Raw genomic sequence first — 56,023 nt, forward strand, 5'->3', positions numbered from 1 at the left:
ACGTCTTCTACTCGATGTTCGGATTCCAGCGCACCGGCGACGCCCAGTGGGCGGCGGGCGACCAGATGGCCCGCGGGTTCATCATGGGCGCGACCGCCGGCCGCACGACGCTGACCGGTGAGGGCCTGCAGCACGCCGACGGTCACTCGCACCTGCTCGCGTCGACCAACCCTGCCACCGTGTCGTACGACCCGGCCTACGGGTACGAGATCGCCCACATCGTGCGTTCGGGTCTCGAGCGCATGTACGGCGGGAACCACCCCGACCCGAACGTCATGTACTACATCACGCTCTACAACGAGCCGCTGGTGCAGCCGAAGGAGCCCGAGGATGTCGACGTCGACGGCATCATCCGCGGCATCCACCGCGTGAGCGTCGGCGAGGGCGAGGGGCCGCGCGCCCAGCTGCTCGCGTCGGGCGTCGGCGTGCCGTGGGCCTACGAGGCGCAGAAGCTCCTCAAGGACGACTGGGGCGTGATCGCCGACGTCTGGTCGGTCACGAGCTGGACCGAGCTGCGTCGTGACGGTCTCGCCGTCGACGAGCACAACTTCCTGCACCCGACCGACGAGCCCCGCACGGCCTTCGTCACGCAGAAGCTCAACGACTCCGAGGGTCCGGTCGTCGCGGTCAGCGACTTCATGCACGCCGTGCAGGACCAGATCCGCCCGTGGGTGCCGCGTCGCTTCGCGACGCTGGGCGCGGAGGGTTTCGGCTTCTCCGACACCCGCCCGGCCGCTCGACGGTTCTTCAAGATCGACGGGCCGTCGATCGTGGTGCGGACGCTCCAGGCTCTGGCCGAGGACGGCGTGGTGGACCGCGGCCTGTCGGCGCAGGCGATCGAGCGTTACCGCCTGCACGACGTGACGGCGGGCACGAGCGGAAACGCGGGCGGCGAGAGCTGACCCTTCGGTGACCGACGACAGCTCGAAGGCGGAGACACTCGCGTGGCTCCGCCGGATCTCGGGTGATCTGGCCACGGCCACGATCAATCGGCTCGAGGAGACGCTGCCCTGGTACGCCGAGATGCCGCCTGCGCGCCGGTCCTCTGTGGGACTGGTCGCGCAGGCGGGCATCACCTCGTTCATCCAGTGGTACGAGGACCCCACCTCGACCCCACGCATCGCGGCCGACATCTTCGCCGCCGCTCCGCGCGAGCTGTTGCGCAGCGTCAGCCTGACGCAGACGCTGCAGCTCGTGCGGGTGACCGTCGAGGTCACCGAGGAGCGCGTGGCCCATCGCGGCGACGATGTGCGCGAAGCGATCCTGAAGTACTCGCGCGACGTCGCCTTCGCCGCTGCGGACGTGTACGCGCGCGCGGCCGAGGCGCGCGGGCTCTGGGACGCCCGTCTCGAGGCCCTCGTCGTCGACTCGATCCTCACGGGCGAGACCGACGAGGAGCTGCCGAGCCGGATCGCCGCGCTCGGCTGGCACGGTCACGGCGCCGTCGCGGTCCTCGTCGGCACGGCTCCCCCGCAGTTCGACGTCGATCAGCTGCGTCGCGCCGCCCGGAAGATGGGCGTCGACGTCCTCGTCGGGGTTCAGGGCCTGCGCCTGGTGCTCGTGATCGGGCGCGCCGACCTGCCGGGCCGGGTCGAGCCGGTGCCCGAGCTGACCTTCCTCGAGATCGCGGCGCGGCTCGAACCCGGGTTCGGCCCTGGCCACCTGGTACTCGGCCCCACCGTGCCCGCCCTAGTCGACGCGAGCCAGAGCGCCCGCGCGGCGCTCGCAGGGTTCGCGGTCGCCGGCGCCTGGCGTCACGCACCGCGCCCCGTCGAGGCCGACGACCTGCTCCCCGAACGCGCGCTGGCCGGCGATCCGGTCGCCAAGGCGACCCTGGTCGAGCGGATCTACCGCCCGCTCCTCGCCCACTCGGCGGATCTCGTCGCCACCCTGTGGAGCTATCTCGACAACGGTCGTTCCCTCGAGGCGACCGCCCGCGAGCTCTTCGTGCATCCGAACACCGTCCGGTACCGACTGAAGCGCGTCTCCGACGTCATCGGATGGGATGCCACGGGGCCGCGCGAGGCGCTCATTCTGCAGACCGCGCTCATTCTCGGCTCGATCGGCAACGACCTCACGAGGCGCCGCGCGCCGCAGTCGCGCCGGAGCTGACGACGACGCGCTGCCGCTGACCGCTACTCACGACCCGTCGACTGTACGGTCGACACAAAGGTTCGCCGCATTGTTGTGACATCGTCGCCAGCGGTCGGCCGACTGAACTTGGAAGGATGTAACAGTGATCATCGCCGTGTTCCCCGGGCAGGGGTCGCAGTCCCCCGGCTTCCTCGCCCCGTGGCTCGAGCTGGACGGCGCGCGCGAGCGCCTCGAGCGCTTCTCCGAGCTCGCCGAGGTCGACCTCGTCGCAGCCGGCACCGAGTGGGATGCCGACCGCATCCGCGACACCGCCGTGGCGCAGCCGCTCATCGTCGCCGCGAGCCTGCTGTCGTACGACGCACTCGTGCGCGACGGCGCTCGCCCGGCGGGCGTCGCCGGTCACTCGGTCGGCGAGATCGCGGCACTCGCCGCTGGCGGCGTGCTCGGAGACGACGACGCGATGCGTCTGGTCGGACTCCGCGGCCGCGCCATGGCGGATGCCGCGACTCGGGCGCAGACCGGCATGAGCGCCGTCCTCGGCGGCGACCAGGATGCCGTGGTGGCGCGTCTCGACGAGCTCGATCTGACTCCCGCCAACTACAACGGCGGCGGTCAGATCGTCGCCGCCGGCGCGCTGGACGGCCTCGCAGCCCTGGCCGCTGAGCCCGTGTCCGCGACCCGGGTCATCCCCCTGCAGGTCGCCGGCGCGTTCCACACGCGGTACATGGCCCCGGCCGTCGACACGCTCGCCGCAGCGGCATCCGCCACCTCGGTGAACGACCCCGACCTCACGCTGTGGTCGAACCGCGACGGCGCCGTCGTGACCGCAGGCCGCGACGCGCTCGACCGCCTGGTCGCCCAGGTCGCGTCCCCTGTGCGCTGGGACCTGTGTATGGCGTCGTTCGCCGAGCACGGCGTGAGCGGCATCATCGAGTTCGCTCCCGCCGGCACCCTCGTGGGTCTCGCGAAGCGCGCTCTGCGCGGTGTGCCCTCGGTCGCCGTGAAGACCCCCGACGACCTCGTCGCCGCATCCGCTCTCATCTCCGGAGGTGCCGCATGACCGCCGCCATTCGCCAGGCCACCGGCCCCGCTCACACGCGTATCTACGCCTACGGGGCGGCTCGCGGCCAGAACGCGGTGCCGAACGACGATCTCGTCGGTCCGATCGATTCGAGCGACGAGTGGATCCGCCAGCGCACCGGCATCGTCACGCGCGTCCGCGCCGATAAGGACACCACCGTGATCGACCTCGCCGCGGATGCGGTCGCCGAGGCGATCCAGCGCAGCGGGGTGCCCGCCGACCAGGTCGACGCCGTCATCGTCTCGACGATCTCGAACCCGAAGCAGACGCCGTCGGTCTCGGCGATCGTCGCCGACCGCGTCGGGGCGAACCCCGCGGCGGCCTACGACGTCAACGCGGCGTGCGCCGGCTTCTCGTACGGGGTGACCCAGGCCGACGCGCTCGTGCGCGCGGGGGCAGCACGCTACGTCGCCGTCGTCGGCGCCGAGAAGCTCAGCGACATCGTCGATCCCACCGACCGCACGATCTCGTTCCTCCTCGGCGACGGCGCCGGTGCCGCCATCATCGGCCCGAGCGACACCCCGGGCATCGGCCCGACGGTGTGGGGCTCGGACGGCTCGAAAGCCGACGCTGTGGGGATGAACCACACGCTCGTGGAGTTCCGCGACGGGACCGCGCCGTGGCCCACCCTCCGCCAGGAGGGCCCGACGGTCTTCCGTTGGGCGGTCTGGGAGATGGTCAAGGTCGCACGGCGCGCGATCGAGGAGGCCGGCATCCAGGCGGGCGACCTCGCCGCGTTCATCCCGCACCAGGCCAACATGCGCATCATCGACGAGTTCGCCAAGCAGCTCGGCCTGCCCGAGACCGTCGCGATCGGCCGCGACATCGAGACCACCGGCAACACGTCGGCGGCGTCGATCCCTCTCGCGACCCACCGCCTGCTCGAGGAGAACCCCGAGCTCAGCGGCGGTCTGGCCCTCCAGATCGGCTTCGGAGCGGGACTCGTCTTCGGCGCGCAGGTGGTCGTCCTTCCCTGATCGGGAGGGCCCCCGCACCTAGACTGAACAGCGGCCCGCGTCCGGGTCGGTCCAGAGATAACAAGGAGAAACCCCATGGCATTCAGCAACGACGAGGTCCTCGCAGGACTCGCCGAGCTCATCACCGACGAGACCGGCATCTCGGCCGACGAGGTCGCCCTCGAGAAGTCGTTCACCGACGACCTCGACATCGACTCGATCTCGATGATGACGATCGTCGTCAACGCCGAGGAGAAGTTCGGCGTCACCATCCCCGACGAAGAGGTCAAGAACCTCAAGACCGTCGGCGACGCCGTCACCTACATCACGTCCAACCAGGCGTAACCCCCACCGGCGGGGGCACACGCCCCCGCCGGGGTTCCACCGAGGAGATCCATGAGCACCCCGCGTATCGTCGTCACCGGAATCGGAGCGTCGTCGCCCCTGGGCGGCACCGCACCCGAGAGCTGGGATGGCCTGCTGGCCGGCCGTTCCGGCTCGCGCACACTCGAGCACGAGTGGGTCGAGAAGTACCAGATCCCGGTCCACTTCGCCGCCGAGGCGATCGTGCGCCCCGATACGGTGCTGGAGCGCCCCGTTTCCAAGCGCCTCGATCCCGCATCGCAGTTCGCGATGGTCGCCGCGATGGAGGCATGGGCGGATGCCGGTAGCCCCGACGTCGACCCCGAGCGTCTCGGTGTCGACTTCGCGACCGGCATCGGCGGCGTGTGGACCCTGCTCGACGCGTGGGACACGCTCCGCGAGAAGGGACCGCGGCGCGTCCTGCCGATGACGGTTCCGATGCTGATGCCGAACGCGGCCGCCGGCAACCTTTCGCTGCACTTCCGTGCCCGCGCCTTCGCGCGGACCGTGGCCAGCGCCTGCGCCTCGAGCACCGAGTCGATCGTCAACGCGATCGAGCACCTGCAGGACGGTCTGGCCGACATCGTCATCGCGGGCGGCACCGAGTCGGCGATCCACCCCATCACGATGGCGTCGTTCGCGTCGATGCAGGCCCTGTCGCGTCGCAACGACGACCCGGCGACGGCCTCGCGACCGACGAGCGTCGACCGTGACGGCTTCGTCATGGGTGAGGGCGCCGGTGTGCTGATCCTCGAGACCGAGGAGCACGCTAAGGCTCGCGGCGCGAAGATCTACGCGTACGCCGTGGGCGGCGGCGTCACAGCCGACTCGTACCACATCACGGCCAACGACCCCGAGGGTGCCGGCGCATCGCGCGCGGTGCGCGCGGCTCTCGAGCAGGCCGATGCCTCCCCCGACGACGTCGCGCACATCAACGCGCATGCGACCTCGACCCCGGTCGGCGATCCCAACGAGTACCAGGCCCTGCGCAGCGTGTTCGGCGACCGCATCGACGAGATCCCGGTCTCAGCGACGAAGGCGTCCACCGGCCACCTGCTCGGCGGCACCGGAGCGCTCGAGGCGATCTTCACGATCCTCGCCCTGCGCGAGCGCATCGCGCCGCCGACGATCAACATCACCGAGCAGGATCCCGCCGTGCCGTTCCGAGTCTCGGGCGAGACCCAGAGCCTCGGCGACGGTGATCTGCTGGCGATCAGCAACTCGTTCGGCTTCGGCGGTCACAACGCCGTCGTCGCGTTCCGATCGGCCTGAGCGGCCGTAGACGACGAAACAGACCCCCACGGACGGCGTTCCGCGGGGGTCTGTTCTTCTTTCGGGTCAGCCGTCCCGTACGTGCTCCCGTTCCCCGGGACCGTTCCACCGGGGCTCGGTACGAACGCACGGGCCGGCTGGGTCTGTGTGCGACTCGGGATCAGCCCACCTTGTGCAGCCACACCACGGCGGCATCGTCGCCGGCGTGACGGAAGGGCTCGAGCTCCTCGTCCCAGGCTGCGCCCAACGCGACGTCGAGCTCGCGCTGCAGCTCGCGCACATCGCCCGCCGCGATCTCCATCGCGTAGCGGATGCGGTCCTCGCCGATCACGACGTTGCCCGATGCATCGGTCTGGGCGTAGTGGATGCCGAGACTCGGGGTATGCATCCACCGACCCCCGTCGCTGCGCGGCGTCGGGTCCTCCGACACCTCGAATCGCAGGTGCTCCCAGCCGCGTATGGCCGTCGCGAGGGCCGCGCCGGTTCCGGCGGGTCCCTCCCAATAGAACTCCGCGCGACGGCTGCCGTCGAGCACCGGCTGGTCTTCCCAGTCGAAGCTGACCGCGCGTCCGAGCGCACGTCCTGCCGCCCACTCGAGGTGCGGGCACAACGCGCGTGGCGCGGAGTGGATGAAGATCACTCCACGCGCCTGTGGTGTCGCCATGACTTCTCCGTTTCATCAGGTACGTCTTCCCCTACGACCTGAGTCCGGATGCCGGCGAGTGTTCGGTTATGGCGTCGATTATGGCGCACGAACCTGAAGAATCACAACCGTGTCACGATTTCGCGCATCATCCGATGTCAAGCGCCTTCCTCGCGTCGTGTCCGGCCGTCAGGGTGGATGTCACACATCGAGGAAAGGATGCCGCATGTCCGACAGCACTCCCCACCACCGCGACGCCGATGACGCTCACGCCGACAGCGCCGCGCCGACGGATGCCGCCAGCGATGAGGTGAAGGCCGACGCCGCTCGCGCGGGCTCCGACCTCGGCGACACCGATCTCACGGCGGGCGATGACAACACCGACTTCCCGCAGGATCCCGCGATCACGCACCCCTGACGTCACACGCCTCTGTGCATGCGAATGGCCGCCCGCGGGCGGCCATTCGTGCGTAGGGCGGGTGGGACTTGAACCCACGATCGTCGGGTTATGAGCCCGCTGCCTTGACCAGCTTGGCCACCGCCCCTCGTCGTATCGAGCCTAGCGCGCGCCGCCTCGGCCGACGCGATCGCTCAGTCGTCGAGGCGCTTGCCCTTGCTCCCGCGCGGGATCGGCAGCTGCTGACTGTCGAGCACGACCTGGGGATGGTTGCGCGCCAGCGAGGTCACGCCGTAGACCGCGATAGCTCCGGCCACGACGAATCCGACGAAAGCGGGCCAAGGCGCGGTCGCGGCCTCACGCAGGATGGCGATGCCGATGATGACGGCGACGATCGGGTCGATGACCGTGAGCCCGGCGATGACGAGATCGGGAGGCCCGACGGAGTAAGCGGTTTGGACGAAGTACGCACCGACCGCGGTCGCGGTGATCAGGCCGACGAGGCACAGGAGCGTCAACCACTCGAAGTCGCCGTTCTGGATGCGCGAGATCACGACCTTCGCGAGCGTCGCGACGAAGCCGTAGATGATTCCCGAGGCCGCGATGTAGAAAAGCGGCTTCGCGCCCTTGCGCACCAGCATCCACACGGCCCCCGAGATCAGGAGCACCCCCGCGAGCAGAGCCAGGATGGTGATGAGCTGGGCCTGATCGATCGGCTCCTCGGTCGCGACGAGCGCGGCCACCGTGACGAAGGCGAGGATGCCTCCGACGCACAGGATGATGGAGCGGACCGAGCGCTTGGTCGGCTTGACGCCGGTGATGCGCGCATTCAGGAGGGTCGTGATGACGAGAGATATCGCACCGAGCGGCTGAACGAGGATGAGCGGCGCGAAAGTCAGCGCTGCGAGCTGACACACGATGGCGAGCCCGAGCATGATCGTTCCCGCCACCCACGACGGACGCTTGAGCAGACTCAGCAGCTGCGAGCCGTTGAGACCCGAGCTACCAGACGAGTTCGTGAGACGCTCGACCTTCTGCACACCCCGGTGCTGGTAGAGCGCTCCGAAGGACATGAACACGGCACCGAGCAGCGCGAGCGGGATTCCGATGAGGATTCTGGGTTCGCGGAAGACTCCGATCAGCTGATCGGTGACGTCATCGAGGGACGCGACAAACGGAATCACCATTCGACCATAACCGCGAAGCGCGCTCGATTAGGCTCGCAACGTGCCCGTTCTTCCGATTCGCATCATGGGCGACCCCGTGCTGCACGCCCCCGCCGAACCCGTCGCCGAGATCACGGACGAGATCCGCCAGCTCGTCGCCGACATGTACGACACCATGGACGCCGCCCCCGGAGTGGGGCTGGCGGCTCCCCAGGTCGGCGTCGGCCTGCGCATCTACGTCTACACGTATCAGGACGATGACGGCCAGCCGTGGCGTGGTGAGATCATCAACCCCGAGCTCTGGATGCGTCCGCTCGAGCCCGGTGCGCCCGACCCCGACGACGAGTCGGAAGGGTGCCTCTCCTTCCCCGGCGAACGCTTCCCGCTGCGCCGTTCCGACGAGGTGCTCGTCACGGGCACCGACCTCTCCGGCTCCCCCGTCGAGATCCGCGTCGACGGCTGGCGAGCGCGCATCATGCAGCACGAGTTCGACCATCTCGACGGCATCCTCTACATCGATCGCCTCGACGACTCCGACTGGAAGACGACGCAGAAGATCGCGAAGAAGCGCGGCTGGGGCCGTCCGGGCAACGCCTGGACGCCGGGCGTGGACGAACTGGACGCCTGATCTCGTGAGGCAGGCCGCCGACCCCCGGGGGTACGACATCGACGCTCTGCGCCGGCGGCTCGTCCCCGAGCGCGACGGCGAACGCTCGACGAGCATCCCCGAGCTCGCCGACGCCGACCCCGACCTGTGCGCGATAGCCCTGGCTCTGCCGGACGGCTCGGTCCGCTCGTCGGTCGACGGGGACGTCCCGTTCAGCATCCAGTCGGCCGTCAAGCCGTTCCTGTTCGCGCTCGCGCTGGCTGACACCGACGGCGCAGCCCTGGACCGGGTCGGCATCGAGCCGACGGGCGAGGCGTTCGACGCGATCAAGCTCGAAAGCGGCACGGGACGCCCGCCCAATCCGATGGTGAACGCCGGCGCCATCCTGACCTGCGCACTCGTCGATGGAGATGATCCCGACGAGCGCACAGCTCGCATCATCGGCGGGCTCTCAGCGTTCGCCGGTCGCCCACTCGAGGTGGACGACGGCGTCGCGCACAGCGAGCATCTGCTCGGAGACCGCAATCACGCCCTCGCCCACCTGATGCGCGATGAGGGCACACTGACGATCACAGCGGACGAGGCTGTTGCCGTCTACGCGCGCGCATGCGCTGTCCTCGTCGATGCCGAGAGCCTCGCCGTGATGGGCGCGACGCTCGCCCTGGGCGGCGTCAATCCCGCGACCGGCCAACGCGTGGTCTCCTCCCGGATCGCGCGCGACGTCGTCGCCGTGATGGCCACGTGCGGTGTCTACGACGGATCGGGACGGTGGATGCGTGGAGTCGGGGTCCCCGCGAAATCGAGTGTCTCCGGCGCCATCGTCCTGTCAGCACCGGGCACCCTGGGCGCCGCGATCGTGAGCCCGCCTCTCGATGAGCGCGGGACGAGCGTGCGCGGTCGCATCGGCGCCGAGGCCCTGAGCGCAGACCTCGGGCTGCACGTCTTCGGCTGATCCATCGCCCGCGCACGTCTTCGGATGGCACACCGCGCCGCGTGATTTCCGAGGACCGGGCACCGACTGCCGGGGGAGCCGACGCGCGGGCACATGAGTAAAGGCCCGGGGTGGAAGCCCGGGCCTTCGGTGAGAGCCGCGGTAGATAACGCGGGTCTCTCGCTCCCCGGCTTGGACTCGAACCAAGAACCTATCGGTTAACAGCCGATTGCTCTGCCAATTGAGCTACCGAGGATCAGTCGCCCGCTCGCGCTGGGCAACCCGTCTATATTAGCAAAGCTCCGGGGGTGCTCACGACATGAACCGACCCCCGGGCGGGTCGCGCTGCTCAGGAAGCCCGAGACCGGCCGTCCGGCGTCCACACGACGTCCGACGCCGTGGGCCCGTAGCCCACCGGACGTCCCCCGTGGAGAACGAGAGCCGCGGCATCCAGCTCGTCCGCGGTCTCGACGTCGTTCGTCGCGATGACGATCGCCATCCCCGTGTCGTCACGGCGCGACAGCAACGCCTCGCGAGCCGCGATCCGCACCTCGATGTCGAGGTTGGCGTACGGGTCGTCGCCGATGAAGACCTTCGGGTCGAGCACGAGGGCGCGAGCCAGTGCGACGCGCTGGCGCATCCCGGCGCTCAGCTCGTACGGGTACTGCGACGCCGCCCCGAGCGGCAGGTGCAGCTCGTCGAGGAGAGAGGCGACTCGAAGGGAGAGCGCGCGCTGACTGACGCGACGGTCGCGCGACGTGATCGGCTCGGCGATCACCTCGGCCACCGTCAGCCGAGCCGGGAGCGATGCGCCCGCGGCCTGGGGCATGTGCCCGGCGTAGTAGGTCAGCATGCGCCGGGAACGGCCGCCCTTGCGCACCGAGAGGCCCGCGACCTCCGCGGCGCCACCGACGACGCCGACATCCGACGGCGCGGTGCCGGCGAGGATCGACAGGAGCGTCGATTTACCCGACCCGGTCGCGCCCATCACAGCGAGGGCCTCCCCGGCCCGCACCGTGACGCTGACGCCCTCGACGACACGATCGGAATCACCCGTCCGCGCGATCGAGAGATCGTCGCAGCGCACCGCGATTTCCGCGTCGGGTCGTCGGGACATGCGCATCATCCTGCCGTTTTCATCGTTCGACCGCTACTCGCCGCCGACGGCGGCTACTCCGATTCCATGAGCTGCCGCAGCCGCAGGTCGAGGTCGCGGATGGCGACGCCGATCGAACGGAACTCGGGTGAGCCCGGTTCGAGACGCTGCTGCGCGCTCCTGAGCTCGGCCTTCTCGCGCTCGAGTGCCCGCTGACGCAGCTTGCGCAGCGACTCCATCGCCGTCGTCTGCGCGATGCGCTCCGTGCCCGCGGGGAAGTCCGCCGTGAGCAGCTCGATGGCGAGTGTGCGGTACGGCTCGCGAGTGGCGTCCACTGCAGCCGAGGTCCAGCCGGGCCGTGTGAGGTCGGGCTGCATCGACACGGCCTGCCGGACGGCCTCGAGAGCCGGATGCGGCATGGGCAGGCCGAGCGCGATGTCGACTGCCTGCTTGTCGAGCAGGTGCCCGTACTGCAGCACGCCCATCAGAGCGCGCTTCTCGAGCTCGAGCGCAGGCGGCAGGGAGGCGAGGGTGACCCGGACCGACGCGGGCGGAGCTTCGGCGCCCCGGCCGGGCGGGTCCGCGGGGGCGGCGCGTCCCGCGGGCGCCTCCCCGCGGGCACGCTCCCCCGGACCCGCGGGGGCGGCAGCACGACGCGCGGCGCGCTCGACTTCCGGCTGCACTTCGGAGAGGTCGAGCCCGAGTTTTCCGGCCAGCACGCGCGTGTATCCCGGGCGCAGGGCGGTGTCGCGGATGTCGGCGACGATGGGCGCCGCCGCGCGCAGGGCGCCGATGCGTCCCTCGACGGTGGACAGGTCGAACGTCGACAGACGCTGATCCATGACGAACTCGAACATCGGCGCTTTGGCTTCGACGAGAGCGCGAACGGCCGCATCGCCGCGGTTCAGCCGAAGGTCGCAGGGGTCCAGCCCCTCGGGGGCGACCGCGACATACGTCTGCGCCGCGAAGCGCTTCTCGTCGCCGAAAGCCCGCAGCGCGGCCTTCTGACCGGCGGCATCCGGGTCGAATGTGAAGACCACCTCACCCGAGCTGCCCTCGCTGTCGCCCATGACGCGACGCAGCACCGTGATGTGGTCGGTGCCGAACGCGGTGCCGCACGATGCGATGGCTCCGGTCACCCCGGCGAGGTGGCAGGCCATGACGTCGGTGTAGCCCTCGACGACGACGACGCGGTGCTCCCTCGAGATCGACTTCTTGGCCAGGTCGAGGCCGTAGAGGACCTGCGCCTTCTTGTAGATGGGCGTCTCGGGCGTGTTGAGGTACTTCGGTCCCTGGTCGTCGTCGTACAGACGGCGAGCGCCGAAACCGATCGTCTGACCGGCGACGTCGCGGATGGGCCAGACCACCCGACCCCGGAACCGGTCGTAGACGCCGCGCTGACCCTTCGAGACCAGTCCCCCGGTGACCAGCTCCTCGTCGGTGAACCCCTGCGACCGCAGGGCGTCGCGGAGCGCCGACCAGCCCTGGGGCGCGTATCCGACCCCGAAGTGCGCAGCGGCACCGGCGTCGAAGCCTCGTTCGCCGAGGAACTGCCGGGCCGCCTGCGCGTCGGGGGCCGCCAGCTGCGACCGGTAGAACTCGGCAGCCGCGGTGTGGGCGGCGTAGAGCCGGGAACGACCGCTCGTCTCGGGGGCGGCCGCGCCGTCCTCGTAGTGCAGCTGGTACCCGATGCGCGCAGCCAGACGCTCGACGGCCTCGGTGAACGACAAGTGGTCCATCGCCCGCAGGAACGAGTAGACATCGCCCGACTCGCCGCATCCGAAGCAGTGGTAATACCCGACCTGGGGCCGCACGTGGAAGCTCGGGCTGCGCTCGTCGTGGAACGGGCACAGGCCCTTCAGCGAGCCGACGCCGGCGGACTTCAGGGCGACACGTTCGCCGACGATGTCGCCGATGTTCGTGCGCGCCTTGACCTCTTCGATGTCGGTCTGCCGGATCCGTGCCATCAGAGCCCTTCGATGGGCTCGGGCAGCGCGAAGTGGCTGGGCGCCGTCGCGCGCGGATCGGACGACCACAGACCCAGCTCGCGAAGGTCGACCGGACCCACCAGGCGGCCGTGCCACTCGATCGCGAAGCGGTCGGTGAGCGTCGCCACCTGGTCGACGATGACACGTCGGCGGGCCGCGTCCGTCACCGCGGCGGCGAAGTCCTCGGCGTGCAGTGCGTCGAGGTGCTCGGGACGCTCCCAGAGGGCGTCGGCGAGCCGGCGCAGCACGCGACGCTGCTCCTTGTAGAGGCCCTTGCGCCCCTCGATAGAGACGACGAACGCACCGATGACGCCCTTGAGCACGGCCATCTCGACCTCGATGACGCGCGGGACGATGACACGACCGCGGAAGCGCGTCAGGACGGGGATGTCGTAGTGCTCACGCGTGGCAGCGGTGGCCGCACGCGCGAAGCGACCGATGAGATCGGATGTCAGGTTCTTGAGCCGGGCCATCGCCGCCCGCGAACCGTCGTACGAGTCCAGCCACTCGGGAAGTAGCGTCAGGCGATACAGCGCGTCGCCGAGCTCGTCCTTCGTGAAGCCGTAGCCGACCCAGCTCTGGATCGCGGTGAGCAGTGCCTCGCGCTCTCGGGGGTCGGCGAGTCGCGCCGGGTCGAGGTAGCCGTTCAGCACCGCGTCCTCGAAATCGTGCACCGAGTACGCGATGTCGTCGGAAAGGTCCATCACCTCGGCCTCGATGCAGCGCAGGCGACCGGGGGCGCCCTCGCGCATCCACTGGAACACCGCCTCGTCCTCGGGGTATACGCCGAACTTCTGCCGTCCGCCCGGGTCCGGGATGGCGTGCTCGACGGTCCACGGGTACTTGCAGGTCGCGTCGAGACTCGCCCGCGTGAGGTTGAGGCCCGCGCTCTGCCCGAACGCGTCGACCACCTTCGGCTCGAGACGCGAGAGGATGCGCAGCGACTGCGCGTTGCCCTCGAAGCCGCCGATGTCCTCGGCCCAGTCGTTGAGGGCCCGCTCACCGTTGTGGCCGAAGGGCGGGTGGCCGAGGTCGTGGCAGAGGCAGGCGGTGTCGACGACGTCGGGCGAGAGCTCCAGCGCGATCGCGAGCTCGCGTCCGACCTGCGCGACCTCGAGCGAGTGCGTCAATCGATTGCGGGCGAAGTCGGCGGGGCTCGCCGGGCTCAGCACCTGTGTCTTCGCGGCGAGCCGGCGCAGGGCACCCGAATGCAGCACGCGAGCGCGATCGCGCGCGAAGCTGTCGCGGCGGGAGCGGTGCTCCTCCCGGTGGAAGCGGGCGGCATCGTGGTCGTCGTAGCCGGAGGGACGTCCCGCCGAGACGCCGACGCCGCTCGTGACCTCAGCCCCCACTGTTCTCGATCTCCGCTGCGGCGATGGCCGACGACTCCGCCGCGTCGACGTCGCGCGAATCGAGCCAGCGGTCCGGTAGCGCCGGACGCTTCGGTGTTCCCGCTCGCCCGCGCTGGCCTTCCGCAGCCGAGCCGGGGTAGGGCGCCGACCAGTCGAGCGTCTCGAGGATGTCGTCGATCTCGGCGAGACTCGACGCGGTCGCCAGGCGCGCACGCGTGTCGCCGCCCACCGGGTAGCCCTTGAAGTACCACGCGACGTGCTTGCGGATGTCGCGGCATCCGCGGCCCTCGTCCTCGAAGAACTCCACCAGCAGCTCGGCGTGGCGTCGGAACGCCGTCGCGACGAACCCGAGGGTGGCATCGACCTCGGGGCCGGCCGAGCCGGGCTCGCCCAGAGCGCGCGCGAGGTCACCGAAGAGCCAGGGACGCCCGAGGCACCCGCGTCCGACGACGACGCCGTCGCAGCCGGTCTCCGCCATCATCCGGACGGCGTCCTCGGCGGACCAGATGTCGCCGTTGCCGAGGACGGGAACGCTGGTGACCGCCTCTTTCAGCGCGGCGATGGCCGACCAATCGGCGTGGCCGGAGTAGAACTCCGCAGCCGTGCGGGCGTGGAGCGCGACGGTGGACACACCGGCATCCTCGGCGATGCGGCCGGCGTCGAGGTAGGTCAGGTGGTCGGAGTCGATGCCCTTTCGCATCTTGACCGTCAGCGGGACGTCACCGGCCGCGCGGGCGGCGCGCGTGACGATGTCGCGGAAGAGATCGAGCTTCCAGGGCAGTGCCGCTCCCCCGCCCTTGCGGGTCACCTTGGGGACGGGGCACCCGAAGTTCAGGTCGATGTGATCGGCACGGTCCTCTTCGACCAGAAGCCGCACGGCGGCCTCGGTCGTCGCGGGGTCCACGCCGTAGAGCTGGATGGAGCGCGGCTTCTCGGACTCGTGATGCGTGATCAGCCGCATCGTGGTGGCGTTGCGCTCGACGAGTGCGCGGGTCGTGATCATCTCGCTGACGTAGAGACCCGCGCCGTATTCGCGGCAGAGCCGACGGAAGGCGGTGTTCGTGATCCCGGCCATCGGGGCCAGGACGACGGGCGCATCCAGGGCGATCGGGCCGATCCGCAGGCGCGGGGAGGCGGACAGGACGGTACTCACCAGATCATTCTCCCAGAAGGACGGATGCCGGAAGGCGGCCGGGCGTAGCCTGGGGACGTGACCGAAGCGACCACCGACATCCGTTCGATTCCGTTCTCCTCCGCCGACGGCACCCCCACCACGCTCGACGACCTCGGCGACGGCGTTCTGCTCGTCGTCAACGTCGCCTCCAAGTGCGGTCTCACGCCCCAGTACGAGCAGCTCGAGCAGCTGCAGCGCACGTACGGCGAGCGCGGCCTGCAGGTGATCGGATTCCCCTGCAACCAGTTCATGGGTCAGGAGCCCGGCTCGATGGACGAGATCCTCGACTACTGCGCGATGACCTGGGGAGTGAGCTTCCCCATCATGGACAAGATCCGGGTCAACGGCTCGCACGCCGCACCGCTCTACAAGGCGCTGAAGAAGATCCGCAACGAGGAGGGCGCACGCGGCCCGGTGATGTGGAACTTCGAGAAGTTCGTGATCACGCCCGGCGGCGAGGTGCACCGCTTTCGGCCGCAGACCAAGCCCGACGCGCCGGAGATCGTCGCGGTGATCGAGGCGAACCTGCCGCGCTGACTCGCCGGCGCTCGCGGACGGGGCTCAGCTCGGGGTCTCGACGCCGTTGCGCTCCGCCCACACCTGTCGGGCGATCTGGGCGAAAGCCTCGGCGGGCTGCGCCCCCGAGACGCCGTAGCGGCCATCGATGACGAAGAACGGCACCCCGTTGATGCCGTACGCGCGCGCCTGATCCTGGTCGGCGCGGACGGCAGGCAGGTGCTCCCCCGATTCGAGCGCCGCCCGGATGGCGTCGCGGTCGAGACCGACCTCAGCCGCGAGCTCGACCAGCTCGTCGATGCGGCCCACATGGCGACCCTCGGTGAAGTAGGCCGCCATCAGGCGCTCGGCCATCTCGTGCTGACGCCCCTCCGCCTTCGCGGCGTGCAGCAGCTCGTGCGCCTTGACGGTGTTCGTGTGCTGGAGGATGTCGAAGTGGTAGTCCAGGCCCGCATCCTTCGCGACGCCGGTGACGTTCTCGAGCATCTGCTCCACCTGCTCGCGCGGCATCCCCTTGTGGCTCGACAGGAAGTCGAGCTCGTCGCCTTCGAAGTCGACGGGGGTGTCGGGCGAGAGCTCGAACGAATGGAAGGTCACCTCCACGCGCGGAGCGTCTTCGTCATCCGCCGTGGCCGCCAGGCCCGACTCGAGGTTGCGCTTGCCGATGTAGCACCACGGGCAGGCGATGTCGCTCCACACGTCGATCTTGATTGCGTCCGTCACACCGGGTGCAACGTCCCGGCGCGCGCGAGCTATTCCCGCGACCGCGTCACGCGGTCGGAGCATCGACGGCGCCGCCGAAGCGGCGGTCGCGCGAGAGATAGAGCTGGATCGCGCCCCACAGGTCCGATCGCGAGAAGTCGGGCCACAGGGTGTCGAGGAACACCATCTCGGCGTACGCCGCCTCCCACAGGAGGAAGTTCGAGGTCCGCTGCTCCCCGCTCGAGCGGATGAACAGATCGACGTCGGGCATGTCGGGCACGTAGAGGTGCCGGCGCAGGGTCTTCTCCGTGATCGCGGAGGGCTTCATCCGGCCCGCGGCGATCTGCTCGCCCATCGCGCGCATGGCGTCGATGATCTCGTGACGCCCGCCGTAGTTGACGCACATCGTGAGCGTGAGCACGTCGTTATCGCGAGTGAGCTGCTCGGCGTACTGGAGCTCGGAGATGACCGATCCCCACAGGCGCGGCTTTCGCCCTGCCCACCGCACGCGCACGCCCCATTCGTTGAGCTGGTCGCGGCGGCGATGGAGGACGTCGCGGTTGTACCCCATCAGGAAGCGCACCTCGTCGGGCGACCGAGACCAGTTCTCGGTCGAGAAAGCGTACACGCTCAAGTGTTTGACCCCGGCTTGGATGGCGCCGGCGACGACGTCGAGCAGCACCTCCTCGCCGGCGCGGTGGCCCTCGATGCGCGTGAGGCCACGGCGATTGGCCCAGCGTCCGTTGCCGTCCATGACGATCGCGACGTGATTCGGAACGCCGCCCCGCGGGAACGCCGGCGGGTACACCCCGGTCCAGTCGAGGGGGCGATAGGGAACCGCGTCGCGGTGCGTGTACGGCTTGGGACTCATCGGTTCGAGCCTAGGCGGTCGAGCCGTACGGCATCACAGGTGTCAGCGCGCCGCGCCGATGTGGCCGAGCGATCGGATGCCGCGTTCGAGGTGCCACTGGGCATAGGCCGCGATCAGCCCCGACGCGGCGTTGGCTGTGCCGGGGCTGCCCGCATCGACGGTCTCCCACTCTCCGGCGATGAGGGCGCGCAGGCGCGCTCCGGTTTCGGGGGCGATGCGGGCCGACCCCGCGGGCGCGCACGCGTCGCACACCGATCCGCCGAGGGGCGCGACGAAACCGTCGTGGGGGCCTGGACGCCCGCAACGCGCGCAGGCGTCGAGCGACGGCGCCCAGCCCGAGAGCGCCATGGCTCTGAGGAGGTACGAGTCGAGCACGGCGCGGCTGTCGTGGTCGCCGCGCGCGAGGGCGCGAAGCCCCCCGACGAGAAGCAGATACTGCTGCGGCGTGGTCTCGGCCTCGTTCAGACGATCGGCGGCCTCGACCATCGCGGACGCCGAGGTGTAGCGGTCGTAGTCCGTCGCGATGTCGGCACCGTAGGAGCCGAGCGACTCGGCCTGCTGCACGATGTCGAGCGAGCGCCCTTTGTACATCTGGACGTCGGCGACCATGAACGGCTCCAGTCGCGCACCGAACCGGGACGACGTGCGCCGCACGCCTTTCGCGACGCCGCGCAGCTTGCCGTGCCGCCGGCTGAGCATCGTGACGATGCGATCCGCCTCGCCCAGCTTGTGGGTGCGCAGGATCACGACCTCGTCGCGGTAGGTGGGCACTCTTCAATTATCGCGCCGACCGACGACAATGGTTCCGTGGCGCAGTCTCAGTTCGTGATCCCGCTCTGGGCGGATCTGACCGCCGTCGGGCTCGGCGGGGTCCAGGGCGCCCTTTTCGCTTCCGGATTCGTCGGCAAACAGCGGCTCGATCCACTCGGGGTCGTGATCATCGGCATCCTGATCGGGATGGGCGGCGGTCTCATTCGCGATCTGCTCCTGGGCGTGCAGCCTGTCACGCTGCAGAGCAACTGGTATCTCATCACCGCGACCTCGGCCGCGCTGGTCGGCATGCTGCTGTCGAACCTGTTCCAACGGCTCAACGCCGTCATCATCGGTCTCGACGCCGTCGTCATCGGCATGTTCGGGGCGTTCGGGACGAGCAAGGCCCTCGTGCTCGGGCTGCCGATCGTCCCCGCGATCTTCATCGGCTCCTGCGCCGCCGTCGGCGGCAGCATGCTGCGCGACGTCATCCTCGGACTCCCCGTCGCCATCATGCACGTCGGCTCGCTCTATGCGATCGCGGCCGCCGCCGGGTGCGCGGTGCTCGCCGGAGCGTCGGCGCTGGGCGCGCCCATCGTGGCCGCTGCCATCGTGGGCATTGCGGTGACCACCGTCATCCGCCTGCTCGCGGTCGTCTTCGACATCTCTCTGCCCGAGCAGCGCGCCCTGCACCGGCGCAAGGTCGCGGCGGAGACGGCGTCGATCCCGATCGTCAAGCCGTGAGACCGCGGGGGCGGCGAACGCACCCCGCGAAACGACGAAGGCCCCGCCGAAGCGGGGCCTTGATCGAAGAACGGCTTACTTGGAGCCGAAGTTCTTGAAGCGCTGGTTGAACTTCTCGACGCGGCCGGCCGAGTCCATGATGCGCTGCTTGCCCGTGTAGAACGGGTGCGAGGCGGACGAGATCTCGACGTCGATGACCGGGTAGGTCTCGCCGTCCAGCTCGATCGTCTTGTCGCTCGAGACCGTCGAACGGGTCAGGAACGTCTCGCCGGAGCCGAGGTCGCGGAAAACGACGGCGCGGTACTCGGGGTGAATGTCAGTCTTCATGGGATTCCTTACGTGGTGCCCTGGATTTTGCCAGGGCGAGGGAAGTCTGCGATGCGTCTGCACCAAAGAGCGATCCTACCAGGTTCAGGATGAGGCCCGAGCCGCGTAGCGTCCGCGCTCCTCGCTGAGCGCGATGGACAGCCCGAACGTCTCGGTGAGGTTCTCGGCGGTGAGCGTCTCGGCCAGCGGACCGGCGGCGACGACGCCGCCCTCGCGCAACAGGAGCACGTGGGTGAACCCGACCGGGATCTCCTCGACGTGGTGCGTCACCATGATCATCGCGGGCGTGGTGGGCGCCTGGGCGTAACCGCCGAGGAGAGCGAGCAGTTCCTCGCGGGCGCCGAGGTCGAGGCTCGCCGTCGGCTCGTCGAGGAGCAGCAGCTCGGGGTCGGTCATGACGGCGCGGGCGATCTGGACGCGCTTCTGCTCGCCGTCCGAGAGCGTGCCGAACGTCCGCTCGGCGAGTCCGTCGAGCTTCCACTCGGCGAGCACGCGCATCGCGCGTCGCTCGTCGATGTCCTCGTACTCCTCACGCCACCGCCCGGTCACGGCGTACGCCGCCGTGAGGACCACGTCGAGCACGGTCTCTTCGGCCGGGATGCGCCGGGCCATCGCCGACGAGGCGAATCCGATGCGCGGGCGCAGCTCGAACACGTCGGTCCGCCCGAGGCGCTCCCCCAGGATCTCGACGCTTCCCGAGGTGGGGTGGAGGAGGCTCGCCGCGAGCTGCAGCACCGTCGTCTTGCCCGCGCCGTTGGGCCCGAGCACCACCCATCGCTGATCATCGGAAACCGACCAGTCGACCCGGTCGATGATGTTCCGGGCGTTTCGGCGGACGACGACGTCGGAGAACTCCAGGACCTGCGGCATGGGTTCAGCCTAGCGGCCGAGCCCCGCCACTCTCGCGTACAACGCGGCGGTCTCGTCGGCGATCGCCGACCAGCTGAACGAGCTGGCGGCACGCTCGCGGCCCGCGGCGCCGTAGCGTCGCGCCGTGTCGGGATCCGAGACGACCTCGGTGAGCGTGGCCGCCAGATCGGCGACGAACTTCTCGGGATCCAGCGGGGTACCGGTGCCGTCGTCGGACTGCTCGATCGGCACGAGGCGCCCGGTCTCGCCGTCGACGACGACTTCCGGGATGCCGCCGGTCGCGGTCCCGACGACGGCGGCCCCGCACGCCATCGCCTCGAGGTTGACGATGCCGAGCGGCTCGTAGACCGACGGGCAGACGAAGGTCGTGGCTGCCGTCAGGATCGCGCAGAGCTCGTCGCGCGGGAGGAACTCCTCGATCCAGACGACCCCGGAGCGCTCGGCCTGCAGCTCGCGCACGAGGCCCTGCACCTCGGCCATGATCTCCGGCGTGTCGGGCGCTCCCGCGCAGAGGACGACCTGCACGTCGGCGGGAAGCAGGCGCGCGGCCCGCAGAAAGTACGGCAGGCCCTTCTGCCGCGTGATGCGTCCGACGAAGACCACGGAGGGGCGGGTGGGGTCGATGCCGTGGCGTTCGAGGACGGCGGGATCGTCGACCGGCCGCCACGACTCGACGTCGATGCCGTTGTAGATCACCGACACCTTCTCGGGATCGAGATCGGGATAGCTGCGCAGGATGTCGCGGCGCATTCCGTCGCTCACGGCGATGACGGCCGCCGCGTTCTCGTAAGCGGTCTTCTCGATGTAGCTCGACACGGCGTAGCCCCCGCCGAGCTGCTCGGCCTTCCACGGCCGCAGCGGCTCGAGCGAGTGAGCCGTGACGACGTGCGGGATGCCGTGGAGGAGCGAGGCGAGGTGCCCGGCGAAGTTGGCGTACCAGGTGTGGCTGTGCACGACGTCCGCGCCGGCGACGTCTCCGACGATCTCGAGATCGGTCCCGAGCGTCTGGAGCGCGGCGTTGGCGTCGCCCAGCCCGACGGGGGTCGCGTAGGAGGTCGTGTCCGGCTCGTCCCGGTCCGCTCCGAAGGCCCGGACCTGCACCTCCATCGTCTCGCGCAGGGCGCGGACGAGCTCGGTGACGTGCACCCCCGCTCCGCCATAGATCGCGGGAGGATACTCCTTCGAGACGATGTCTACACGCATGGGTCGAACGCTAGTACAGGAGCGTTCGACGGGCCTAGTGTGGTGCCATGCCAGCAGCGCCCAAGGTCTTCGGAATCGTTCTCGCGGGCGGGGAGGGTAAGCGCCTGATGCCGTTGACGGTGGATCGCGCCAAGCCCGCGGTCCCGTTCGGCGGCCAGTACCGCCTGATCGACTTCGCGATCTCGAACCTCATCAACTCGGGCCTGCGCCAGGTCGTCGTCCTGACCCAGTACAAGTCGCACAGCCTCGACCGTCACGTCTCGCAGACCTGGCGGATGTCGGCGCTGCTCGACTCGTACGTCGCCTCGGTTCCCGCCCAGCAGCGCCTGGGCAAGCGGTGGTTCTCGGGCTCGGCCGATGCGATCCTCCAGTCGCTGAACCTCATCAACGATGAGAAGCCCGACATCGTCGTCGTGATCGGAGCCGATCACGTCTACCGCATGGACTTCCGTCAGATGCTCGACGCCCACCTCGCCTCGGGCGCCCGGGCGACGGTGGCCGGCATCCGCCAGCCGATCGGCCTGGCCAACCAGTTCGGCGTCATCGACGTCGACCCCGCCGACGAGACCCGGATCCGCGCCTTCCTCGAGAAGCCCCAGGACCCCACCGGGCTGCCCGACTCGCCGCACGAGGTGCTGGCCTCGATGGGCAACTACATCTTCGACACCGACGCCCTCATCGAGGCGGTCGAGGCCGACGGCGAGCTGCCGACGTCGAACCACGACATGGGCGGCGACATCGTCCCCTACTTCGTCGACCGCGGCGAAGCCGCCGTCTACGACTTCAAGCGCAACGACGTGCCCGGGTCGACCCCGCGCGACCGCAATTACTGGCGCGACGTCGGCACGATCGAGTCGTTCTTCGACGCCCACATGGACCTCATCTCGACGTTGCCGATCTTCAACCTGTACAACACCGACTGGCAGATCCACTCGCAGGCAGTGAACTCGCCGCCCGCGAAGTTCGTGCGCGACAGCGTCGGGCGCATGGGCAACGCGATCGACTCGATCGTCTCTCTCGGCTCCGTGCTGTCGGGCACCCATCTCGAGCGCAGCGTCGTCGGCCCGTGGACGCTCTCCGGAGGCGGTGCGACGATCACCGACTCGGTGCTGTTCGACTACGTCAGCGTCGGCGCCGGGGCGCGTGTGCACCGGGCGATCCTCGACAAGAACGTCGTGCTCGAAGACGGCGCCACGGTCGGTGTCGACCGCGAACGCGACCTCGCCCGCGGCTTCACCGTGACCGACACCGGCATCACCGTCGTCGGCAAGAACGCGCGCGTCGAACGCTGACGCGCGTTCCCGCTAGCGTGGTGGTCATGCCCCACGCGCGTTTCCTCGTCGTCTTCGATGCCGACTCGACCCTCTTGCGCAACGAGGTCATCGAACTCATCGCCGACGAAGCGGGACGCGGGGCGGAGGTCGCCGCCGCGACGGAGGCGGCGATGCGCGGCGAGGTCGATTTCGCGTCGAGTCTGCGTTCACGCGTCGCGCAGCTCGCGGGTGTTCCGCTCACGGCCTTCGAGCGGGTGCGGTCGCGCGTCGAGCCGACACCGGGCGCGCGTGAGCTCATCGCGGCGATCCACGAGCGCGGCGGCGCGGCCGCCGTCGTCTCCGGGGGCTTCCACGAGGTGCTCGACCACATCGCTCCCGGTCTGGGGGTCGACCTGTGGCGCGCCAATCGGCTCGGCTCCGACGGCGCGACGCTCGACGGCACGGTCGCGGGCGACATCGTCGACGCGGAGGCCAAAGCGGCGTCGCTGCGCGAATGGGCACGCGGTCACGACGTCCCCCTCGCCCGGACCATCGCCATCGGCGACGGGGCGAACGACCTGCGGATGATGGCGGCTGCCGGCCTCGGCATCGCCTTCAACGCCAAGCCCGCGGTGCGCCGCCAGGCGGACCTCGTGGTCGGCCCGGTCGACCTGCGAGAGGTCATCGCGCTCCTCCCCTGACGCGAGGCTGTCGCCTGTCTAGGCCGAGCGCTACGGTCGGGTCATGCACGTGATCCTCATCCCGGGCCTCTGGCTCGACGCCTCGTCCTGGGACGACGTCGTCCCCGCCCTCCGCGATGCGGGGCATCACCCGAACGCCCTCACGATGCCCGGCGTCGGCGACACCGCCGGAGCGGTCTCGGCGACCCTCCGCGACTGGGTCGACGCGGTGGTCGCCCGCATCGACGACCTTCCCGGCCAGCTCGCCCTCGTGGGGCACAGCGGCGGCGGGAACGTCGCGTGGGCGGCCGCCGACCGGCGCCCCGATCGCATCGCGCGGGTCGTCCTCGTCGACACCCTCCCGCCCGCGCCCGGCGCTGAGATCTCGGCGTTCCCGGTCGTCGACGGCGTCGTGCCGTTTCCCGGTTGGGAGTTCTTCGACGAGCCGGATGTCGCCGACCTCGACGACGGCACGCGCTCCCGGTGGGCGGCCCGCACGCACCCGGTTCCGGCAGCGGTGCCGACCGATGCGGTCGATCTCGACGACGCACGCCGTCACGGCATCCCAGTGACCGTCCTGTCGGGCTCGGCCGACGAACCCGGAATCCGCGAGATGCTGGCGGCCTGGCCACCCTTCCTCGCCGAGTTCGAGGCGCTCGAGGACGTCACGGTCATCGAGCTCGGCTCAGGCCACTGGCCCCAGTTCTCGCAGCCCGATCGACTCGCGCGCGAGATCGTCGCCGCGCTCTCCTGACGCTCGGCGCCGCGTCAGTGCCCCATTCCGAGACCGCCGTCGACCGGGATGACGGCACCGGAGATATAGGCCGCGTCATCCGAGGCGAGCCAGGCCACGGCCCCGGCGACCTCGGCGGATGAGCCGTAACGACCCGCCGGAATGCTGCGCTTGTACTCCGCCTGCGTCTCTTCGGGAAGAGCCGCAGTCATGTCCGTCTCGATGAATCCCGGGGCGACGACGTTCGCCGTGATGCCGCGGGCGCCGAGCTCGCGGGTGAGTGAACGGGCGAATCCCACGAGTGCCGCCTTCGACGACGAGTAGTTGATCTGTCCTGCTGAGCCGAACAGGCCGACGACGCTCGAGATGAGGATGACGCGACCCCATTTGGCCCGCAGCATGCCCTTCGATGCCCGCTTGACGACGCGGAAGGCGCCGCCGAGGTTGGTCGCGACGACCGAGTCGAAGTCATCCTCGGTCATACGGAGCAGGAGCGTGTCCTTCGTGATGCCGGCATTCGCGACGACGACCTCGACCGGACCGAGCTCGTTCTCGACCTGAGTGAACGCGGCGTCGATCGATGCAGCGTCCGTCACGTCCGCCCGGACGGTCAGCGCACCCTCGGGTCCCTCACCCGAACGGGCCGTCACCGCGACGCGGTGGCCGTCGGCGATGAAGCGCTCCGCGATCGCGCGGCCGATGCCGCGATTGCCTCCGGTGACGAGAACGACTCGGGACGTGGACATACGACTCTCCTGTGTCTGCGGCGGGAACCTCGCAAGCCTAACCGCAGCGCGCCCGACGGCCGCGAACGATAAGCTGGCGGCCCGACGTCGACGAGGAGCAGATGTGAGCGACCAGCCCCAGCCGCAGCAGCCGTACCCCGCGCCCGGGCAGCCCGCCTCCGGCGCACCCACCCCGCCCCCGGCGCCGCCGTACGCCAACCCGCCGCAGCAGGCTTACCAGCCCGCGGGCTACCCCGCGCCCGCCTACGGCTACGGCGGCGGCTACCCCCAGCAGAAGACGAACACGCTCGCGATCGTGTCGATGATCGCCTCGATCGTGGGCTTCATCTGGCTCCTGCCCGTCATCGGGTCGATCGCGGGCGTCATCATGGGCCACATCTCGCTGTCCCAGATCAAGCGGACGAACGAGAAGGGCCGCGGCATGGCGATCGCGGGCCTCATCGTCGGCTACGCCGGGCTCGCCCTGGCGGTCATCGGCATCATCGCCTTCGCCGCCTTCATCGGCTGGGCCATCGAGCAGGACAGCTACAGCACCTACTCGTCGAGCTTCTGAGACCGGCCTCCCCCGGCCCCGCGGGCGTATCCTTGATGCACCGTGAAGCATCAGCCCGCCACCCCGTCGGCGACCTCGCTCCCGCGAGCCCCGCACGACGACTCGAACCGTCGCATGACGAAGTACTTCATCATGATGGCGGTACGCGTGGTGTGCTTCGTCCTCATGGTCGTCATCACCCCCTACGGCTGGCACACGGCGGCCTTCGCGGTCGGAGCGGTGTTCCTGCCGTACATCGCCGTCGTGATCGCGAACGTGGGAGACGATGTGCGGGAGCCCGCTGCCGTCTCGCCCCTCGCAGCGCTGCCCGAGCACCCCGACGAAACCACGCGCGAGCCGCAGGCGCCTGCGAAACCGACCGTCATCGAGATCCGGGAGTCACGGCCGGAGTGAACGACATCGAGTGCTCCCGCGCCGGATGCCGCGCGTCGGCACGGTGGCGGGTCATCTGGCGCAACCCCCGCATCCACGCCGCCGACCGGCGGAAGATCTGGGTGGCGTGCGACGACCACGTCGCATACCTGCGCGAGTTCGTCGCGGCGCGGGACTTCCCCGTCAGCGTGGAGCGTCTCGTCGTGGACACGACCGAGGCGGGCGCATCATGAGAGGTAAGACCGCCCTGCGTTGGACCGGCTATGTCGCCGTCGCCATCGCCTTCGCGATCGCCTGCGCCTACCTGTCGAACTGGCAGTTCACGCGCAACGAGGAGCGGAGCGCGCAGCTCGAGCTCGTCGAGCGCAACTACGACGCCGATCCCGCGGCACTGTCGGAGATCCTCCCGTCCGGGACCGAGTTCGATCCGGCCGACGAGTGGCACCCCGTGGAGCTCATCGGCGAGTACCGGGCCGACGACCAGGTGCTGGTGCGCAACCGCCCCCACGGAGGCACCTCCGCCTTCGAGGTGCTCGTGCCGTTCGAGACGACGGACGGACGGATCTTCATCGTCGATCGCGGCTGGGTACCCCCGGCATCCGACAGCCCCGAACCCGCCGCGATCGCCGCACCGCCCTCGGGCACGGTGACAGTGGTCGCTCGCCTCAAGCCCGCCGAGGCGGCGCCCACCTCGGGGCGGTCGGCCCCCGACGGTCAGGTCCCGACGATCAACGTCGACCTCGTCGCCGACGAAGCCCGCCTGACCGGCGATGTCGTGACATCGGCATACGGGCTCCTCGTCTCGGAGGATCCCGCGCCGGCCGACGGTCTCGGTGCCATGCCGATCCCGTCCGAGGACCCGGGACCGCACCTGTCGTACGCGATCCAGTGGATCCTGTTCGCGATCATGGGCTTCGTCTTCATCTGGTACATGATCCGCACCGAGCGCCGGCACCGACGTGAGGACGAAGAGGATGCTGCGGCCGCCGCGCTCGCAGCGCCCAAGGCAGCCGAATCACCGGCGCCCGCGGCCACGGCATCCGGCTCGTCCGTCGTCCCGGCGAGCCTCCGGCGCCGCCGCGACGTGAAGCGCGACCGCGACATGGAGGACGAGGACGCGATCCTCGACTCGACGCGCAGCTGATCGCGCCCCGGGCCGTCAGGCCAGGGTGATGAGCTCGAGGTAGTCGCGTCCCCAGATGTCCTCGACGCCGTCGGGAAGGATCAGCACACGCTCGGGATTGAGCGCCTCGACGGCTCCCTCATCGTGCGACACCAAGACGACGGCGCCCTCGTAGTGAGCGAGCGCGCCGAGGATCTCGTCGCGTGACGCGGGATCGAGGTTGTTGGTCGGCTCGTCGAGCAGCAGCATGTTGGCCGACGAGACGACGAGGGTCGCCAGCGACAGACGGGTCTTCTCGCCGCCGGAGAGCACCCCGGCGGGCTTGAGCACGTCGTCCCCGGTGAACAGGAACGATCCGAGCACCTTGCGCGCCTCGGTCTCGGTGATGTCGGGCGCGGCAGACATCATGTTCTGGAGCACCGACCGCGCCACATCGAGGTTCTCGTGCTCCTGCGCGTAATAGCCGATGCGAAGGCCGTGCCCGGGCTCGAGCACGCCCGTGTCGGGCTGGTCCACGCCCGCGAGGATGCGCAGCAGCGTCGTCTTGCCGGCACCGTTGAGACCGAGGACGACGACCTTCGACCCGCGGTCGATGGCGAGATCGACGTCGGTGAAGATCTCCAGCGAACCGTACGACTTCGACAGCCCCGACGCCATGAGGGGCGTCTTCCCGCAGGGGGCGGGCTTGGGGAAGCGCAGCTTCGCGACGCGATCTTCCTGGCGAACCTCGTCGAGACCCGAGAGGAGCTTCTCGGCGCGCGCCACCATCTGATGCGCGGCTGCTGCCTTGCTCGCCTTCGCGCCGAAGCGGGCCGCCTGCTGCTGCAGGGCGGTCGCCTTCTTCTCGGCGTTGGCGCGCTCCTTCTTGCGACGCTCCTCATCCGCGACGCGCTGGCGCAGATAGTTCTTCCAGTTCATGTTGTAGACGTCGATGACCTGACGCATGGCGTCGAGGTAGAAGACGCGATTCACGGTCTCGCCGACGAGTTCGACGTCGTGGCTGATGACGATCAGGCCGCCCTTGTACCCCTTGAGGAACTCCCGCAGCCACACGACGCTGTCGGCATCGAGGTGGTTCGTCGGCTCGTCGAGGATCATCGTCTGCGCGTCCGAGAACAGGATGCGGGCCAGCTCGATGCGCCGCCGCTGCCCACCGGAGAGTGTCTTCAGCGGCTGATCGAGGATGCGGTCGGGCAGCGACAGATTATGGGCGATCGATGCGGCCTCGGCCTCGGCCGCGTAACCGCCGAGCGCTTCGAACCGCTCCATGAGATTGCCGTACCGGCGCATGGCCTTGGCCGCCGCGGCTTCGTCATCCGAACCCATCTCGAGCGACGCGCTCTGCATCTCCACCGCGATCGTGCCGAGGCCGCGGGCGTCGAGGATGCGCGTGCGTGCGAGCATCTCCGGGTCACCCGAGCGCGGGTCCTGCGGCAGGTAGCCGAGCTCGCCCGAGCGTTCGACCTTGCCGTCGCTGGGCAGCAGGTCGCCGGCGAGCACCTTGGTCAGAGTGGTCTTGCCGGCGCCGTTGCGACCGACGAGTCCGATCTTGTCTCCGTCGGAGACGCGGAAGGACACGTCCGACATCAGCGTGCGCGCGCCCACGCGGATTTCGAGGTCGTGCACGGCGAGCACAGCGATCGTCCAATCGTCAGGAACAGGGAGGGGCGGCCGAACGGCCAGCCTCTCATCCTACTCGGTGTCGACGCGGCCGTTCCTCGAGCTGCCGAGAACCACGCGGTGCGGCACCTTCAGTCCGGCTGCAGCGGATTGGCGGGATGCGCGCCGCGGACGTAAAGTAAGCCTGCCCTTACTCACCTCTCCTCTGGAGGACACTGTGCCCCGCATCCGCACAGCCGCCGCAGCCCTCATCGCAGCCACGCTGCTCCTCGCCGGCTGCGGTTCCACCGCGGCTCCCGACTCGGCGCCCGCCGCTTCGAGCGACGCGTCGTCCGACGCTTTCCCCGTCACCATCGATCACGCGTTCGGACAGACGACGATCGAGAGCAAGCCCACGAGGGTCGCGACCGTCTCGTGGGGAAACCAGGAGGCCGCGCTCGCTCTGGGCGTCGTGCCCGTCGGCATGCCCGCGGTGACCTGGGGCGACGATGACGGCGACGGCATCCTCCCCTGGGTGAAGGACAAGCTCGACGAGCTCGGCGGCGAGACGCCCGTCCTCTTCGACGAGGCCGAGGGCATCGACTTCGAGGCCGTCGCCGACACCCAGCCCGACGTCATCCTCGCCGCCTACTCGGGGCTGACGCAGGACGACTACGACACCCTGAGCAAGATCGCCCCGGTGGTGGCGTACCCCGACATCGCCTGGGGCACCAGCTGGCAGGAGCTCACCGTCATGAACGGCACGGCCCTCGGGCTCAAGGACGAGGCGGAGACCCTCGTCGACGACCTGACCGCACACCTGAACGATCTGACGGGCGCGTACCCCGACATCGCCGGCAAGACGACGCTGTTCAGCTCGTTCGACGCGACCGACCTGAGCCAGATCGGCTTCTACTCGACGGCCGACCCGCGCCCGCTCTTCCTCGAGGACCTGGGGCTGACCCCGGCGGCGACCGTCGCCGAGCAGTCGAAGGGCACCGACCAGTTCTGGATCACCAACAGCACCGAAGAGATCGAGCGATTCGCCGACCTGCAGGTGCTCGTGACCTACGGCGATGACACCACGCTCGCGGCGATGCAGGCCGACCCGCTGCTCTCGCGGATCCCCGCCGTCGCGTCGGGAGCCGTCGTCGTGCTGCCCGCGGCGAACGACCCGCTCGCTGCCGCCGCCAACCCCAGCCCCCTTTCGATGACCGATCCGCTGACCTCGGAGTACGTCGACATGATCGGTGCGGCTGCCGCGAAGGCGAGCTCGTGATCGCAGCCGACCTGCTCCGGATGCCGTGAGCGTTCCGACCATGACGACGGCCCCCGCCGCCGTGAACGCGCCCCTGCGGCGCGACTCGCGGCGGCGGCGGGTCGTCTGGCTCGTCATCCTGGCGCTGCTCGTCCTGGTGGCGGCCATCGTCTCGGTGACGTTCGGAACGCGTGCCGTCTCCTTCGACGACATCATCGCGGGCCTCACCGGGAGCATCGAGAGCACCTCGGCGGCCGCCGTCTCCAAGCGCGTTCCGCGCACGGTGCTCGCGTTGGTCGTGGGCGCGGCCCTCGCCGTGTCGGGCGCCGTCATGCAGGGTGTCACGCGCAACCCCCTCGCGGACCCGCAGATCCTCGGCATCAACGGCGGCGCATCGCTCGCCGTCGTCATCGGGCTCGCCTTCTTCGGCGTGTCCAGCGCGTTCGGCTACATCTGGCTCGCCATGCTGGGCGCGGCCATCGCAGCCGTCTTCGTCTACACGATCGGGTCCCTGGGCCGCGGCGGCGCGAGCCCTCTCAAACTCGCTCTCGCGGGGGCGGCGACGGCGGTCGCCTTCAGCTCGCTGATCAGCGCCATCCTCCTCCCCCGCATCGACGTGATGAGCGTCTTCCGGTTCTGGCAGATCGGCGGTGTCGGCGGTGCCACCGTCGAGAAGATCCTCCTCGTACTCCCCTTCCTCGCGGTCGGAATGGTCATCTGCCTCGCGGCCAGCGCCGCACTCAACTCGCTCGCGCTCGGAGACGAGCTCGCGGCGGGGCTCGGCGAGCGCGTTCGCACGGCGCGCCTGGTCGCCGCACTCGGTGCCGTCATCCTCTGCGGCGCCGCGACCGCCGTCGCCGGCCCCATCGGCTTCGTCGGGCTGATCGTGCCGCACATCTGCCGCCTGCTCGTCGGTCCCGACCACCGCTGGCTCCTCCCCGTCTCGGCGCTCGTCGGCGGGGGGCTTCTCATCGTCGCCGACGTCGTCGGCCGTGTCATCGCGCGCCCTCAGGAAGTCGAGGTCGGAATCGTGACCGCGCTCATCGGAGCCCCGTTCTTCATCGCGATCGTCCGCCGACAGAAGATGCGCGCCCTGTGACCGCCGCCGCCACCCGTGCGACCATCGACGTCGTCGTCGGCGGTCGCACGCGGCGCGCCTGGCGCAGACGGGTCGTCGTCGGCTCGCTGCTGACAGCTGTCGTCGTCATGTACGCGGTCTCGCTCATGGTCGGTCAGACCTTCTACACCCCCGCCGAGGTCTGGGGCGTCATCACCGGCCAGACCGTTCCCGGTGCCTCGTTCACCGTCGGCGAGCTACGACTGCCCCGGGCAACCGTCGCACTCCTCACGGGTCTCTGCTTCGGAATGGGCGGCGCCGTGTTCCAGACGATGCTGCGCAATCCGCTCGCCAGCCCCGACATCATCGGCGTCAACGCCGGCGCGAGTGCCGCGGCGGTCGTCGGTATCGTCTTCCTCTCGCTCAGCGAGGCGGGCATCTCGCTGCTGGCCACCGTCGCCGCACTGGCGACTGCGCTGATGATCTACCTGCTCGCGTTCAAAGACGGGGGTGCCGGGGCTCGCTTCATCCTCATCGGGATCGGTGTCGCGGCGATCTTCAACAGCGTCGTGTCCTACGTGCTCTCGCGCGCGGCGGAATGGGATCTTCAGGCCGCGATGCGGTGGATCACGGGCAACCTCAACGGAGCGTCGTGGGATCAGGCGGTCCCGCTGGCGCTCACGATGGTCGTGGTCGTTCCCGTTCTGCTGTGGCTGACTCGCGACCTCGAGCTCATGCGCCTCGGCGACGACACGGCGGCAGCTCTCGGTGTCCCCGTCGAACGCCGCCGCGTCCTGCTCATCGTCGCCGCCGTCGCGCTCCTGGCCTTCGCCACCGCAGCGGCCGGCCCGATCTCGTTCGTCGCGTTCCTCTCGGGCCCGATCGCCGCACGGATGATGGGGCCCGTCGGATCCCCGGTTCTCGCCGCGGGTCTGTTCGGGTCGCTCCTCGTGCTGGTCGCCGACCTCACGGCGCAGTATCTGCTGGGCATCCGCCTGCCCGTCGGCGTCGTCACCGGGGTGTTGGGTGCTCCCTATCTCATCTTCCTGCTCATCCGCAGCAGCCGCTCAGGAGGCTCACTATGACCGCGGACCGCTCTCTCGAAGCGCGTGGCGTCCGTCTCGGCTACGGTGACCGCGTCATCGTCGACGAGCTCGACCTCACGGTCCCCGGGGGCCGTATCACCGCGATCGTCGGCGCCAACGCATGCGGCAAATCGACGCTGCTGAAATCGATGGCCCGGCTCCTCACCCCGCGGTCCGGAAGCGTGCTGCTCGACGGGAAGGACATCCACCGGCTGCCGACGAAGCGGGTGGCTCGTGATCTCGGTCTGCTGCCGCAGTCGCCGATCGCTCCCGAGGGCATCACGGTCTCCGATCTCGTGAGCCGCGGCCGGACGCCCCACCATGGCCCGCTGGCCCGCTGGACCCGGGCCGACGACGAGGCGGTAGCCCAGGCGCTCGATGCGACCGACACGGCCGCCATCGCCGATCGCTCCGTCGACGAGCTGTCGGGCGGCCAGCGGCAGCGTGTGTGGATCGCCATGGCGCTGGCCCAGCAGACCGATGTGCTCCTGCTCGACGAACCGACGACGTTCCTCGACGTGAGTCACCAGATCGACGTGCTCGACCTGCTCACCGACCTCAATCGCGATCGCGGCACGACGATCGTCATGGTTCTGCACGACCTGAACCTCGCGGCGCGGTACGCCGACTACCTCGTCGCGATGGCCGGCGGGCACCTCTACGGCGCCGGCGACCCCGGAGAGGTCCTGACCGCCGAGACCGTGCGCGCGGTGTTCGGGCTCGACAGCCGCGTCATCCCCGACCCGCTCACGGGGCGGCCGCTCGTGCTCCCCATCGGGCGTCACCATGTGCCCGCAGAGCTGATTGGAAAACCATGACTCGCCCCGCACTCGACTTCTTCCGCGTCTCCGTCGCGGCCATCACCGACCTGACCCCCAGCTTCCGGCGCTTCACCTTCCGCAGCGACGACCTGGCGGAGTACGGCGACCCCGGCTTCGACCAGCGCGTGAAGATCCTGTTCCCCACCGAGACCGCGTCCATCGACACCATGCCGACGGGCCCGGACTGGTACGAGGGCTGGCGCGCACTCGCCCCCGACGCCCGCCCCGTGATGCGGACGTACACGACGCGCGCTGTCCGGCCCGAGCTGCGCGAAGTCGACATCGACATGGTCGCGCACGATGTCATCGGCCCGGCCTCGGCATGGATCGCGGATGCGCGCGTCGGCGACGAAGTGCTCATCCTGGCGCCGACGACCGCGCACACCGGGGTGAGCTACGGAATCGATTTCGTTCCGCCCGCCGACACCGACGCTATCCTGCTCGCTGGCGACGAGACGGCCGCCCCGGCGATCGCGGTGATCCTCGAACAGCTCCCGGCCGACGCGCGCGGCACTGTCGTGCTCGAGCTCCCGACGAGCGGCGACCTCGACTATCTGCCGCACCACCCCGGGTTCGAGCGCCGGATCGCGGCGCGGGCCGACGAGGGCCAGCGCCACAGCCACCTGATCTCGACGGTGGAGCAGACCGCCGCACGGCTGGCACCGGCCGGCATTGGCGCCGAGGTCGAGGAGATCGACATCGACGCCGACATCCTCTGGGAGGTGCCCCGCACGGCCAAGGGAGGGGCCGCCCTCAAGCGCGCTCCCCTCTACGCCTGGCTCGCCGGCGAGGCGTCGGCGATCAAGACGCTTCGACGCCACCTGGTCGGCACCGTCGGCGTGGATCGCCGCGCCGTCGCGTTCATGGGCTACTGGCGGCTCGGGCGCTCCGAGAACTGACGACGCACGCAGGACGACTCGCCAGTATCTGCGGGTGCGAGGCGCCCGGCATCCGCATTCCCTGGCGAGTCGACGGCGGGGCGGACGCCTCAGCCGCGGGCCAGCACCGTCTGACGCGCGAACGCGCCGACGCGGCCGACGGCGTCACGCAGGACGTCGGGCGCGCAGCCGAAATTGAGCCGCACGTGCCCGACGCCCTCCGCTCCGAAGAACGGGCCATGGTGAAGGGCGACCCGGGCGCCTTCTCGGATCGGGTCGGCCGGGTCATCGCCCCAGCCGTACGCCGACACGTCGATCCACGCGAGGAACCCCGCGTCGGGGATGCGATAGCGCGCAAGCGGAAGGTGCTCGGCCAACAGCTCCCCCAGCAGCCGCCGGTTCTGATCCAGGCGCACGAGGAGGCTGTCGAGCCACGCATCCGATTCGGGCGAGAACGCGGCGATCGTCGACAGCGCGCCGAACAGGCCGGTGCGCCATTCGACCTCCCAGGGCAACCCGCGTACGACGTCTGCATTCCCCTCGGACGCGGTGACGATCACCGCACACTTCAGTCCGGCGAGGTTGTACGCCTTCGATGCGCTCGTCACCGCGTATCCGACGGCGGCGGCCTCGGGCGACGCTGTGAGGAAGGGGACGAAGGCGACCTCGCCGCCCGTGAGGGGTCCGTGGATCTCGTCGCTGATCACGACGGCGCCGTATCGGTGCGCCAGAGCAGCGAGTGCTCGTAGGGACTCGACCGAGTGCACGGTTCCCGTCGGGTTGTGGGGGTTGCAGAGCAGAACAGCTCGCGCGCCGCCGATGAGGGCCCGCTCGATGCCGTGGAGATCGAGCTCCCAGCCCGAGCCGGTGTCGGTCAGCGGCACCTCTTCGACGATGGCCCCCGCCTCGGCGACCGTATCGAAGAACGGCGGGTACACCGGGGGGTTGACCACGACCCGGTCTCCGGGAGCGACCGTGGCGCGCAGGAGCTCGACGACGCCCATCATGACGTCCCCGGTCCAGCGGACCCGGCTCGGGTCGACCGTCCATCCCCATCGGCGGTGGGCGAACCCGACGAAGGCCTCGGCGATACCGGGCTGCGGCGGCGTGTAGCCGGTGTCGCCGATCTCCACGGCTTCGCGCAGCGCACTCGTGATCGGCTCCGCGAGCGCGAAATCGGTCTCGGCGACGAACATCGGGATGACGTCGTGCGGGTACGATCGCCATTTCGTGCTCGACCGTCGCCGCAGCGTCTCGAGCGGGAGGGCGTCGAGGGGCTGGGTGCTCATCCGGCGAGCCTAGCTGCGCCGTCAGGCGTCGCGCCGGTAGGTGTCGCCGCATGACGAAAGCCCCCGTATCCGCCGTCGGGCGGTCACGGGGGCTCGTCTTCAGGAGTCGTCAGATCGCGAAGCCCAGAGCGCGCATCATGTCGCGGCCATCGTCCGTGATCCGCTCGGGACCCCACGGCGGCATCCACACCCAGTTGATGCGGAAGCGATCCACGACGTTGTCGAGAGCCTGAGCCGTCTGCTCCTCCAGGACGTCGGTCAGCGGGCAGCCCGCCGACGTCAGCGTCATGTGGATGATGAGAGCGTCGTTCTCGTCGTCCCACGCGAGGTCGTAGATGAGACCCAGGTCGACGACGTTGATCCCCAACTCGGGATCCATGACGTCCTTGAGAGCCTCGGTGACCTCGTCGTATTTCTCGGGCGCGAGTGTTGCGGTCATGTAACGATCCTACGCGTCGACGGGGGTGTCGGCGTCGAGGAAGCGGTCGTAGCCCTCTTCCTCGAGTCGGTCGGCGAGCTCGGGCCCGCCCTCTTCGACGATCCGGCCCTTGACCATGACGTGAACGAACTGCGGCTGGATGTACCGCAGGATGCGCGTGTAGTGCGTGATCAGCAGCACACCCAGGTCGGTGTCGGCCTTCGCACGGTTCACGCCTTCGGAGACGATCTTCAGCGCGTCCACGTCGAGGCCGGAATCGGTCTCGTCGAGCACCGCGATCTTCGGCTTGAGAAGCTCGAGCTGGAGGATCTCGTGACGCTTCTTCTCACCGCCCGAGAATCCCTCGTTGACGTTGCGCTGCGCGAACTTCGGGTCCATGCGCAGGTTGGCCATCGCCTGCTTGACGTCCTTGGTCCACGAGCGGATCGCGGGCGCCTCGCCCGCGACGGCCGTCTTGGCCGTGCGGAGGAAGTTGGTGACCGTGATGCCGGGCACCTCGACCGGGTACTGCATGGCGAGGAAGAGGCCGGCACGGGCCCGCTCGTCGACCGACATCTCGAGGACATCTTCGCCGTCGAGCGTGATCGAGCCGCCGGTCACGGTGTACTTGGGGTGTCCGGCGATCGCGTAGGCGAGCGTCGACTTGCCGGAGCCGTTGGGCCCCATGATCGCGTGGGTCTCGCCGGTGCGCACCGTGAGGGTGACGCCGTTGAGGATCGGGGTGGCCCCCGCCTCGGTCTCGACCGTCACGTGCAGGTCGCGGATCTCGAGAACAGACATGTCGGGTTCCTTACTTCACTTCACATCGCGGGTCACGGCGGGATCGATGAGGATGTCGTCCCCCTCGATCGTGACCTCGTAAACGGGGACCGGCTCGTACGCCGGAAGATTCAGGGGCTGACCGGTGCGCAGGGAGAACGCCGAGCCGTGCGCCCAGCACTCCAGTGTGTCGCCCTCCACGAAGCCCTCGGCGAGCGAGATGTCGCCGTGCGTGCAGGTGTCTCCGATCGCGTGCACCTCGCCGTTGGCGTCGAGGACGACCGCCATCGGCACCTTGTCGACGACGACGCGCACCGCGGTGTCCTGCTCCAGCTCGCTGAGCTTGAGCACCTTCTGAGCGGTCACGCGTCGGCTCCCGCCGCCAGCTCGGCCTCGATGGCCTCCAGCAGCTCGTCCGCGAGCTCGTCGACGCCCATCTTCTGGACGATCTCGGCGAGGAATCCGAGCACGACCAGGCGGCGAGCCTCGGACTCGGGGATGCCCCGCGCCTGTAGGTAGAACAGCTGCTGATCGTCGAACCGGCCGGTCGCGCTGGCGTGGCCTGCACCCTGGATGTCGCCCGTCTCGATCTCGAGGTTCGGGATCGAGTCGGCACGCGCACCGTCGGTGAGGACCAGGTTGCGGTTCGCCTCGTAGGAGTCGGTCCCCACGGCGTCGGGGCCGATGAGCACATCGCCGATCCAGACACTGTGGGCGCTCTCGCCCTGCAGCGCGCCCTTGTACAACACATCGCCCACCGTCTGCGGGCCCTTGTGGTGCAGGTACACCTGGCTCTCGAGGTGCTGGCCGGAGTCGGCGAACGACAGACCGTACATCCGCCCCTCGGCCCCTGCGCCGGCAAGCTCGAGCGACGGGTTGACGCGGACCACCGCGCCGCCGAGGCTCACCACGACGTGCGTGAGCGAGGCGTCGCGGTCGACGCGGGCCTGATGCGCCGCGGCATGGACCGCGTCGTCGTCCCAGCGCTGCAGCGAGACCACGGTCAGGGCCGAGCCGTCGCGAGCGATGATCTCGACGTTCTGCGCGTGAGCAGCGGTCCCCTCGTGGCGGAGGATGACGGTGCCCCGCGCGTTCGGCATGGCCTCGATCACGACGTGAGCGTGCGCCAGGCCGCCGTTGCCGCGAAGGCTGACCACGACCGGCTCGGCCAGCTCGACGCCCGCGGGGATCCGCAACAGCGGCGCCTCGGCCTCCTGCGACCACGCGATGGCGCTCGGCAGGTCCTCGGGACGGAAGACCTCGCCGCGGGGCGCATCGCCCACGCGGAGCCGGGCCTGCTCGACCTCGGCCGGCGCGGTGACCTCTACCGAGACGACACCGGTCGGGCCGGCCTCGTCGACCAGCAGCGGAGCCAACCGGTCGATGGGGGTGTGCTTCCAATTGACCTCGCGACCCGTCGGGGCGCCGAAATCGGCCGGGTCGTACGACGACGGCCGCTCGGACCGCGTCTGGACGGGAACGAATGCCGCTGCAGGGTCGATGTGGCCCTTCTCGCCGGTGGCGGGGGCCTGGGTGACGCTCGTCATATCAGCCGACGCTGCCTTCCATGCCCATCTCGATGAGCTTGTTGAGTTCGAGGGCGTATTCCATCGGGAGCTCGCGCGCGATCGGCTCGATGAAGCCGCGCACGATCATGGCCATCGCCTCGTCCTCGGGCATACCGCGGCTCATGAGGTAGAACAGCTGCTCCTCGGACACCTTCGAGACGGTGGCCTCATGCCCGAGCTGCACGTCGTCGACGCGGATGTCGATCGCAGGGTACGTGTCGGACCGCGAGATGGTGTCGACGAGCAGGGCGTCGCAGCGCACGGTGTTCGCCGAGTGATGCGCGTTCGCGTCGACCCGGACCTCTCCGCGGTAGCCGGCTCGGCCGCCGCCGCGCGCGATCGACTTCGAGACGATCGACGACTGCGTGTAGGGCGCCATGTGGATCATCTTCGCGCCGGCGTCCTGGTGCTGACCGGGACCGGCGAAGGCGACCGACAGGGTCTCGCCCTTCGCGTGCTCGCCCATGAGGTAGATCGACGGGTACTTCATCGTCACCTTGGAGCCGATGTTGCCGTCGACCCACTCCATGGTCGCGCCCTCGTGAGCGACGGCGCGCTTGGTAACGAGGTTGTACACGTTGTTGGACCAGTTCTGGATCGTCGTGTAGCGAACGCGGGCGTTCTTCTTCACGATGATCTCCACGACCGCCGAGTGGAGCGAGTCGCTCTTGTAGATCGGCGCGGTGCACCCCTCGATGTAGTGGACGTAGCTGTCCTCATCGGCGATGATCAGGGTCCGCTCGAACTGCCCCATGTTCTCGGTGTTGATGCGGAAGTAGGCCTGCAGCGGGATCTCGACGTGGACGCCCTTGGGAACGTAGACGAACGAGCCGCCCGACCACACCGCCGTGTTCAGCGCCGCGAACTTGTTGTCGCCCGCCGGGATGACGGTGCCGAAGTACTCCTCGAAGAACTCGGGGTGCTCGCGGAGAGCCGTGTCGGTGTCCATGAAGATGACGCCCTGCGCCTCGAGATCCTCACGGATCTGGTGGTACACGACCTCGGACTCGTACTGGGCCGCGACACCGGCGACGAGACGCTGACGCTCGGCCTCGGGGATGCCGAGCTTCTCGTAGGTCTCGCGGATCTCCTCGGGGAGGTCCTCCCACGACTGCGCCTGCTTCTCGGTCGAGCGCACGAAGTACTTGATGTTGTCGAAGTCGATATCGCTGAGGTCAGCACCCCACGTGGGCATCGGCTTGCGGCCGAACAGCTGGTAGCCCTTCAGACGGGTCTTCAGCATCCACTCCGGCTCGTTCTTGAGGGCCGAGATCCCGCGGACGACGTCCTCGTTGATGCCGCGCTGCGCGACAGCGCCCGCGGCATCCGTGTCGTGCCAGCCGAACTCGTACACCCCCAGGCCTTCGAGTTCCGGTCGGTCGATCAGCACATCCGACATGACTTTCCTCCTCTTCGCACCGCAACGGTGTCATCCGTCCCGGCATTCCCGACTCCGACGGGAGTCACGTGGACGGGGATGCCGATTCGCGGGCCTGATGGACGCGGATGCCGCGCCTAGACTATGAGGGACGACGTGCACACGCGCCGCCATCCCGAACACAGCCGATTCTACAGGCAACGCCCCCATCCGCGGGCCTGCCCGGAACGTACGAGGCGCGAATCGAGCGCCCCCGGAGGAGTCCGATGTCACTGGTCCGAACCCGCCCCGGACTCGTCGCGACGATCATGCCCACCGCCATCACGCGATGGACGCGCGTCATGGGATGGCTTCTCGTCATCACGAACATCGGCATCGTCGGCACCGGCGGCCTCGTCCGGCTGACCGGATCGGGCATGGGTTGCGAGACGTGGCCCTACTGCACGGAGGGATCGCTCACGCCGACGCCCGAGATGGGCATCCACGGTCTCATCGAGTTCGGCAACCGCACCCTGACCGGCGTGCTCGTCATCGTCGCGCTCCTGGCCTTCCTGTCCGTCATCCGCCTGCGCGCCACGCGACGCGAGCTGCCGGTGCTGAGCTTCCTCGTCGGCCTCGGGATCATCGTGCAGGCCGTCGTCGGCGGCATCACGGTGTGGCTGCACCTGCACCCGAGCATCGTGGGGCTCCACTACCTCATCTCCGCGGCCCTCGTCGCCCTCGCGACCGCCTTCCTCGTGCGCGTCTACGCCACTCCCGGCCCGCGCGTGCGCATCGTGCCCCGCGCGTACGCCATCACGACGCACGTGACGACTCTCGCGGTGACCGTGACGGTCGTCGTCGGCATCCTCCTCACCGGGGCCGGACCGCATGCCGGCGACGACGCGGCCGCCCGCAACGGTCTCGACCCGATCTTCTGGCAGCACGTGCACAGCTGGCCCGCCTACATCACCCTCGTGCTCACGCTCGTGCTGGTCTCCGGCGCGGTGCGCCTCCCCCGCACGACCGGGCTGCAGCGATGGACGGGCCTCCTGCTCGGCGTCGAGCTGCTGCAGATCGCGGTCGGCCTCTGGCAGGCGCGTACGGGCCTGCCGATCGCGCTCGTGAACATCCACATGGTGCTCGCCGTGGCCCTCGTGGCCGCGATGGTCGCCGTCGTGATGTCTCTCAAGGCCCCGCTGGCCAGCGCGGCGCCCGCGGCCGCCCGAGAGGTCGCGCACACAGAAGCCTCATAGGCTTCGGAAGGGGCACGCAGAGGTCGATCCCCCAGAGTGTTCGAGGCCGCCGACAGCGGTCGCGACACGAAGGAGCACCATGAGCGTTCACCCCCGCATTGTCCGCAGCATCCCGTTCTGGATTCTCGTTGCCGGATCGGTTGCCGCGATCGGCGGTGGCACCTATGTCCTGGTCGAGAAGCTCAGCCACATGGAGGCGACCATTCTCGACAACACCGCCACGGGCGTCGACGTCTACGTCGGCCAGATCTGGGGCGTCTTCGGCGGCATCCTGCTGGGTGCCGGTGTCGTCGGTCTGGCCCTCGCCCTCGCCACCGCGGCGCTGAGCTCGGTCCTCTCCGCTGCTGCGCGCGGTGCCGGCGCGCAGCAGGAGCACCACGCCGCGGTGCCCGCCGCAGCGGAGCCCGTCGTCGCGGCGCCCGTGGCGTCGGAGACCGCCATCTCGGAGCCCGCGGCCTCGGAGACGCCCCTCTCGACAGAGACGACCGCGGTTCGCGCCGCCGACACCTCGGCGCCCGACCCGGCGACGACCTCGACGCTGGAATCGCCGGCCAGCGACGCGCAGCAGCGCTGACCACCGCCGCACTCGTTCAGGACGGCCGTCCTCCTCACCGCCCGGGCTCACCGGGAGTCAGGAGGGCGGCCGTTCTGCACGCTCTGCTCAGTTCTCAGCGCACCCCTGCTGGCCCCCGAAGACGCTGCCGTGCCCCCGGTCCGGGCAACGTCACCTGGCAGCGGACGCCCCAACCCACGCCCCGAAGAGGCACCAACTGCCCAGCGACCCCAACCCAGCGAGCTCACCCGGCAGCAGACGCCCCAACCCACTCCCCGAAGGGGCACCAACTGCCCAGCGAGCCCAACCCAGCGAGCTCACCTGGCAGCACACGCCCCAACCCACTCCCCGAAGGGGCACCAACTGCCCAGCGAGCCCCGCAGGGCGGGCGGGCGCCGGTGTCAGAAGGGCAGCAGCGGGTCGACCGCGATGGCGACGAAGACGAGCGTCAGGTAGGTGATCGACGCGTGGAACACGCGCATCGGGCGAGCCTGCTCGCCACGGACGGCGCGGTTGTACAGGCGGTGCGACTCGTACAGGAACCACCCGCCGAAGACGATCGCCGACACGCTGTAGACGAGCCCCATGGGCGCGACCGGGATGAGCAGCAGCGAGCACGCCACTGTTGCCCACGCGTAGAGGATGACCTGCAGACCGACCTGAGAGCCGTTGCGGGTGGCGCCGAGCATGGGGACGTCGACCTCGTCGTAGTCGTTCTTGTACTTCATCGACAGCGGCCAGTAGTGCGGCGGCGTCCAGAGGAAGACGAGGACGAAGAGGATCAGCGCCGCCCAGGAGAGCGAGCCGGTCACGGCGGACCAGCCGATCACGACCGGGAAGCACCCCGCAATGCCGCCCCAGACGATGTTCTGCTCGGTGCGGCGCTTGAGGATCATCGTGTAGATCACGACGTAGAAGAAGATCGCGAAGACGCTGAGGGATGCCGCGACCCAGTTCGTCGTGACGGCGAGCCAGACGGTGGATGCCACGGCGAGGGTCCACGCGAAGATGAGCGCACCCCGAGCCGACACCTCGCCCGTCACGATGGGGCGATTCTCCGTGCGCTTCATGTGCGCATCGATGTCGCGATCGAGGTACATGTTGAACGCGGCAGCGGATCCCGCGCTCATCGCTCCCCCGACCACGGTCGCCAGGACCAGCCACAGGTTCGGCAGGCCACCGGCGGCGAGGATCATGACCGGGACGGTCGTCACGAGCAGCAGCTCGAGCACGCGGGGCTTCGTCAGCGCGACGTAGGCGCGCACCGTGGCACCGAAGGACGTGCCGCGAGAAGTGTCGACAGAGGCCGAACCCGCAGTCGTCGTGATGTCCATCGCTCCCCGCATCTCACCCGCTGTGAACCTGTCCAGTCTAGGGCATCCCCCGAGCGGGGCCTCCGGGAGGCGGCTGCTGCACGCCGTCACAAGACGACGTCCGCGCCCCCGGCGCCTGACGTGATCGCTATGCTGAAGACATACGCGCGCCGGCGCCGAAACCCTCCCTTCCTGACTGCGGAGCGGCATGCGCAGGCGCTGCCTCTCGAGAAAGGCGACCGAGTGTCGGAACTTCGTTGGGACGAGATCGATCGGCGCGCGGTGGACACCGCCCGCGTCCTGGCCGCGGATGCGGTGGAGAAGGTGGGCAACGGCCACCCGGGGACGGCCATGAGCCTCGCCCCGGCCGCCTACCTGCTGTATCAGCGCGTGCTGCGGCACGACCCCACCGACACCGACTGGCTCGGGCGCGACCGCTTCATCCTGTCGGCGGGTCACTCGTCGCTCACGCAGTACGTCCAGCTCTACCTGGGCGGGTTCGGGCTCGAGCTCGACGACCTGAAGGCGCTGCGCACGTGGGGCTCGCTGACTCCGGGACACCCCGAGTACGGCCACACCAAGGGCGTTGAAATCACGACCGGTCCCCTCGGTCAGGGTCTGGCGACGTCCGTCGGCTTCGCCTACGCGGCTCGTTACGAACGCGGCCTCTTCGACCCGGAGGCGCCGGCCGGCACCTCCCCCTTCGATCACTTCATCTACGTCATCGCCAGCGACGGCGACATCCAGGAGGGCATCACGGCCGAGGCCGGCTCGCTCGCCGGACACCAGCAGCTCGGCAACCTGATCGCGATCTACGACGCGAACCAGATCTCGATCGAGGACGACACGAACGTCGCCTTCACCGAGGACGTCGCCGCACGGTACGAGGCCTACGGCTGGCACGTCCAGACGGTCGACTGGAAGAGCACCGGCGAGTACGTCGAGGACGTCGCCGCGCTCTACGACGCGATCGAGGCCGCGAAGGGCGAGACCGACAAGCCCTCGCTCATCGTCCTCAAGACGATCATCGGCTGGCCGGCGCCCGGCAAGCAGAACACCGGCAAGATCCACGGCTCGGCGCTCGGCGCCGATGAGCTCGCCGCCACCAAGAAGGTCCTCGGGTTCGATCCCGAGAAGAGCTTCGAGGTCGCCGACGACGTCATCGCCCACACCCGCGCCCTCGCCGAGCGCGCCGCCGCGGAGCGCGCCGAATGGCAGAAGTCGTTCGACGCGTGGGCCGAGGCCAACCCCGAGCGCAAGGCCCTGCTCGACCGCCTCGAATCGGGCGAGCTTCCGGCCGACGTCAGCGTCCCCGCATTCGAAGCGGGCAAGGCGGTCTCGACCCGCGCGGCGAGTGGACAGGTCATCAACGCCCTCGCCGACCAGCTCCCCGAGCTCTGGGGCGGCTCCGCCGACCTCGCCGAGTCGAACCTGACGACGATCAAGTCGGGCAAGAGCTTCATCCCCACCGAGTGGTCCACGCACGAGTGGTCGGGCGACCCCTACGGTCGTGTCCTGCACTTCGGCATCCGCGAGCACGCGATGGGCGCCATCGTCAACGGCATCGTCCTGCACGGCAAGACGCGCGCCTTCGGGGGCACGTTCCTCATCTTCAGCGACTACATGCGCCCCGCGGTGCGTCTGGCCGCCCTGATGAACATCCCCTCGATCTACGTGTGGACGCACGACTCGATCGCCCTCGGTGAGGACGGCCCCACCCACCAGCCGATCGAGCAGATCTCGTCGCTGCGCCTGATCCCCAACTTCACCGTGGTCCGTCCGGCCGACGCGAACGAGACCGCCGCGGCGTGGCACGAGCTGCTGCGTCGTCAGGCCGGACCCGCCGGAATCGCCCTGACCCGTCAGAACATCCCGGTCTTCCCCCGCGGCGAAGACGGCTTCGCGACCACCGACGGCGTGGCGAAGGGCGCTTACGTGCTCGTCGACGCCGAGGGCGGCCAGCCGGACGTCATCATCGTCGCCACCGGTTCCGAGGTTCAGCTGGCCGTGGAGGCTCGCGAGGCTCTCGCGGCGGACGGCATCCAGGCGCGCGTCGTCTCCGCCCCGTCGCTGGAGTGGTTCGCCGAGCAGGACGAGGCTTACCGCGAGTCTGTCCTGCCCTCCGCCGTTCGAGCGCGCGTGTCGGTCGAGGCCGGCGCCACCCCGCTGTGGCGCTCGATCGTCGGCGACACGGGACGCTCGGTCGGCATCGACCACTTCGGTGCATCGGCCGACTACCAGACCCTGTTCGAGAAGTTCGGAATCACCACCGAGGCCGTCGTCGCGGCCGCCCGCGCAACCGTTGAGGAGAACAACGCATGAGCACGCCCACCCAGGACCTCTCCGACGCCGGCGTCAGCATCTGGCTCGACGACCTGTCGCGCCAGCGCATCACGACCGGCAACCTGCAGGAACTCATCGACACGCGCAACGTCGTCGGCGTGACCACGAACCCCTCGATCTTCCAGGCCGCCATCAGCGCCGGCGTCGGATACGAGGAGGCCATCGAAGCCCAGGCCAAGGCCGGAGCATCGACCGACGACACGATCTTCGAGCTGACGACGACGGACGTCCGCAACGCGTCCGACATCTTCCGCCCGATCTTCGACAAGACCGGCGGCGTCGACGGCCGCGTGTCGATCGAGGTCTCCCCCGACCTCGCCCACGACACCGACGCGACGATCGCCGAGGCGAAGAAGCTCGCCGCCGCGGTCGACCGACCGAACGTCCTGATCAAGATCCCCGCGACCAAGGCGGGCCTGCCCGCGATCACCGAGGTGATCGCGGCCGGCATCAGCGTCAACGTCACGCTGATCTTCTCGCTCGAGCGCTACAGCGAGGTCATCGACGCCTACCTCGCCGGTCTCGAACGAGCCCGCGAGGCGGGCATCGACCTCGGCGGCATCCACTCCGTCGCGTCGTTCTTCGTCTCCCGCGTGGACACCGAGGTCGACAAGCGTCTCTCCGCGATCGGATCGGATGCCGCCAACGAGCTGAAGTCGCTCGCCGGTGTCGCCAATGCGCGCCTGGCGTACGAGCTGTTCGAGAAGAAGTTCGCCGAGCAGCGCGCGCAGGACCTCGTCGCCGCCGGCGCGAACCTGCAGCGTCCGCTGTGGGCGTCCACCGGCGTGAAGGATCCCGCACTGCCGGACACCCTCTACGTCACCGAGCTCGTCGCTCCCGGCACGGTCAACACGATGCCCGAGAAGACCCTCGAGGCGACCTTCGACCACGGCGTGATCTCGGGCGACACCGTCACCGGCGCGTACGAAGCGGCTCACAAGGTGTTCGACGACCTCGCGGCCGTCGGCATCGACCTCGACGACGTCACGCAGCTGCTCGAGGACGAGGGCGTCGAGAAGTTCATCGCGTCCTGGCACGACCTGCAGGGCACGGTGACGGCGGCTCTGGAGAGCGCCCGTTGAGCTTCGAGATCCACGTCTCGGGGCACGTCTCCGACGTCGTCGAGCAGACGCTGCCCCGGCTCGTGGCCGATCTGGTGGCGAGCGGCATCACCGCGGGTGACGCGACCCTCTGGGGTCCGGATGCCGCCGACGAGGCGTCTCGTCGACTCGGCTGGGTGCAGGCCGTAGCGGTGTCGCGCCCCCTGGTCGCCGAGATCGAGGCGCTGCGCGCGGAGCTGCTCTCCCGCGGCATCACGCGCGTCGTGCTCGCCGGGATGGGCGGTTCGTCGCTCGCGCCCGAGGTGATCGCGCGCACTCATGGGGTGCCGCTCACGATCCTCGACTCCACCGCCCCCGGGCAGGTCCTGGCGGCCATCGATGGTGACGCCGAGACGGGTGGTCTCGCCGAGACCGTCCTCGTCGTCTCGTCCAAGTCCGGATCGACCGTCGAGACCGACGCTGCCCGGCGGGCCTTCGCCGCGGCGTGGAGCGACCTCGGCATCGACCCCGCCGACCGGATCGTCGTCGTCACCGACCCGGGCTCGCCGCTCGAGGCCGAGGCGCGCGCGGCGGGACACCGCGTGTTCACCGCCGACCCGACGGTGGGAGGGCGGTACTCCGCGCTCACCGCGTTCGGGCTCGTGCCGGCCGGCCTGGCCGGAGCCGACATCGGTCAGCTGCTCGACGAAGCCGACGCGACCCTGCTCGAAGTGGCGGTCGACGACCGTCGCAACCCCGCTCTCGTGCTCGCTGCGGCGATCGCGGGTGGAGAACCGCGCCGCGACAAGCTGGCTCTCATCAGCGACGGAACCCACATCGTGGGACTCCCCGACTGGATCGAGCAGCTGGTCGCCGAGTCGACCGGGAAGGCCGGCACCGGCATCCTGCCCGTCGTCGCCACCCCGCTCTCCCCCGAGCTCGACCTCCTGCCTAATGACCTGCAGGTCGTGCGGCTCGTCGGCGACGCGGTCCATTTCCAGATCCTCGAGCAGCACCCGGGCGAGGTGCTCGTCAGCGGCTCGCTCGGCGCCCAGTTCCTGGTCTGGGAATACGCCACGGCGATCGCCGGTCGCCTGCTCGGGATCAACCCGTTCGACCAGCCCGACGTCGAAGCGGCGAAGTCCGCCGCGCGCGCTCTGCTCGACGACGCCCAGCCCACCGCCTCCGCGCCGCTGTTCGTCGAGAACGGCGTCGAGGTGCGGGTGTCCGATCCGTCGCTCGCTGCGGATCACACGCTCGCCGGCGTTCTCGCGAACCTGTGGCGGAGCGTGCCGGCCGACGGTTACGTCGCCGTTCAGGCCTACGTCGATCGCACGGCGGTGCCGCAGCTGGCCGGCGTGCGCGAACTGATCGCGGCGGACTCCGGCCGCCCGACCACGTTCGGATGGGGACCACGGTTCCTGCACTCCACCGGCCAGTATCACAAGGGAGGCCCCGCCAACGGCGTCTTCCTCCAGATCACCGAACGCACCGACGTCGACCTCGAGATCCCGGGGCGCCCGTTCACGTTCGGACGACTGATCGAGGCGCAGGCCTCCGGCGACGCCGCAGTCCTCGCCGGGCGCGGCCGGCCGGTCGTGACACTCACCCTGACGGACCCCGCGACCGAGGTCCTCACCCTTTTCGAAGCCGCCCAGTAGGAAGACCCCTCCCATGACCGTGGAGATCTCGCGCGCCCACAACCCCCTGCGCGATCCCGACGACCGCCGCATGAACCGCATCGCCGGGCCGAGCGCCCTGGTGATCTTCGGTGTCACCGGCGACCTGTCGCGCAAGAAGCTCATGCCCGCCGTGTACGACCTCGCCAATCGCGGATTGCTTCCCCCGGGGTTCGCCCTCGTCGGGTTCGCCCGCCGCGACTGGGAGGACCAGGACTTCGCCGAGGTCGTGCACGCCGCGGTGAAGCAGCACGCCCGTACCCCGTTCCGGGAGGAGACGTGGAAGCAGCTCCTCCAGGGCATCCGCTTCGTCTCGGGCGAGTTCGGCGACGCCGACGCCTTCCGCCGGTTGCGCGAGACGGTCGAGAAGCTCGACGTCGATCGCGGGACGATGGGGAACCACGCGTTCTACCTGTCGATCCCTCCGAAGGACTTCCCGATCGTCGCGAAGCAGCTGAAGGACTCAGGTCTGGTCGACGAGCACGCCGACGCCGACACCTGGCGACGCGTCGTCATCGAGAAGCCGTTCGGCAGCGACCTGAAGACGGCCCGCGAGCTCAATGCGGCGCTGGAGGTGGCCTTCCCGGCGGATTCGATCTTCCGGATCGACCACTACCTCGGCAAGGAGACGGTGCAGAACATCCTCGCGCTGCGCTTCGCGAACGAGATGTTCGAGCCGATCTGGAACGCGAACTACGTCGACCACGTGCAGATCACGATGGCCGAGGACATCGGCGTCGGCGGTCGTGCGGGGTACTACGACGGCATCGGCGCAGCGCGTGACGTCATCCAGAACCACCTCCTCCAGCTCCTCGCCCTCACCGCGATGGAGGAGCCCATCTCGATGGAGGCGAACCACCTCCGCGCAGAGAAGGAGAAGGTGCTCGCCGCCGTCCAGCTCCCCGACGACCTGTCGACGGCGACCGCCCGCGGGCAGTACGCCGGCGGCTGGCAGGGCGGCGAAGAGGTGACTGGCTTCCTCGACGAGGACGGGATGGACCCCGAGTCGACGACCGAGACGTACGCCGCCATCAAGGTCGACATCGCCACGCGTCGCTGGGCCGGTGTGCCGTTCTATCTACGGACGGGCAAGCGTCTGGGTCGCCGCGTGACCGAGATCGCCGTCGTGTTCAAGCGTGCTCCGCAGCACCTGTTCCTGCGCAATCAGACGACCGAGCTCGGGCAGAACGCCCTCGTCATCCGAGTTCAGCCGGACGAAGGCGTCACGATCCGGTTCGGGTCGAAGGTGCCCGGCGCGGCCACCGAGGTGCGCGACGTCACGATGGACTTCGGCTACGGTCACGCGTTCACCGAGTCGAGCCCGGAGGCGTACGAGCGCCTCATCCTCGACGTCCTCCTCGGCGACCCGCCGCTGTTCCCCCGCCACGAAGAGGTGGAGCTGTCGTGGCGCATCCTCGACCCCGTGGAGGAGTTCTGGGCGAAGCAGGGCGGTCCGCTCGAGCAGTACGCCCCCGGCTCCTGGGGTCCCACTTCCGCAGATGAACTGCTGGCCCGCGACGGCCGCGTCTGGAGGCGTCCATGATCGTCGATCTGCCCGACACGACGGTGTCGAAGATCGCCCGCGAACTCGTCAACGTGCGCGAGGAGGGTGGCGCCGTCGCTCTCGGGCGAGTGCTGACCCTCGTCATCGCCACCTCGCACGGACTCGAAGAGGACGCGATCGAGGCGGCCAATGATGCATCGCGCGAGCACCCGATGCGCGTGATCGTGCTGATCACCAATCGCGAGGGTGAATCGAAGCTCGATGCGCAGATCCGGGTCGGCGGAGACGCCGGGGCGAGTGAGGTCATCGTCCTGCGCGCCAGTGGCGGAGCCGCGAGCAACGACGAGGCGCTCGTGACGGGCCTGCTGCTCCCCGACGCCCCCGTCGTGGCATGGTGGCCCGACCACCCGCCGGCAGACCCCTCGCAGTCTCCCATCGGCCGCATCGCGCAGCGCCGCATCACCGACGCCGCCACCCTGCCGTATGACAGCGGACGGCTCGCCGCCCTCGGCACCGGCTACGCCCCCGGCGACACCGACCTCGCCTGGACCCGCCTCACCCATTGGCGCGAGCAGCTCGCCGCCGTGCTCGACCAGCCGCCCTACGACCCCGTCACCGAGGTCGAGGTCGTCGGAAGCGGCAGCTCTCCGTCGACGGGGCTGCTCGCGGCGTGGCTGTGCCTCATGCTGGACGTGCCGGTGAACTGGCAGTACGCCCCCCGCGAGGAGTGGGAGCACGGCATTCGCAGCGTGCGGCTGAAGCGTCCGAGCGGCGACGTCCTGCTCGAGCGCACCACGACCATCGACGCGACCCTGACGCAGCCGGGCCAGCCCTCGCACGACCTCGTCCTCCCCCGTCGGACGCTTCGCGAGTGCCTCGCCGAGGAGCTTCGCCGCCTGGGGCCCGACGTCCTCTACGGGCGCGTCATCACCGACGGTTGGGCGAGACTCCACCGATCGCCGGCGGGAGACGCCTGACATGCCCACCGCCGAGAAACGCGTCGTCATCAGTCCTGACGTCGACACCCTGACCGGCTCCATCGCGTCACGCTTCCTCGATCGCGTGGCGAAGTGGGGCGCGGACGGGCGGACCGTCAACGTCGGGCTCGCGGGCGGCGGGATCATCGGCGATGTGCTCGAGCGGCTGGGTTCCCACCCGGATCGTGACGGCGTCGACTGGTCGCGCGTGCACTTCTGGTGGGTCGACGAACGCTTCGTTCCGCGCGACAGCGACGACCGGAACGAAGCCGTCGCCCGCCGGGCGTTCCTCGATGCGATCGCCGTGCCCGCCGAGAACGTGCACCCCATCGCCGCATCCGACGAGGTCCCGGATGCCGAGGCCGCGGCTACGGCGTACGCGGCAGAGCTCGCCTCAGCCGGTTCGGACGAGGCGGCCTGGCCCGTGTTCGACATCTGCTTCCTCGGCGTCGGCCCCGACGGCCATATCGCCTCGCTGTTCCCGGACCGCGGTGAGATACGCATCACCGACAGCCCTGTGTCAGCCGTACACGACTCCCCCAAGCCGCCGTCCGACCGTGTCACCGTCACACGTCCCGTGATCAACGGGTCCAAGCGTGTGTGGATGGTGCTGGCCGGGCCCGACAAGTCGGCGGCACTCGGGCTCGCCCTCGCCGGCGCCAGCTATCACAGCGTGCCCGCCGCAGGCGCCAAGGGTACTCGTCGCACGATCCTGTTCACCGACGAGGCGACCGCCGCCCAGGTGCCGCCGGAGCTGATCGACGACCAGTACTAACGTCGCCGACCCGGATGAACGAAGAAGAGAGCGGATGCCGCGGCATCCGCTCTCTTCTTCGTTCGTCGCGTCGTGCGTCTCGCGTCAGTTCAGCCCACGACGCTCGCGAAGCTGCTGCAGGGCCTCATCGAGGAGCTGCTCGGCTTCTTCGTCAGTGCGACGCTCCTTCACGTAGGCGAGGTGCGTCTTGTACGGCTCGGTCTTGGCGACAGCCGGCGGGTTCGCCTTGTCGCGGCCGGCCGGCAGCCCCGAGTGGGGCGAGTCGATCGTCTCGGGGATCTCTTCCTCGGCGATACCGGCAGCGAAATAGCGCACGGTTTCGTTACCGAGAGCATCCCAGTACGAAATCGCCACGCGATCAGCGTGGTGACCGTGGTCCTGCTCGCCCATGGGCCCCGCGCCGACGCGGGTGCCGCGGATCGCGTTCCCTCCCGTGGCCATCAGAGCACCGTGAACTTCGTGATGAGGCCGAGGGCGACGATGGAGAGGAACCACGCCAGCGCGAGCACGATCGTGAAACGGTTGAGGTTGCGCTCGGCGAGCCCCGACGAGCCCATAGCGGAACTCATCCCGCCGCCGAACATGTCGGACAGGCCGCCGCCACGCCCCTTGTGGAGCAGGATCAGCAACGTCAGGAGCAGGCTGGTGATGCCCAGAAGCACCTGCAGCACGAACTCGAGGATCTGCACGGTGGTCGTCACCTTTCCGGCGATCGTTCCGATCGCACGAGGATCAAGTATATCCAGCAGCCGCGCGGATACGCGTACGGCCCGGCGACCGGTAGGTCGCCGGGCCGTACGACGTCACACGCCGACGTGCTTCTGGTAGCGGATGATCGCGGCGAACTCGTCCGCGACCAGGCTCGCGCCGCCGACGAGGGCGCCGTCGACATCGGGCTCGCGCATGAATCCGGCGATGTTCGCCGACTTCACCGAACCGCCGTACAGGATGCGGGTGCGTGCCGCCGCGTCAGCCCCGAGCACGGAGCCGACGACCTCACGCAGCTTCGCGCATACGTCCTGCGCCTGCTGCGGCGTCGCCGCCTGCCCCGAGCCGATGGCCCACACCGGCTCGTAGGCGACCACGATGTCGGCATCCGCCGCCACGCCCGCGAGGGCCGCTTCGAGCTGCGCCACCGGAACAGCCGAAGCGCCGTGCTCCTCGAGGTCTTCCGCCGTCTCCCCCACGCAGATGACCGGTGAGAGGCCGTGACGGAGTGCCGCCTGGACCTTCGCCGCGACGACCTCATCGGTCTCGGCGTGGTACTCGCGACGCTCGGAGTGACCGATGATCACATACCGGCAGTCGAGCTGCTTGAGGAACGCTCCCGAGATCTCACCGGTGTACGCACCGGAGTCCTTCGTCGAGAGGTCCTGAGCGCCGAGCGCGAACGCGATCTTGTCGGCGTCGAGCAGCGTCTGCACCGTCCGCAGATCGGTGAAGGGCGGGAAGACCGCCACCTCGACCGAGTCGTCGTCGTGCTTGGCGTCCTTCAGCGTCCAGTGGAGCTTCTGCACGAACGCGACCGCCTGCAGGTGGTCGAGATTCATCTTCCAGTTGCCCGCGATGAGGGGCATACGGTTCATGCCCATCCGAGCACCTCCAGACCGGGCAGCTTCTTGCCCTCCAGGAACTCCAGCGACGCACCGCCACCGGTCGAAATGTGGCCGAACGACGAGTCGGAGAATCCGAGCTGGCGCACCGCCGCCGCGGAGTCTCCGCCGCCGACGACCGACAGGCCGTCGACTTCGGTGAGCGCCTGGGCGACAGCGCGGGTGCCCGCGGCGAACGCCGGCATCTCGAACACGCCCATGGGCCCGTTCCAGAAGACGGTACGGGAGCTGCGGATCGCGTCTGCGAAAAGCTCCGCCGTCTTCGGGCCGATGTCCAGGCCCATGCCGTCGGCACCGAAGGCGGTGTCCTCCAGAGCATCGGCCGCGGCGACGACGTGGTCGGCGTCGGCGGCGAAACCGGAGGCCATGACGGCGTCGACGGGGAGAACGAGCTCGACGCCGCGCTCCTTCGCCGTGGCGATGTAGCCCTTCACGGTTTCGAGCTGGTCGCTCTCGAGCAGGCTCTTGCCGACCTCGTGCCCGAGCGCAGCGAGGAACGTGAACAGCATCCCGCCGCCGACGAGGATCTTGTCGGCGCGCGGAAGCAGGTGCTCGATGACACCCAGCTTGTCACTCACCTTCGAACCGCCGAGCACCACCGCGTACGGACGCTCCGGGTTCTCAGTGAGGCGGTCGAGGACGTCGACCTCCTTCTCGATGAGGAACCCGGCCGCCGAGGGCAGGATCTCGGCGAGATCGTAGACCGACGCCTGCTTGCGGTGCACGACACCGAAGCCGTCCGAGACGAGCACGTCGCCGAGGGAGGCGAGCTGCTCGGCGAAGGCGCGACGCTGGGTCTCGTCCTTCGCGGTCTCCCCTGCGTTGAAGCGGAGGTTCTCGATCACCGCCACGTCGCCGTCGCCGAGGGACGACACGACCTGCTGCGCCGACTCGCCCACGGTGTCGCCGGCGAAGGCGACGGGCTTGCCGAGCAGCTCGGACAGCCGCTGCGCGACGGGCTCGAGCGAGTACTTCGGGTCGGGGGAACCGTCGGGACGACCGAGGTGCGAGCAGGCGATGACGCGCGCGCCCTGGCCGATGAGGTGGTCGATGGTGGGCAGCGCCGCACGCACACGGCCATCGTCCGTGATGACTCCGTCCTTCAGGGGGACGTTGAAGTCAACACGGACGATGACGCGCTTGCCTGCGAGCGGGCCCAGCGAATCGAGGGTTCGCAGAGCCATGGTCGTCAGAGCTTGCTGGCGACGAGCTCGGTGAGGTCGACGAGGCGGTTGGAGTAGCCCCACTCGTTGTCGTACCAGCCGACGACCTTGACCTGGTTGCCGATGACGCGGGTCAGGCCTGCGTCGAAGATGCAGGAGTGGTCGTCGGTGACGATGTCGCTCGAGACGATCTCGTCCTCGGTGTACTTCAGGATGCCCTTGAGCGGTCCCTCGGCAGCAGCCTTGTATGCGGCCTTGATCTCGTCGACCGTGACCTCGCGCTCGAGCTCGACCGTGAGGTCGGTGGCCGAACCGGTGGGAACGGGCACGCGCAGGGCGAAGCCGTCGAGCTTGCCCTTGAGCTCGGGGAGGACGAGGCCGATGGCCTTGGCCGCACCCGTCGAGGTGGGGACGATGTTCAGGGCGGCGGCGCGTGCGCGGCGGAGGTCGCTGTGCGGGCCGTCCTGCAGGTTCTGGTCGGCGGTGTACGCGTGGACCGTCGTCATGAGGCCCTTGACGATGCCGAATTCGTCGTTGAGAACCTTCGCCAGCGGCGCGAGGCAGTTGGTGGTGCACGACGCGTTCGAGATGACGTTGTGGTTCTCGGGGTCGTACAGGTCCTCGTTGGCGCCGATGACGAACGTGCCGTCCTCGCCCTTCGCGGGAGCCGAGATCAGAACCTTCTTGGCGCCGCCCGCGATGTGCTTCTTGGCGTCCTCGGCGTTCGTGAAGCGACCCGTCGACTCGATGACGATGTCGACGCCCAGCTCACCCCAGGGCAGGTTGGCGGGGTCGCGCTCTTCGAAGACCTTGATGGTCTTGCCGCCGACCGTGATCGAGTCCTCCGAGTACGTGACCTCGGCGTCCAGGCGACCCAGGATCGAGTCGTACTTGAGCAGGTGGGCGAGAGTCTTGTTGTCGGTGAGGTCGTTCACCGCCACGATCTCGAGGTCCGCGCCCTGAGCGAGGGCGGCGCGGAGGTAGTTGCGTCCGATGCGGCCGAAGCCGTTGATGCCGATCTTGACAGACACGATGTCTCCCGTTTCTTGTCGCGCCGGAAAAGCCCGTGCTGGCTGACCGAAACGCGATCTGATGAAAAAGAAGAGGATGCCGGGTTCGGCTCCCGTTGCCGGGAGGAGCCCGGCATCCTCACCTGTTTATGACCCTACTACGCGAGCAGGCCGGCCGTCTTCTCCCGAGCCGTCACAAAGCGCTCGGCGACGTTCTGCCAGTTCGCGATGTTCCACGCCGCCTTGACGTAGTCCGCCTTGACGTTGAGGTAGTCGAGGTAGAAGGCGTGCTCCCACATGTCGAGCTGGAAGATGGGGATGGTTCCCTGGGCGGTGTTCGACTGCTGGTCGAACAGCTGCTGGATGATCAGCTGGGCGCCGATCGGGTCCCAGCTGAGCACGGCCCAGCCGGAGCCCTGGATGCCGGTGGCGGCAGCCGTGAAGTGCGCCTGGAACTTGTCGAAGCCCCCGAAGAACTCGTCGATCGCCGCACGGAGCTCGCCCTCGGGCTCGCCACCGCCCTCGGGCGAGAGGTTCGTCCAGAAGATGGAGTGGTTGACGTGCCCGCCGAGGTTGAACGCGAGGTCCTTCTCGAGCTTGTTGACGTTCGCGAGGTTGCCGGTCTCACGGGCCTCCGCGAGCTGCTCGAGAGCGGTGTTGGCGCCGTTCACGTACGTCTGGTGGTGCTTGGAGTGATGAAGCTCCATGATCTTGCCGCTGATGTGCGGCTCGAGAGCCGCGTAATCATAGGGGAGCTCGGGAAGGGTGTACTTCGTCATTCTCTATCTCCTGTCAGCACCGCGCAGCGCGCGGCTCGTGCTGTCGAAGGCGCGCGACCGCACGCCTCGTGGACGTTTCTCATCCTATTGAGGGGCAACGCGTCGCACACCCCGTTGCTTCCCGTTCGGAACGCGGTGTAACGCGGAAGAGGTCGCTCAGTCGGAAAGACCCGCGGGGACGGCCGACTCGGTGTCGGGCAGACCCTCGGCGGCGGCCTTCTTGTCGGCCATCGCGAGAAGGCGGCGGATGCGGCCCGCGACGGCGTCTTTGGTGAGGGGCGGATCGGCGTGGTGCCCGAGCTCGTCGAGGCTCGCGTCCCGGTGCGCGAGGCGCAGGTCTCCGGCCTGCTTGAGGTGGTCGGGCACCTCGTCCCCCAGGATCTCGAGAGCGCGCTCGACCCGGGCACAGGCTGCGACGGCCGCCTGGGCCGAACGACGCAGGTTCGCATCGTCGAAGTTCACGAGACGGTTCACGCCGGCGCGCACCTCGCGGCGCTGACGCATCTGATCCCAGGTGTCGGCCGTGCGCGTGGCGCCCATCTCGGCCAGCGTCTGACGAATCGCCTCGCCGTCGCGGACGACGACGCGCGGGATCCCGCGCACCTCGCGTGCCTTGGCGGCGATGCCCAGACGGTGGGCGGCGCCGACGAGGGCCATGGCGGCTTCCGGCGACGGGCACGAGATCTCGAGAGCCGCCGAACGCCCGGGGTCCGACAGCGAGCCGGCCGCGAGGAACGCTCCGCGCCACAGCGCGGCCAGATCGGGACGCGATCCCGTCGTCAGCCGGTTGGGAAGGCCGCGGACGGGACGTCGACGCTGGTCGAGCAGGCCCGTCTGGCGAGCCAGGGTCTCCCCGCCCTCGCGGACACGAACGGCGAACGTCGCGCCGTCGCGTCCGCCGGATGCCTGGATGCGGGCGAGCTCGGGGCGCACACCGTAGATCTCGACGAGCTCGCGGGCGACGCGGCGCGCCAGAATCTCCGAGTCGACCTCGGCCTCGACGGCCACACGGCCCGCGATGGAGTGCAGACCGCCCGCAAAGCGCAGGATCGCGGTCACCTCGGCCACCCGGGCGGCGGGTCGAGGGTCGCGCATCGCAGCCAACTCGGTCTTGACGTCAGCGGTCAGCGGCACGGCGCTCCTTCGGGAGGGGGTTCGGGGGACGAAGGGATAGCCTACTCGCGACCGAGGTCGCGGTGCTTGAGTCGCACCGCCACACCCGGGAGGCCCGACAACCGCTGAGCGAGTTCGCGTGCTGTCACGACGGAGCGGTGCTTGCCGCCGGTGCACCCCACGGCGACCACCGAATGACGCTTGTTCTCCTCCTGGTACCCGCGCAGAACCG

General features: G+C 69.4%; 60 protein-coding genes and 2 tRNA genes (2 of these 62 cut by a window edge). 31 read left to right on the top strand and 31 right to left on the bottom strand.

The genetic code is table 11. From position 1 onward, the window contains the following. The 6 genes from aceE to MTS1_RS03210 all read left to right on the top strand — a co-directional run. A protein-coding gene (aceE, locus tag MTS1_RS03185; RefSeq protein WP_023951372.1) for a pyruvate dehydrogenase (acetyl-transferring), homodimeric type crosses the window boundary here: on the top strand, positions 1-902 show its end. 1,828 nt of this gene lie to the left of the window's left edge; 902 of the gene's 2,730 nt are visible here — the last part of the coding sequence; the start codon falls outside the window, past its left edge; it ends in the stop codon at positions 900-902. A 7-nt stretch (positions 903-909) separates the two neighbouring features. Beyond that, complete coding sequence (locus tag MTS1_RS03190) at positions 910-2,112, top strand: CdaR family transcriptional regulator (RefSeq protein WP_023951374.1); 1,203 nt, start codon at positions 910-912, stop codon at positions 2,110-2,112. Positions 2,113-2,236: 124 nt separating this feature from the next. Continuing rightward, positions 2,237-3,154, top strand: coding sequence for an ACP S-malonyltransferase (locus tag MTS1_RS03195; RefSeq protein WP_023951375.1), 918 nt, complete (start codon positions 2,237-2,239; stop codon positions 3,152-3,154). Then, positions 3,151-4,152, top strand: a complete 1,002-nt coding sequence (locus MTS1_RS03200) for a beta-ketoacyl-ACP synthase III (protein WP_023951377.1) — start codon at positions 3,151-3,153, stop codon at positions 4,150-4,152. Before MTS1_RS03195 ends, MTS1_RS03200 begins: the two co-directional genes overlap by 4 nt. Before the next feature lie 75 nt (positions 4,153-4,227). Beyond that, the gene (locus MTS1_RS03205) at positions 4,228-4,476 is read left to right on the top strand and encodes an acyl carrier protein (RefSeq protein ID WP_023951379.1); all 249 of its coding nucleotides are present in this window, start codon (positions 4,228-4,230) and stop codon (positions 4,474-4,476) included. A gap of 51 nt (positions 4,477-4,527) precedes the next feature. Beyond that, complete coding sequence (locus tag MTS1_RS03210; RefSeq protein ID WP_023951381.1) at positions 4,528-5,766, top strand: beta-ketoacyl synthase; 1,239 nt, start codon at positions 4,528-4,530, stop codon at positions 5,764-5,766. Positions 5,767-5,926: 160 nt separating this feature from the next. Here MTS1_RS03210 and MTS1_RS03215 read toward each other — a convergent pair whose 3' ends face one another. Further along, positions 5,927-6,430: a DUF3145 domain-containing protein gene (locus MTS1_RS03215; RefSeq protein ID WP_023951383.1), complete on the bottom strand. Its 504-nt coding sequence runs from the start codon at positions 6,428-6,430 to the stop codon at positions 5,927-5,929. Between the two features lie 205 nt (positions 6,431-6,635). Between MTS1_RS03215 and MTS1_RS03220 the strand changes: the two genes are divergently transcribed. Then, a complete protein-coding gene (locus MTS1_RS03220) occupies positions 6,636-6,827 on the top strand; it encodes a hypothetical protein (protein WP_023951385.1) in 192 nt (63 codons plus the stop codon). A gap of 53 nt (positions 6,828-6,880) precedes the next feature. Here the strand turns inward: MTS1_RS03220 and MTS1_RS03225 are convergent. Continuing rightward, positions 6,881-6,954, bottom strand: a tRNA-Ile gene (locus MTS1_RS03225). Between the two features lie 46 nt (positions 6,955-7,000). Continuing rightward, positions 7,001-7,993, bottom strand: a complete 993-nt coding sequence (locus tag MTS1_RS03230) for a DMT family transporter (RefSeq protein WP_023951387.1) — start codon at positions 7,991-7,993, stop codon at positions 7,001-7,003. Positions 7,994-8,033: 40 nt separating this feature from the next. Here MTS1_RS03230 and def point away from each other — a divergent pair, with 40 nt between their 5' ends. Both def and glsA read left to right on the top strand, forming a co-directional pair. Continuing rightward, positions 8,034-8,600 carry a peptide deformylase gene (def, locus tag MTS1_RS03235; protein ID WP_023951389.1) on the top strand — a complete coding sequence of 189 codons (567 nt, stop codon included), beginning with the start codon at positions 8,034-8,036 and terminating at the stop codon, positions 8,598-8,600. Between the two features lie 4 nt (positions 8,601-8,604). Beyond that, positions 8,605-9,531: a glutaminase A gene (gene glsA, locus MTS1_RS03240; protein WP_023951391.1), complete on the top strand. Its 927-nt coding sequence runs from the start codon at positions 8,605-8,607 to the stop codon at positions 9,529-9,531. Positions 9,532-9,693: 162 nt separating this feature from the next. Here glsA and MTS1_RS03245 read toward each other — a convergent pair. The 5 genes from MTS1_RS03245 to dusB all read right to left on the bottom strand — a co-directional run bounded on the left by MTS1_RS03245 (position 9,694) and on the right by dusB (position 15,099). Next, positions 9,694-9,766 (bottom strand) — tRNA-Asn (locus MTS1_RS03245). Positions 9,767-9,859: 93 nt separating this feature from the next. Further along, on the bottom strand, positions 9,860-10,627 hold the full coding sequence (locus MTS1_RS03250) for an ATP-binding cassette domain-containing protein (protein ID WP_023951393.1): 768 nt from the start codon (positions 10,625-10,627) through the stop codon (positions 9,860-9,862). Between the two features lie 53 nt (positions 10,628-10,680). Then, complete coding sequence (gene dnaG / locus MTS1_RS03255; RefSeq protein ID WP_023951395.1) at positions 10,681-12,573, bottom strand: DNA primase; 1,893 nt, start codon at positions 12,571-12,573, stop codon at positions 10,681-10,683. Then, positions 12,573-13,946, bottom strand: a complete 1,374-nt coding sequence (locus MTS1_RS03260; protein WP_023951397.1) for a deoxyguanosinetriphosphate triphosphohydrolase — start codon at positions 13,944-13,946, stop codon at positions 12,573-12,575. The genes dnaG and MTS1_RS03260 overlap by 1 nt, the downstream gene beginning before the upstream one ends. Then, positions 13,936-15,099: a tRNA dihydrouridine synthase DusB gene (gene dusB, locus MTS1_RS03265; protein ID WP_023951399.1), complete on the bottom strand. Its 1,164-nt coding sequence runs from the start codon at positions 15,097-15,099 to the stop codon at positions 13,936-13,938. Before dusB ends, MTS1_RS03260 begins: the two co-directional genes overlap by 11 nt. A 57-nt stretch (positions 15,100-15,156) precedes the next feature. Between dusB and MTS1_RS03270 the strand changes: the two genes are divergently transcribed. Continuing rightward, positions 15,157-15,657, top strand: coding sequence for a glutathione peroxidase (locus MTS1_RS03270; protein ID WP_023951400.1), 501 nt, complete (start codon positions 15,157-15,159; stop codon positions 15,655-15,657). Positions 15,658-15,681: 24 nt separating this feature from the next. On the opposite strand, the gene MTS1_RS03275 is transcribed toward MTS1_RS03270, so the two are convergent. The 3 genes from MTS1_RS03275 to recO are packed head-to-tail and all read right to left on the bottom strand — an operon-like array spanning position 15,682 to position 17,980. Further along, positions 15,682-16,359: a DsbA family protein gene (locus MTS1_RS03275; RefSeq protein ID WP_036304606.1), complete on the bottom strand. Its 678-nt coding sequence runs from the start codon at positions 16,357-16,359 to the stop codon at positions 15,682-15,684. 46 nt (positions 16,360-16,405) lie between these two features. After that, positions 16,406-17,209 carry an isoprenyl transferase gene (locus MTS1_RS03280; protein ID WP_023951402.1) on the bottom strand — a complete coding sequence of 268 codons (804 nt, stop codon included), beginning with the start codon at positions 17,207-17,209 and terminating at the stop codon, positions 16,406-16,408. Between the two features lie 42 nt (positions 17,210-17,251). Beyond that, positions 17,252-17,980, bottom strand: a complete 729-nt coding sequence (gene recO, locus MTS1_RS03285) for a DNA repair protein RecO (RefSeq protein ID WP_023951403.1) — start codon at positions 17,978-17,980, stop codon at positions 17,252-17,254. A 36-nt stretch (positions 17,981-18,016) separates the two neighbouring features. On the opposite strand from recO, the gene MTS1_RS03290 reads away from it, so the two are divergent. Beyond that, complete coding sequence (locus MTS1_RS03290; RefSeq protein ID WP_023951404.1) at positions 18,017-18,703, top strand: trimeric intracellular cation channel family protein; 687 nt, start codon at positions 18,017-18,019, stop codon at positions 18,701-18,703. A 75-nt stretch (positions 18,704-18,778) separates the two neighbouring features. On the opposite strand, the gene MTS1_RS03295 is transcribed toward MTS1_RS03290, so the two are convergent. From MTS1_RS03295 to glgA, 3 genes are all read right to left on the bottom strand, one after another. After that, complete coding sequence (locus MTS1_RS03295; protein WP_018186539.1) at positions 18,779-19,030, bottom strand: type B 50S ribosomal protein L31; 252 nt, start codon at positions 19,028-19,030, stop codon at positions 18,779-18,781. 84 nt (positions 19,031-19,114) lie between these two features. Next, positions 19,115-19,900, bottom strand: coding sequence for an ABC transporter ATP-binding protein (locus MTS1_RS03300; protein ID WP_023951405.1), 786 nt, complete (start codon positions 19,898-19,900; stop codon positions 19,115-19,117). A 9-nt stretch (positions 19,901-19,909) separates the two neighbouring features. Then, on the bottom strand, positions 19,910-21,103 hold the full coding sequence (gene glgA / locus MTS1_RS03305) for a glycogen synthase (RefSeq protein WP_023951406.1): 1,194 nt from the start codon (positions 21,101-21,103) through the stop codon (positions 19,910-19,912). 47 nt (positions 21,104-21,150) lie between these two features. Here glgA and MTS1_RS03310 point away from each other — a divergent pair, with 47 nt between their 5' ends. The 3 genes from MTS1_RS03310 to MTS1_RS03320 are packed head-to-tail and all read left to right on the top strand — an operon-like array spanning position 21,151 to position 23,790. After that, positions 21,151-22,395: a glucose-1-phosphate adenylyltransferase gene (locus MTS1_RS03310; RefSeq protein ID WP_023951407.1), complete on the top strand. Its 1,245-nt coding sequence runs from the start codon at positions 21,151-21,153 to the stop codon at positions 22,393-22,395. Positions 22,396-22,421: 26 nt separating this feature from the next. Then, positions 22,422-23,057 (top strand): phosphoserine phosphatase SerB, encoded by a 636-nt coding sequence (gene serB, locus MTS1_RS03315; protein ID WP_023951409.1) that lies wholly within the window; start codon positions 22,422-22,424, stop codon positions 23,055-23,057. A gap of 43 nt (positions 23,058-23,100) precedes the next feature. Then, complete coding sequence (locus MTS1_RS03320) at positions 23,101-23,790, top strand: alpha/beta fold hydrolase (RefSeq protein ID WP_023951411.1); 690 nt, start codon at positions 23,101-23,103, stop codon at positions 23,788-23,790. A gap of 14 nt (positions 23,791-23,804) precedes the next feature. Here the strand turns inward: MTS1_RS03320 and MTS1_RS03325 are convergent, their stop codons facing one another. Further along, positions 23,805-24,515 (bottom strand): beta-ketoacyl-ACP reductase, encoded by a 711-nt coding sequence (locus MTS1_RS03325; protein ID WP_023951413.1) that lies wholly within the window; start codon positions 24,513-24,515, stop codon positions 23,805-23,807. Positions 24,516-24,618: 103 nt separating this feature from the next. Between MTS1_RS03325 and MTS1_RS03330 the strand changes: the two genes are divergently transcribed. The 4 genes from MTS1_RS03330 to MTS1_RS03345 are packed head-to-tail and all read left to right on the top strand — an operon-like array spanning position 24,619 to position 26,584. Beyond that, positions 24,619-25,068 (top strand): DUF4190 domain-containing protein, encoded by a 450-nt coding sequence (locus MTS1_RS03330; protein WP_023951415.1) that lies wholly within the window; start codon positions 24,619-24,621, stop codon positions 25,066-25,068. Positions 25,069-25,110: 42 nt separating this feature from the next. Next, on the top strand, positions 25,111-25,461 hold the full coding sequence (locus tag MTS1_RS03335) for a DUF3099 domain-containing protein (RefSeq protein WP_036304607.1): 351 nt from the start codon (positions 25,111-25,113) through the stop codon (positions 25,459-25,461). Continuing rightward, positions 25,458-25,673, top strand: a complete 216-nt coding sequence (locus MTS1_RS03340) for a hypothetical protein (protein ID WP_036304608.1) — start codon at positions 25,458-25,460, stop codon at positions 25,671-25,673. The genes MTS1_RS03335 and MTS1_RS03340 overlap by 4 nt, the downstream gene beginning before the upstream one ends. Next, on the top strand, positions 25,670-26,584 hold the full coding sequence (locus MTS1_RS03345; protein ID WP_036304609.1) for an SURF1 family protein: 915 nt from the start codon (positions 25,670-25,672) through the stop codon (positions 26,582-26,584). The genes MTS1_RS03340 and MTS1_RS03345 overlap by 4 nt, the downstream gene beginning before the upstream one ends. Positions 26,585-26,599: 15 nt before the next feature. Here MTS1_RS03345 and MTS1_RS03350 read toward each other — a convergent pair whose 3' ends face one another. Continuing rightward, entirely contained in the window at positions 26,600-28,198 is a 1,599-nt protein-coding gene (locus MTS1_RS03350; RefSeq protein WP_023951420.1) for an ABC-F family ATP-binding cassette domain-containing protein, read from the bottom strand. Between the two features lie 202 nt (positions 28,199-28,400). Between MTS1_RS03350 and MTS1_RS03355 the strand changes: the two genes are divergently transcribed. The 5 genes from MTS1_RS03355 to MTS1_RS03375 are packed head-to-tail and all read left to right on the top strand — an operon-like array spanning position 28,401 to position 33,282. Continuing rightward, complete coding sequence (locus MTS1_RS03355) at positions 28,401-29,441, top strand: iron-siderophore ABC transporter substrate-binding protein (RefSeq protein ID WP_023951422.1); 1,041 nt, start codon at positions 28,401-28,403, stop codon at positions 29,439-29,441. A gap of 40 nt (positions 29,442-29,481) precedes the next feature. Beyond that, on the top strand, positions 29,482-30,519 hold the full coding sequence (locus MTS1_RS03360; RefSeq protein ID WP_023951424.1) for an iron ABC transporter permease: 1,038 nt from the start codon (positions 29,482-29,484) through the stop codon (positions 30,517-30,519). Next, positions 30,516-31,562: an iron chelate uptake ABC transporter family permease subunit gene (locus tag MTS1_RS03365; protein WP_023951426.1), complete on the top strand. Its 1,047-nt coding sequence runs from the start codon at positions 30,516-30,518 to the stop codon at positions 31,560-31,562. Before MTS1_RS03360 ends, MTS1_RS03365 begins: the two co-directional genes overlap by 4 nt. Continuing rightward, positions 31,559-32,380 (top strand): ABC transporter ATP-binding protein, encoded by an 822-nt coding sequence (locus MTS1_RS03370; protein WP_023951428.1) that lies wholly within the window; start codon positions 31,559-31,561, stop codon positions 32,378-32,380. Before MTS1_RS03365 ends, MTS1_RS03370 begins: the two co-directional genes overlap by 4 nt. Then, on the top strand, positions 32,377-33,282 hold the full coding sequence (locus MTS1_RS03375) for a siderophore-interacting protein (protein WP_023951430.1): 906 nt from the start codon (positions 32,377-32,379) through the stop codon (positions 33,280-33,282). Before MTS1_RS03370 ends, MTS1_RS03375 begins: the two co-directional genes overlap by 4 nt. 89 nt (positions 33,283-33,371) lie before the next feature. On the opposite strand, the gene MTS1_RS03380 is transcribed toward MTS1_RS03375, so the two are convergent. From MTS1_RS03380 to sufB, 6 genes are all read right to left on the bottom strand, one after another. Next, complete coding sequence (locus MTS1_RS03380; RefSeq protein WP_023951432.1) at positions 33,372-34,550, bottom strand: MalY/PatB family protein; 1,179 nt, start codon at positions 34,548-34,550, stop codon at positions 33,372-33,374. A 109-nt stretch (positions 34,551-34,659) separates the two neighbouring features. Beyond that, positions 34,660-34,989, bottom strand: a complete 330-nt coding sequence (locus MTS1_RS03385; protein WP_023951434.1) for a metal-sulfur cluster assembly factor — start codon at positions 34,987-34,989, stop codon at positions 34,660-34,662. Between the two features lie 9 nt (positions 34,990-34,998). Next, positions 34,999-35,769, bottom strand: a complete 771-nt coding sequence (gene sufC, locus MTS1_RS03390; RefSeq protein WP_023951436.1) for a Fe-S cluster assembly ATPase SufC — start codon at positions 35,767-35,769, stop codon at positions 34,999-35,001. A 15-nt stretch (positions 35,770-35,784) separates the two neighbouring features. Further along, entirely contained in the window at positions 35,785-36,114 is a 330-nt protein-coding gene (locus tag MTS1_RS03395) for a non-heme iron oxygenase ferredoxin subunit (RefSeq protein WP_023951438.1), read from the bottom strand. Further along, positions 36,111-37,295: a Fe-S cluster assembly protein SufD gene (gene sufD, locus MTS1_RS03400; RefSeq protein WP_023951441.1), complete on the bottom strand. Its 1,185-nt coding sequence runs from the start codon at positions 37,293-37,295 to the stop codon at positions 36,111-36,113. The genes MTS1_RS03395 and sufD overlap by 4 nt, the downstream gene beginning before the upstream one ends. A 1-nt stretch (position 37,296) precedes the next feature. Continuing rightward, a complete protein-coding gene (gene sufB, locus MTS1_RS03405; RefSeq protein WP_023951442.1) occupies positions 37,297-38,715 on the bottom strand; it encodes a Fe-S cluster assembly protein SufB in 1,419 nt (472 codons plus the stop codon). 245 nt (positions 38,716-38,960) lie between these two features. Between sufB and MTS1_RS03410 the strand changes: the two genes are divergently transcribed. Both MTS1_RS03410 and MTS1_RS15980 read left to right on the top strand, forming a co-directional pair. Next, positions 38,961-39,929 (top strand): heme A synthase, encoded by a 969-nt coding sequence (locus tag MTS1_RS03410; protein WP_023951444.1) that lies wholly within the window; start codon positions 38,961-38,963, stop codon positions 39,927-39,929. Positions 39,930-40,008: 79 nt separating this feature from the next. Next, positions 40,009-40,503 carry a hypothetical protein gene (locus MTS1_RS15980; RefSeq protein ID WP_023951447.1) on the top strand — a complete coding sequence of 165 codons (495 nt, stop codon included), beginning with the start codon at positions 40,009-40,011 and terminating at the stop codon, positions 40,501-40,503. A gap of 380 nt (positions 40,504-40,883) precedes the next feature. Here the strand turns inward: MTS1_RS15980 and MTS1_RS03420 are convergent, their stop codons facing one another. Then, positions 40,884-41,816: a heme o synthase gene (locus MTS1_RS03420; RefSeq protein WP_023951449.1), complete on the bottom strand. Its 933-nt coding sequence runs from the start codon at positions 41,814-41,816 to the stop codon at positions 40,884-40,886. Positions 41,817-42,038: 222 nt separating this feature from the next. Between MTS1_RS03420 and tkt the strand changes: the two genes are divergently transcribed. The 6 genes from tkt to pgl are packed head-to-tail and all read left to right on the top strand — an operon-like array spanning position 42,039 to position 50,113. Further along, positions 42,039-44,117: a transketolase gene (gene tkt, locus MTS1_RS03425; protein ID WP_036304610.1), complete on the top strand. Its 2,079-nt coding sequence runs from the start codon at positions 42,039-42,041 to the stop codon at positions 44,115-44,117. Beyond that, positions 44,114-45,220, top strand: a complete 1,107-nt coding sequence (gene tal, locus MTS1_RS03430) for a transaldolase (RefSeq protein WP_023951454.1) — start codon at positions 44,114-44,116, stop codon at positions 45,218-45,220. The genes tkt and tal overlap by 4 nt, the downstream gene beginning before the upstream one ends. After that, the gene (locus tag MTS1_RS03435) at positions 45,217-46,839 is read left to right on the top strand and encodes a glucose-6-phosphate isomerase (protein WP_023951456.1); all 1,623 of its coding nucleotides are present in this window, start codon (positions 45,217-45,219) and stop codon (positions 46,837-46,839) included. The genes tal and MTS1_RS03435 overlap by 4 nt, the downstream gene beginning before the upstream one ends. A gap of 13 nt (positions 46,840-46,852) precedes the next feature. After that, positions 46,853-48,400 (top strand): glucose-6-phosphate dehydrogenase, encoded by a 1,548-nt coding sequence (gene zwf, locus MTS1_RS03440; protein WP_023951458.1) that lies wholly within the window; start codon positions 46,853-46,855, stop codon positions 48,398-48,400. Further along, the gene (locus tag MTS1_RS03445) at positions 48,397-49,338 is read left to right on the top strand and encodes a glucose-6-phosphate dehydrogenase assembly protein OpcA (RefSeq protein WP_023951461.1); all 942 of its coding nucleotides are present in this window, start codon (positions 48,397-48,399) and stop codon (positions 49,336-49,338) included. The genes zwf and MTS1_RS03445 overlap by 4 nt, the downstream gene beginning before the upstream one ends. A gap of 1 nt (position 49,339) precedes the next feature. Continuing rightward, positions 49,340-50,113, top strand: coding sequence for a 6-phosphogluconolactonase (gene pgl / locus MTS1_RS03450; RefSeq protein WP_023951462.1), 774 nt, complete (start codon positions 49,340-49,342; stop codon positions 50,111-50,113). Positions 50,114-50,197: 84 nt separating this feature from the next. On the opposite strand, the gene MTS1_RS03455 is transcribed toward pgl, so the two are convergent. From MTS1_RS03455 to rapZ, 8 genes are all read right to left on the bottom strand, one after another. Then, a complete protein-coding gene (locus MTS1_RS03455) occupies positions 50,198-50,554 on the bottom strand; it encodes an RNA polymerase-binding protein RbpA (RefSeq protein ID WP_023951465.1) in 357 nt (118 codons plus the stop codon). Further along, complete coding sequence (gene secG / locus MTS1_RS03460; RefSeq protein ID WP_036304945.1) at positions 50,554-50,802, bottom strand: preprotein translocase subunit SecG; 249 nt, start codon at positions 50,800-50,802, stop codon at positions 50,554-50,556. The genes MTS1_RS03455 and secG overlap by 1 nt, the downstream gene beginning before the upstream one ends. A 114-nt stretch (positions 50,803-50,916) precedes the next feature. After that, the gene (tpiA, locus tag MTS1_RS03465) at positions 50,917-51,705 is read right to left on the bottom strand and encodes a triose-phosphate isomerase (protein WP_023951467.1); all 789 of its coding nucleotides are present in this window, start codon (positions 51,703-51,705) and stop codon (positions 50,917-50,919) included. Then, positions 51,696-52,910, bottom strand: a complete 1,215-nt coding sequence (pgk, locus tag MTS1_RS03470) for a phosphoglycerate kinase (protein ID WP_023951469.1) — start codon at positions 52,908-52,910, stop codon at positions 51,696-51,698. The genes tpiA and pgk overlap by 10 nt, the downstream gene beginning before the upstream one ends. Before the next feature lie 5 nt (positions 52,911-52,915). Next, positions 52,916-53,920 (bottom strand): type I glyceraldehyde-3-phosphate dehydrogenase, encoded by a 1,005-nt coding sequence (gap, locus tag MTS1_RS03475; protein ID WP_023951471.1) that lies wholly within the window; start codon positions 53,918-53,920, stop codon positions 52,916-52,918. A 137-nt stretch (positions 53,921-54,057) separates the two neighbouring features. Beyond that, positions 54,058-54,678: a superoxide dismutase gene (locus tag MTS1_RS03480; RefSeq protein ID WP_023951473.1), complete on the bottom strand. Its 621-nt coding sequence runs from the start codon at positions 54,676-54,678 to the stop codon at positions 54,058-54,060. A 156-nt stretch (positions 54,679-54,834) separates the two neighbouring features. After that, positions 54,835-55,812: a DNA-binding protein WhiA gene (whiA, locus tag MTS1_RS03485; RefSeq protein ID WP_023951475.1), complete on the bottom strand. Its 978-nt coding sequence runs from the start codon at positions 55,810-55,812 to the stop codon at positions 54,835-54,837. Between the two features lie 41 nt (positions 55,813-55,853). Beyond that, positions 55,854-56,023 carry the end of an RNase adapter RapZ gene (rapZ, locus tag MTS1_RS03490; RefSeq protein ID WP_036304946.1) on the bottom strand. It continues 706 nt past the right edge of the window, so only the last 170 of its 876 coding nucleotides appear in the window; its start codon lies off the right edge, out of view — the gene reads right to left on this strand; its stop codon occupies positions 55,854-55,856.

This window comes from Microbacterium sp. TS-1, assembly GCF_000509385.1.
Taxonomy (GTDB): domain Bacteria; phylum Actinomycetota; class Actinomycetes; order Actinomycetales; family Microbacteriaceae; genus Microbacterium; species Microbacterium arborescens.

Coding starts and splice junctions, on each gene's coding strand:
- MTS1_RS03200 (WP_023951377.1), top strand. CDS start 3,151: ATGACCGCCGCCATTCGCCAGGCCACCGGCCCCGCTCACACGCGTATC.
- MTS1_RS03205 (WP_023951379.1), top strand. CDS start 4,228: ATGGCATTCAGCAACGACGAGGTCCTCGCAGGACTCGCCGAGCTCATC.
- MTS1_RS03210 (WP_023951381.1), top strand. CDS start 4,528: ATGAGCACCCCGCGTATCGTCGTCACCGGAATCGGAGCGTCGTCGCCC.
- MTS1_RS03215 (WP_023951383.1), bottom strand. CDS start 6,430: ATGGCGACACCACAGGCGCGTGGAGTGATCTTCATCCACTCCGCGCCA.
- MTS1_RS03220 (WP_023951385.1), top strand. CDS start 6,636: ATGTCCGACAGCACTCCCCACCACCGCGACGCCGATGACGCTCACGCC.
- MTS1_RS03230 (WP_023951387.1), bottom strand. CDS start 7,993: ATGGTGATTCCGTTTGTCGCGTCCCTCGATGACGTCACCGATCAGCTG.
- MTS1_RS03250 (WP_023951393.1), bottom strand. CDS start 10,627: ATGTCCCGACGACCCGACGCGGAAATCGCGGTGCGCTGCGACGATCTC.
- dnaG (WP_023951395.1), bottom strand. CDS start 12,573: ATGGCACGGATCCGGCAGACCGACATCGAAGAGGTCAAGGCGCGCACG.
- MTS1_RS03280 (WP_023951402.1), bottom strand. CDS start 17,209: ATGAGTCCCAAGCCGTACACGCACCGCGACGCGGTTCCCTATCGCCCC.
- MTS1_RS03295 (WP_018186539.1), bottom strand. CDS start 19,030: ATGAAGACTGACATTCACCCCGAGTACCGCGCCGTCGTTTTCCGCGAC.
- MTS1_RS03300 (WP_023951405.1), bottom strand. CDS start 19,900: ATGCCGCAGGTCCTGGAGTTCTCCGACGTCGTCGTCCGCCGAAACGCC.
- glgA (WP_023951406.1), bottom strand. CDS start 21,103: ATGCGTGTAGACATCGTCTCGAAGGAGTATCCTCCCGCGATCTATGGC.
- MTS1_RS03310 (WP_023951407.1), top strand. CDS start 21,151: ATGCCAGCAGCGCCCAAGGTCTTCGGAATCGTTCTCGCGGGCGGGGAG.
- serB (WP_023951409.1), top strand. CDS start 22,422: ATGCCCCACGCGCGTTTCCTCGTCGTCTTCGATGCCGACTCGACCCTC.
- MTS1_RS03320 (WP_023951411.1), top strand. CDS start 23,101: ATGCACGTGATCCTCATCCCGGGCCTCTGGCTCGACGCCTCGTCCTGG.
- MTS1_RS03325 (WP_023951413.1), bottom strand. CDS start 24,515: ATGTCCACGTCCCGAGTCGTTCTCGTCACCGGAGGCAATCGCGGCATC.
- MTS1_RS03345 (WP_036304609.1), top strand. CDS start 25,670: ATGAGAGGTAAGACCGCCCTGCGTTGGACCGGCTATGTCGCCGTCGCC.
- MTS1_RS03360 (WP_023951424.1), top strand. CDS start 29,482: ATGACGACGGCCCCCGCCGCCGTGAACGCGCCCCTGCGGCGCGACTCG.
- MTS1_RS03370 (WP_023951428.1), top strand. CDS start 31,559: ATGACCGCGGACCGCTCTCTCGAAGCGCGTGGCGTCCGTCTCGGCTAC.
- MTS1_RS03375 (WP_023951430.1), top strand. CDS start 32,377: ATGACTCGCCCCGCACTCGACTTCTTCCGCGTCTCCGTCGCGGCCATC.
- MTS1_RS03380 (WP_023951432.1), bottom strand. CDS start 34,550: ATGAGCACCCAGCCCCTCGACGCCCTCCCGCTCGAGACGCTGCGGCGA.
- MTS1_RS03385 (WP_023951434.1), bottom strand. CDS start 34,989: ATGACCGCAACACTCGCGCCCGAGAAATACGACGAGGTCACCGAGGCT.
- sufC (WP_023951436.1), bottom strand. CDS start 35,769: ATGTCTGTTCTCGAGATCCGCGACCTGCACGTGACGGTCGAGACCGAG.
- sufD (WP_023951441.1), bottom strand. CDS start 37,295: ATGACGAGCGTCACCCAGGCCCCCGCCACCGGCGAGAAGGGCCACATC.
- sufB (WP_023951442.1), bottom strand. CDS start 38,715: ATGTCGGATGTGCTGATCGACCGACCGGAACTCGAAGGCCTGGGGGTG.
- MTS1_RS03410 (WP_023951444.1), top strand. CDS start 38,961: ATGTCACTGGTCCGAACCCGCCCCGGACTCGTCGCGACGATCATGCCC.
- MTS1_RS15980 (WP_023951447.1), top strand. CDS start 40,009: ATGAGCGTTCACCCCCGCATTGTCCGCAGCATCCCGTTCTGGATTCTC.
- MTS1_RS03420 (WP_023951449.1), bottom strand. CDS start 41,816: ATGGACATCACGACGACTGCGGGTTCGGCCTCTGTCGACACTTCTCGC.
- tal (WP_023951454.1), top strand. CDS start 44,114: ATGAGCACGCCCACCCAGGACCTCTCCGACGCCGGCGTCAGCATCTGG.
- zwf (WP_023951458.1), top strand. CDS start 46,853: ATGACCGTGGAGATCTCGCGCGCCCACAACCCCCTGCGCGATCCCGAC.
- MTS1_RS03445 (WP_023951461.1), top strand. CDS start 48,397: ATGATCGTCGATCTGCCCGACACGACGGTGTCGAAGATCGCCCGCGAA.
- pgl (WP_023951462.1), top strand. CDS start 49,340: ATGCCCACCGCCGAGAAACGCGTCGTCATCAGTCCTGACGTCGACACC.
- MTS1_RS03455 (WP_023951465.1), bottom strand. CDS start 50,554: ATGGCCACGGGAGGGAACGCGATCCGCGGCACCCGCGTCGGCGCGGGG.
- tpiA (WP_023951467.1), bottom strand. CDS start 51,705: ATGGGCATGAACCGTATGCCCCTCATCGCGGGCAACTGGAAGATGAAT.
- pgk (WP_023951469.1), bottom strand. CDS start 52,910: ATGGCTCTGCGAACCCTCGATTCGCTGGGCCCGCTCGCAGGCAAGCGC.
- MTS1_RS03480 (WP_023951473.1), bottom strand. CDS start 54,678: ATGACGAAGTACACCCTTCCCGAGCTCCCCTATGATTACGCGGCTCTC.